The sequence below is a fragment of the Nonomuraea sp. NPDC003754 genome (assembly GCF_053605785.1).
Window position 1 is genome coordinate 57,672 of the sequence record NZ_JBSGJX010000010.1, and the last position, 54,436, is coordinate 112,107.

At 72.6% G+C, this 54,436-nt stretch carries 54 protein-coding genes (2 of these 54 only partly in view); 25 read left to right on the forward strand and 29 right to left on the reverse strand.

The features are described 5' to 3' along the window. The 3 genes from ACWEVS_RS15025 to ACWEVS_RS15035 all read right to left on the reverse strand — a co-directional run. On the reverse strand, positions 1–375 hold the start of the coding sequence (locus ACWEVS_RS15025) for an FAD-dependent oxidoreductase (RefSeq protein ID WP_452551913.1). It extends 1,026 nt beyond the left edge of the window; 375 of the gene's 1,401 nt are visible here — the first part of the coding sequence; its start codon is at positions 373–375; its stop codon lies off the left edge, out of view. Further along, on the reverse strand, positions 372–2,327 hold the full coding sequence (locus ACWEVS_RS15030) for a molybdopterin oxidoreductase family protein (protein WP_449925817.1): 1,956 nt from the start codon (positions 2,325–2,327) through the stop codon (positions 372–374). The genes ACWEVS_RS15025 and ACWEVS_RS15030 overlap by 4 nt, the downstream gene beginning before the upstream one ends. Positions 2,328–2,466: 139 nt before the next feature. Continuing rightward, the gene (locus ACWEVS_RS15035; RefSeq protein WP_452551915.1) at positions 2,467–3,777 is read right to left on the reverse strand and encodes an MFS transporter; all 1,311 of its coding nucleotides are present in this window, start codon (positions 3,775–3,777) and stop codon (positions 2,467–2,469) included. A 259-nt stretch (positions 3,778–4,036) separates the two neighbouring features. Here ACWEVS_RS15035 and ACWEVS_RS15040 point away from each other — a divergent pair, with 259 nt between their 5' ends. The 3 genes from ACWEVS_RS15040 (at position 4,037) to ACWEVS_RS15050 (ending at position 7,007) form a co-directional block, all read left to right on the forward strand. Continuing rightward, positions 4,037–4,516, forward strand: a complete 480-nt coding sequence (locus tag ACWEVS_RS15040; RefSeq protein WP_354907016.1) for a peptide deformylase — start codon at positions 4,037–4,039, stop codon at positions 4,514–4,516. Positions 4,517–4,653: 137 nt separating this feature from the next. Then, positions 4,654–6,240 carry an ABC-F family ATP-binding cassette domain-containing protein gene (locus ACWEVS_RS15045; RefSeq protein WP_452417918.1) on the forward strand — a complete coding sequence of 529 codons (1,587 nt, stop codon included), beginning with the start codon at positions 4,654–4,656 and terminating at the stop codon, positions 6,238–6,240. A gap of 308 nt (positions 6,241–6,548) precedes the next feature. Then, complete coding sequence (locus tag ACWEVS_RS15050; RefSeq protein WP_449925476.1) at positions 6,549–7,007, forward strand: pyridoxamine 5'-phosphate oxidase family protein; 459 nt, start codon at positions 6,549–6,551, stop codon at positions 7,005–7,007. Here the strand turns inward: ACWEVS_RS15050 and ACWEVS_RS15055 are convergent. The 3 genes from ACWEVS_RS15055 to ACWEVS_RS15065 are packed head-to-tail and all read right to left on the reverse strand — an operon-like array spanning position 6,973 to position 8,710. Continuing rightward, the gene (locus ACWEVS_RS15055) at positions 6,973–7,233 is read right to left on the reverse strand and encodes a WhiB family transcriptional regulator (RefSeq protein WP_354907018.1); all 261 of its coding nucleotides are present in this window, start codon (positions 7,231–7,233) and stop codon (positions 6,973–6,975) included. The two genes, ACWEVS_RS15050 and ACWEVS_RS15055, sit on opposite strands and share 35 nt — an antisense overlap. A 47-nt stretch (positions 7,234–7,280) precedes the next feature. Further along, the gene (locus ACWEVS_RS15060; protein ID WP_452551916.1) at positions 7,281–8,189 is read right to left on the reverse strand and encodes a glycosyltransferase; all 909 of its coding nucleotides are present in this window, start codon (positions 8,187–8,189) and stop codon (positions 7,281–7,283) included. Beyond that, complete coding sequence (locus ACWEVS_RS15065; protein ID WP_354907020.1) at positions 8,186–8,710, reverse strand: D-glycero-alpha-D-manno-heptose-1,7-bisphosphate 7-phosphatase; 525 nt, start codon at positions 8,708–8,710, stop codon at positions 8,186–8,188. The genes ACWEVS_RS15060 and ACWEVS_RS15065 overlap by 4 nt, the downstream gene beginning before the upstream one ends. Positions 8,711–8,771: 61 nt before the next feature. On the opposite strand from ACWEVS_RS15065, the gene ACWEVS_RS15070 reads away from it, so the two are divergent. The 9 genes from ACWEVS_RS15070 (at position 8,772) to ACWEVS_RS15110 (ending at position 18,026) form a co-directional block, all read left to right on the forward strand. Next, positions 8,772–10,391, forward strand: coding sequence for a carbamoyltransferase family protein (locus ACWEVS_RS15070; RefSeq protein WP_452551917.1), 1,620 nt, complete (start codon positions 8,772–8,774; stop codon positions 10,389–10,391). Next, positions 10,388–11,374 carry a glycosyltransferase family 2 protein gene (locus ACWEVS_RS15075; RefSeq protein WP_452551919.1) on the forward strand — a complete coding sequence of 329 codons (987 nt, stop codon included), beginning with the start codon at positions 10,388–10,390 and terminating at the stop codon, positions 11,372–11,374. The genes ACWEVS_RS15070 and ACWEVS_RS15075 overlap by 4 nt, the downstream gene beginning before the upstream one ends. Beyond that, complete coding sequence (locus ACWEVS_RS15080) at positions 11,371–12,363, forward strand: glycosyltransferase family 9 protein (protein WP_449925490.1); 993 nt, start codon at positions 11,371–11,373, stop codon at positions 12,361–12,363. The genes ACWEVS_RS15075 and ACWEVS_RS15080 overlap by 4 nt, the downstream gene beginning before the upstream one ends. Next, complete coding sequence (locus ACWEVS_RS15085; protein WP_452551922.1) at positions 12,360–13,547, forward strand: glycosyltransferase; 1,188 nt, start codon at positions 12,360–12,362, stop codon at positions 13,545–13,547. Before ACWEVS_RS15080 ends, ACWEVS_RS15085 begins: the two co-directional genes overlap by 4 nt. Beyond that, a complete protein-coding gene (locus tag ACWEVS_RS15090) occupies positions 13,532–14,083 on the forward strand; it encodes a D-sedoheptulose-7-phosphate isomerase (RefSeq protein ID WP_452551924.1) in 552 nt (183 codons plus the stop codon). The genes ACWEVS_RS15085 and ACWEVS_RS15090 overlap by 16 nt, the downstream gene beginning before the upstream one ends. Continuing rightward, a complete protein-coding gene (locus ACWEVS_RS15095; protein ID WP_449925497.1) occupies positions 14,080–15,423 on the forward strand; it encodes a PfkB family carbohydrate kinase in 1,344 nt (447 codons plus the stop codon). Before ACWEVS_RS15090 ends, ACWEVS_RS15095 begins: the two co-directional genes overlap by 4 nt. A gap of 94 nt (positions 15,424–15,517) precedes the next feature. Further along, entirely contained in the window at positions 15,518–16,195 is a 678-nt protein-coding gene (locus tag ACWEVS_RS15100; protein WP_452417907.1) for an SDR family oxidoreductase, read from the forward strand. After that, the gene (locus tag ACWEVS_RS15105) at positions 16,186–17,043 is read left to right on the forward strand and encodes a glycosyltransferase family 9 protein (RefSeq protein ID WP_449925501.1); all 858 of its coding nucleotides are present in this window, start codon (positions 16,186–16,188) and stop codon (positions 17,041–17,043) included. The genes ACWEVS_RS15100 and ACWEVS_RS15105 overlap by 10 nt, the downstream gene beginning before the upstream one ends. Continuing rightward, complete coding sequence (locus ACWEVS_RS15110; protein ID WP_452551927.1) at positions 17,040–18,026, forward strand: UDP-glucuronic acid decarboxylase family protein; 987 nt, start codon at positions 17,040–17,042, stop codon at positions 18,024–18,026. The genes ACWEVS_RS15105 and ACWEVS_RS15110 overlap by 4 nt, the downstream gene beginning before the upstream one ends. Here the strand turns inward: ACWEVS_RS15110 and ACWEVS_RS15115 are convergent. From ACWEVS_RS15115 to ACWEVS_RS15145, 7 genes are all read right to left on the reverse strand, one after another. After that, complete coding sequence (locus tag ACWEVS_RS15115) at positions 17,955–19,451, reverse strand: FAD-dependent oxidoreductase (RefSeq protein WP_452551929.1); 1,497 nt, start codon at positions 19,449–19,451, stop codon at positions 17,955–17,957. The two genes, ACWEVS_RS15110 and ACWEVS_RS15115, sit on opposite strands and share 72 nt — an antisense overlap. Positions 19,452–19,456: 5 nt before the next feature. Beyond that, positions 19,457–19,873: a CBS domain-containing protein gene (locus ACWEVS_RS15120; RefSeq protein WP_354907030.1), complete on the reverse strand. Its 417-nt coding sequence runs from the start codon at positions 19,871–19,873 to the stop codon at positions 19,457–19,459. A gap of 65 nt (positions 19,874–19,938) precedes the next feature. Then, entirely contained in the window at positions 19,939–21,171 is a 1,233-nt protein-coding gene (gene mshC / locus ACWEVS_RS15125) for a cysteine--1-D-myo-inosityl 2-amino-2-deoxy-alpha-D-glucopyranoside ligase (protein ID WP_449925510.1), read from the reverse strand. Positions 21,172–21,180: 9 nt separating this feature from the next. Further along, positions 21,181–21,840: an NRDE family protein gene (locus ACWEVS_RS15130; protein ID WP_449925513.1), complete on the reverse strand. Its 660-nt coding sequence runs from the start codon at positions 21,838–21,840 to the stop codon at positions 21,181–21,183. 13 nt (positions 21,841–21,853) lie between these two features. Continuing rightward, positions 21,854–22,606 carry an SCO1664 family protein gene (locus tag ACWEVS_RS15135; RefSeq protein ID WP_354907033.1) on the reverse strand — a complete coding sequence of 251 codons (753 nt, stop codon included), beginning with the start codon at positions 22,604–22,606 and terminating at the stop codon, positions 21,854–21,856. Further along, positions 22,603–23,151 carry a DUF3090 domain-containing protein gene (locus ACWEVS_RS15140; RefSeq protein ID WP_449925516.1) on the reverse strand — a complete coding sequence of 183 codons (549 nt, stop codon included), beginning with the start codon at positions 23,149–23,151 and terminating at the stop codon, positions 22,603–22,605. The genes ACWEVS_RS15135 and ACWEVS_RS15140 overlap by 4 nt, the downstream gene beginning before the upstream one ends. 9 nt (positions 23,152–23,160) lie before the next feature. Further along, positions 23,161–23,847: a histidine phosphatase family protein gene (locus tag ACWEVS_RS15145; RefSeq protein WP_449925519.1), complete on the reverse strand. Its 687-nt coding sequence runs from the start codon at positions 23,845–23,847 to the stop codon at positions 23,161–23,163. Positions 23,848–23,948: 101 nt separating this feature from the next. Here ACWEVS_RS15145 and ACWEVS_RS15150 point away from each other — a divergent pair, with 101 nt between their 5' ends. Beyond that, positions 23,949–24,896, forward strand: coding sequence for an aldo/keto reductase (locus ACWEVS_RS15150; RefSeq protein ID WP_452551931.1), 948 nt, complete (start codon positions 23,949–23,951; stop codon positions 24,894–24,896). Positions 24,897–25,115: 219 nt separating this feature from the next. Continuing rightward, complete coding sequence (locus tag ACWEVS_RS15155; RefSeq protein ID WP_449925522.1) at positions 25,116–26,000, forward strand: hypothetical protein; 885 nt, start codon at positions 25,116–25,118, stop codon at positions 25,998–26,000. Positions 26,001–26,064: 64 nt separating this feature from the next. Here ACWEVS_RS15155 and fabI read toward each other — a convergent pair whose 3' ends face one another. Both fabI and fabG read right to left on the reverse strand, forming a co-directional pair. After that, on the reverse strand, positions 26,065–26,829 hold the full coding sequence (gene fabI / locus ACWEVS_RS15160; protein ID WP_452417899.1) for an enoyl-ACP reductase FabI: 765 nt from the start codon (positions 26,827–26,829) through the stop codon (positions 26,065–26,067). 2 nt (positions 26,830–26,831) lie between these two features. Further along, positions 26,832–27,527, reverse strand: coding sequence for a 3-oxoacyl-ACP reductase FabG (gene fabG / locus ACWEVS_RS15165; RefSeq protein WP_354907039.1), 696 nt, complete (start codon positions 27,525–27,527; stop codon positions 26,832–26,834). A 77-nt stretch (positions 27,528–27,604) separates the two neighbouring features. Between fabG and ACWEVS_RS15170 the strand changes: the two genes are divergently transcribed. Further along, positions 27,605–29,098 (forward strand): TldD/PmbA family protein, encoded by a 1,494-nt coding sequence (locus ACWEVS_RS15170; protein ID WP_452551933.1) that lies wholly within the window; start codon positions 27,605–27,607, stop codon positions 29,096–29,098. Positions 29,099–29,112: 14 nt separating this feature from the next. Beyond that, positions 29,113–30,468 (forward strand): metallopeptidase TldD-related protein, encoded by a 1,356-nt coding sequence (locus ACWEVS_RS15175; RefSeq protein WP_452551934.1) that lies wholly within the window; start codon positions 29,113–29,115, stop codon positions 30,466–30,468. Positions 30,469–30,489: 21 nt separating this feature from the next. On the opposite strand, the gene ACWEVS_RS15180 is transcribed toward ACWEVS_RS15175, so the two are convergent. Both ACWEVS_RS15180 and ACWEVS_RS15185 read right to left on the reverse strand, forming a co-directional pair. Continuing rightward, the gene (locus tag ACWEVS_RS15180) at positions 30,490–31,641 is read right to left on the reverse strand and encodes a linear amide C-N hydrolase (RefSeq protein WP_452551936.1); all 1,152 of its coding nucleotides are present in this window, start codon (positions 31,639–31,641) and stop codon (positions 30,490–30,492) included. An 89-nt stretch (positions 31,642–31,730) separates the two neighbouring features. Continuing rightward, positions 31,731–31,943, reverse strand: a complete 213-nt coding sequence (locus tag ACWEVS_RS15185; protein ID WP_354907043.1) for a dodecin — start codon at positions 31,941–31,943, stop codon at positions 31,731–31,733. A gap of 99 nt (positions 31,944–32,042) precedes the next feature. Here ACWEVS_RS15185 and ACWEVS_RS15190 point away from each other — a divergent pair, with 99 nt between their 5' ends. Then, entirely contained in the window at positions 32,043–32,357 is a 315-nt protein-coding gene (locus tag ACWEVS_RS15190; protein WP_452551938.1) for a DUF3099 domain-containing protein, read from the forward strand. Between the two features lie 258 nt (positions 32,358–32,615). Here the strand turns inward: ACWEVS_RS15190 and ACWEVS_RS15195 are convergent, their stop codons facing one another. Both ACWEVS_RS15195 and ACWEVS_RS15200 read right to left on the reverse strand, forming a co-directional pair. Next, on the reverse strand, positions 32,616–33,461 hold the full coding sequence (locus ACWEVS_RS15195) for an NTP transferase domain-containing protein (RefSeq protein WP_452417891.1): 846 nt from the start codon (positions 33,459–33,461) through the stop codon (positions 32,616–32,618). 54 nt (positions 33,462–33,515) lie between these two features. Then, positions 33,516–34,676, reverse strand: a complete 1,161-nt coding sequence (locus ACWEVS_RS15200; RefSeq protein WP_449925539.1) for an acyl-CoA dehydrogenase family protein — start codon at positions 34,674–34,676, stop codon at positions 33,516–33,518. Between the two features lie 66 nt (positions 34,677–34,742). Between ACWEVS_RS15200 and ACWEVS_RS15205 the strand changes: the two genes are divergently transcribed. Further along, the gene (locus ACWEVS_RS15205; protein WP_452551939.1) at positions 34,743–35,864 is read left to right on the forward strand and encodes a CaiB/BaiF CoA transferase family protein; all 1,122 of its coding nucleotides are present in this window, start codon (positions 34,743–34,745) and stop codon (positions 35,862–35,864) included. Then, positions 35,861–36,526 (forward strand): GntR family transcriptional regulator, encoded by a 666-nt coding sequence (locus ACWEVS_RS15210; RefSeq protein WP_452551941.1) that lies wholly within the window; start codon positions 35,861–35,863, stop codon positions 36,524–36,526. Before ACWEVS_RS15205 ends, ACWEVS_RS15210 begins: the two co-directional genes overlap by 4 nt. Before the next feature lie 30 nt (positions 36,527–36,556). Here ACWEVS_RS15210 and moaA read toward each other — a convergent pair whose 3' ends face one another. Further along, complete coding sequence (gene moaA / locus ACWEVS_RS15215) at positions 36,557–37,546, reverse strand: GTP 3',8-cyclase MoaA (RefSeq protein WP_449925547.1); 990 nt, start codon at positions 37,544–37,546, stop codon at positions 36,557–36,559. Positions 37,547–37,801: 255 nt separating this feature from the next. Between moaA and ACWEVS_RS15220 the strand changes: the two genes are divergently transcribed. Beyond that, entirely contained in the window at positions 37,802–38,959 is a 1,158-nt protein-coding gene (locus ACWEVS_RS15220) for an RtcB family protein (RefSeq protein WP_449925550.1), read from the forward strand. Between the two features lie 27 nt (positions 38,960–38,986). On the opposite strand, the gene ACWEVS_RS15225 is transcribed toward ACWEVS_RS15220, so the two are convergent. The 3 genes from ACWEVS_RS15225 to ACWEVS_RS15235 all read right to left on the reverse strand — a co-directional run bounded on the left by ACWEVS_RS15225 (position 38,987) and on the right by ACWEVS_RS15235 (position 41,378). Continuing rightward, entirely contained in the window at positions 38,987–39,142 is a 156-nt protein-coding gene (locus ACWEVS_RS15225; protein WP_452551943.1) for a hypothetical protein, read from the reverse strand. Between the two features lie 80 nt (positions 39,143–39,222). Beyond that, complete coding sequence (locus tag ACWEVS_RS15230; RefSeq protein WP_452551945.1) at positions 39,223–40,449, reverse strand: cytochrome P450; 1,227 nt, start codon at positions 40,447–40,449, stop codon at positions 39,223–39,225. 68 nt (positions 40,450–40,517) lie between these two features. After that, complete coding sequence (locus ACWEVS_RS15235; RefSeq protein ID WP_452551946.1) at positions 40,518–41,378, reverse strand: aldo/keto reductase; 861 nt, start codon at positions 41,376–41,378, stop codon at positions 40,518–40,520. A gap of 55 nt (positions 41,379–41,433) precedes the next feature. On the opposite strand from ACWEVS_RS15235, the gene ACWEVS_RS15240 reads away from it, so the two are divergent. Further along, positions 41,434–42,642 (forward strand): cysteine desulfurase-like protein, encoded by a 1,209-nt coding sequence (locus tag ACWEVS_RS15240; RefSeq protein WP_452551948.1) that lies wholly within the window; start codon positions 41,434–41,436, stop codon positions 42,640–42,642. Positions 42,643–42,746: 104 nt separating this feature from the next. Here the strand turns inward: ACWEVS_RS15240 and ACWEVS_RS15245 are convergent, their stop codons facing one another. From ACWEVS_RS15245 to ACWEVS_RS15255, 3 genes are all read right to left on the reverse strand, one after another. After that, entirely contained in the window at positions 42,747–43,235 is a 489-nt protein-coding gene (locus tag ACWEVS_RS15245; RefSeq protein WP_354907055.1) for a hypothetical protein, read from the reverse strand. Positions 43,236–43,349: 114 nt separating this feature from the next. Beyond that, complete coding sequence (locus tag ACWEVS_RS15250; RefSeq protein ID WP_452551950.1) at positions 43,350–44,657, reverse strand: hypothetical protein; 1,308 nt, start codon at positions 44,655–44,657, stop codon at positions 43,350–43,352. A 67-nt stretch (positions 44,658–44,724) separates the two neighbouring features. After that, positions 44,725–46,554, reverse strand: a complete 1,830-nt coding sequence (locus ACWEVS_RS15255) for an AMP-dependent synthetase/ligase (protein WP_452551952.1) — start codon at positions 46,552–46,554, stop codon at positions 44,725–44,727. 150 nt (positions 46,555–46,704) lie between these two features. Between ACWEVS_RS15255 and ACWEVS_RS15260 the strand changes: the two genes are divergently transcribed. Then, positions 46,705–48,201 carry a peptide MFS transporter gene (locus ACWEVS_RS15260; protein WP_449925570.1) on the forward strand — a complete coding sequence of 499 codons (1,497 nt, stop codon included), beginning with the start codon at positions 46,705–46,707 and terminating at the stop codon, positions 48,199–48,201. A 5-nt stretch (positions 48,202–48,206) separates the two neighbouring features. Next, entirely contained in the window at positions 48,207–48,821 is a 615-nt protein-coding gene (locus tag ACWEVS_RS15265) for a trimeric intracellular cation channel family protein (RefSeq protein ID WP_354907059.1), read from the forward strand. Here ACWEVS_RS15265 and yczR read toward each other — a convergent pair. Then, on the reverse strand, positions 48,805–50,238 hold the full coding sequence (yczR, locus tag ACWEVS_RS15270) for a MocR-like transcription factor YczR (protein ID WP_449925573.1): 1,434 nt from the start codon (positions 50,236–50,238) through the stop codon (positions 48,805–48,807). The two genes, ACWEVS_RS15265 and yczR, sit on opposite strands and share 17 nt — an antisense overlap. A 64-nt stretch (positions 50,239–50,302) precedes the next feature. Here yczR and yczE point away from each other — a divergent pair, with 64 nt between their 5' ends. After that, entirely contained in the window at positions 50,303–50,908 is a 606-nt protein-coding gene (gene yczE / locus ACWEVS_RS15275) for a membrane protein YczE (protein ID WP_449925575.1), read from the forward strand. A gap of 77 nt (positions 50,909–50,985) precedes the next feature. After that, a complete protein-coding gene (locus ACWEVS_RS15280) occupies positions 50,986–52,740 on the forward strand; it encodes a glycoside hydrolase family 15 protein (protein WP_452551953.1) in 1,755 nt (584 codons plus the stop codon). Between the two features lie 104 nt (positions 52,741–52,844). On the opposite strand, the gene ACWEVS_RS15285 is transcribed toward ACWEVS_RS15280, so the two are convergent. Both ACWEVS_RS15285 and ACWEVS_RS15290 read right to left on the reverse strand, forming a co-directional pair. Beyond that, a complete protein-coding gene (locus ACWEVS_RS15285; RefSeq protein WP_452551955.1) occupies positions 52,845–53,714 on the reverse strand; it encodes a hypothetical protein in 870 nt (289 codons plus the stop codon). A 43-nt stretch (positions 53,715–53,757) separates the two neighbouring features. Next, positions 53,758–54,436 carry the 3' portion of a S66 peptidase family protein gene (locus ACWEVS_RS15290; RefSeq protein ID WP_452551957.1) on the reverse strand. 290 nt of this gene lie beyond the right edge of the window, so only the last 679 of its 969 coding nucleotides appear in the window; its start codon lies beyond the right edge, outside the window — the gene reads right to left on this strand; the stop codon is at positions 53,758–53,760.

The following is a 54,436-nucleotide window of genomic DNA, read 5'->3' on the forward strand; positions in this document are numbered from 1 at the left end:
CGTGCGGAACGGCAGGGCCCGTCCGGCGCCGGGGATCGGCGGCACGACGGCCTGGCTGCCGGTGGCCAGCACCAGCACGTCGTAGGGGAAGCGCCGCCCGTCCGCGGCGGTGACCGTCCTGGTCTGCCTGTCGATCTGGACGGCGCGGGTGCCGAGGTGGGCCTCGACGTCGTGCTCGCCGTACCAGGAGGGGTCGAGCAGCCGGACCTGGTCCGGCCCCGAGCTGCCGGCCAGGACGTTCGACAGCAGCACCCGGTTGTAGGGCTGGCGGCTCTCGGCGCCGAGGACGGTGACCTCGATGTCCTTGTCGCGTGCCCGGACCTCGCCGACCAGGCGGGCGCCGGCCATGCCGTTGCCGATGACCAGGAGTCTCATGCCGGCTTCCCCTTCTCCAGCTTGTCCAGCTTCACGGCGCAGACCTTGAACTCGGGCATCCTCGACGTGGGGTCGAGCGCGGGGTTGGTCAGGCGGTTGGCGCCCTCCCAGTGGAAGGGCATGAACACCGTGTCGGACCTGATCGCGTCGCTGATCCTGGCCACGGCTTCGACGCAGCCGCGGCGGCTGCTGACCCGTACCAGGTCGCCGGCGCCGATCGCGAGGTGTTCGGCCAGGTCGGGGTGGATCTCGACGTAGGGTTCCGGCGCGGCCGCGACGAGCGGCGCGATCCTGCGGGTCTGGGCGCCCGACTGGTAGTGGGCCAGCAGGCGTCCGGTGGTGAGGTGGACGGGGTAGTCGGCGTCGGTCTCCTCGGCGGCGGGCCGGTGGTCGACGGGGACGAACCGGGCGCGCCCGTCGGGGGTGTGGAAGCGGTCGAGGAACATGCGGGGCGTGCCGGGGTGGTCGGGTGCGGGGCAGGGCCAGAACACCCCGTCGCGCTCGCCGGTGATGCCGGCGTAGTCGGCGGTGCCGCCCTGGGAGGCGCGGCGCAGCTCGTCGAAGACCTCGCGCGGGCCGGCGGGCCAGTTGTGGCCCATCCGCCGGGCGAGCTCCTGGATGATCTCCAGGTCGGTCTTGACGCCCGCGGGCGGCGCGACGGCCCGGCGGCGCCGCTGGACCCTGCCCTCCAGGTTGGTCATCGTGCCGTCCTCCTCGGCCCACTGGGTGCCGGGCAGCACGACGTCGGCGATGCGGGCGGTCTCGCTCGGCACGAAGTCGACGACGACGAGCAGGTCGAGGGCCTTCAGCCGCTCGGCGACGTGCGCCGACCCGGGGGCGGAGACGACCGGGTTGGAGCCGAACAGCAGCAGCGCCCTGGGCCCGCCGGCGGTGCCGAGCGCGTCGAGCAGCTCGTAGGCCGACCGTCCTGGGCCGGGGAGCGAGGCGGGGTCGACGCCCCAGACGGCGGCGACGTGCGCGCGGGCGGCGGGGTCGACGATCCTGCGGTAGCCGGGCAGCTGGTCGGCCTTCTGGCCGTGCTCCCTGCCGCCCTGGCCGTTGCCCTGTCCGGTCAAGCAGCCGTAGCCGGATCCGGGCGTGCCGGGCAGGCCGAGGGCCAGGGCCAGGTTGATGAAGGCGGTGACGGTGTCGGTGCCCTTGGCGTGCTGTTCGGCGCCGCGCCCCGTCAACACCACCGCCTTATCCGCATTTTTCAGCATCTGCACGGCCTGGCGCATGGCGGCGACCGGCACCCCCGTGAGCCGTTCGACGCGCTCGGGCCACCACGGGGACACCGACGTGCGCACCGCCTCGAACCCGGTCGTGCGGCGCTCGACGTAACCGGTGTCGATCGCGTCCTCGGCGATCGCCAGGTGCAGCAGGCCGAGCGCGAGCGCCAGGTCGGTGCCTGGCGTCGGCTGCAGGTGGAGCCCGGCCAGCTTGGCCGTCGCCGTACGCCTGGGGTCGATGACGATCAGCGCCGGCCCGGTGAGCTGCCTGACCAGCGGCGGCATGGTCTCGGCCGGGTTGCCGCCCGCCACCAGCACCACGTCGGCGGCGGCCAGGTCCGTGACGGGGAAGGGCAGCCCCCGGTCGGCGCCGAACGCCCTGATCGAGGCGGCCGCCGCCGACGACATGCAGAAGCGGCCGTTGTAGTCGATCTGGCTGGTGCCGAGCGCGACCCGGGCGAACTTGCCGAGCTGGTAGGCCTTCTCGTTGGTGAGCCCTCCCCCGCCGAAGACCGCCACCGCGTCGGGGCCGTGCGCGGCGCGCACCTCCTGGAGGCGGGCGGCGACGTGGTCGAGCGCCTGCTCCCAGGTGGCGGGACCGCCGTCCAGCAGGGGCGTGGTCAGCCGGTCGGGGCTCGACAGCAGGTCGGCCGCGGTCCAGCCCTTCTGGCACAGCGCGTCGGTGGCCTCGACGGTGACGCGCTCCCCCGGGATCAGCGCCATGCCGCACTGCAGGGCGCAGTACGGGCAGTGGGTGAGGGTGGGTGCGATCACGCGATCGATGGTGCTTTTGGGGCGTTTCACATCTGGGTCCCTTCTGTTACCGGCGTGCTAACAGCGGCTCACCGCCGAAGTGAGGCGCTCAGACCCGGGCGTGCGCGAGGCTCGGCACCCTGGTCACGCCGACCGTCCGCACGTAGCACCACCAGGTGAGGGCGAAACAGGCGGCGTAGAAGAGGCCGAAGGCGACGAAGGCCCAAGCGGGGCTGCCGGTGCGGGCGAAGGACATGCCGAAACCGCGGTTGATGAGGAACCCGCCGAACGCCCCGATCGCCGAGATGATGCCGATCGCGGCCGAGGCCTGGCGCTTGCCGTACAGGAGGGCCGCCTCGCCGCCGCCGAGCTCGGCGGCGGCCTTGGCCTGGAAGATGGCCGGGATCATCCGGTAGGTGGAGCCGTTGCCGATGCCGGCGGTGACGAACAGCGTCTGGAAGGCCAGGAAGAACAGCCAGAAGTTCCCCGAGCCGCCGGCCGCCCAGACCAGGGCCACGCCGGCGCCCATGGCGGCGAAGTTCCAGAGGGTGACGCGCGCGCCGCCGAGGCGGTCGGACAGCCAGCCGCCGACCGGCCTGATCAGCGAGCCGAGCAGCGGCCCGACGAAGGCGACCTGCGCCCACGCCGAACCGGGGAACAGACTCTTGGCCAGCAGGGGGAAGGCGGTGGAGTAGCCGATGAACGAGCCGAACGTGCCGATGTAGAGGAACGACATCACCCAGGTGTGCGCCTTGCCGGCGACCGCCCACTGCTCGCGCGGCCTGGCCTTGGCGCTGGACAGGTCGTCCATGAACAACCAGGCGCAGGCGGCCGAGACCACGATGAACGGCACCCAGAACCAGCCCGCCGCGGCCAGCCCGAACGCGCCGATCACCAGCGGCATGACCAGCTGCACCGAGCTGACGCCGATGTTGCCGCCCGCGGCGTTGAGCCCGAGCGCCGAGCCCTGCCTGTGCTGGGGGAAGAAGTAGGTGATGTTGGCCATGCTGGAGGCGAAGTTGCCGCCGCCGACACCCGCCGTCGCCGCGATCACCAGGAACACCCAGTACGGCGTGCCGGGGTCGCTGACGGCGACGCCGAGCAGGATCGCGGGGACCAGCAGGAGCAGCGCGCTCGCCACGGTGAAGGTCCGCCCGCCGAACCTGGCGGGGCCGAAGGTGTAAGGGACACGCAGCGCCGAGCCGATCAGGTTGGGCAGCGCGACCAACCAGAACAGCTGATCGGTGGAGAAGTCGTAGCCGCCCATCTTGGCCGCGACGATGCTCCACAGCGTCCAGACGGTGAAGCCGAGGTGCTCGGCCAGGATGGAGAAGGCCAGGTTGCGCCTGGCCACGCGCCTGCCGTCGCGCTCCCAGAAGGCGGGGTCGTCCGGGTGCCAGTCGGTGATCCAACGCGCCATCGTTCCTCCTACGGTTCGGGGGATCTCGACCGTAGGAGGGGCGGGTTACGCACCTTGACGTTCTGTGACGGTGCGCCGGTTACAGGTGACTCACCGCCGTAACAGGCAATGCATGTGTTTCACGGCCGCAACACGGAGTTAACGCCGTCCTGCCGGACGGCGGCGGCGCGCGCGGTCGCCGCGCCCGCATGTGACGGTTCGCCGCCCGCGGCGCAGGGAATCGTCTCCTGGACGACGACAACGATCTCGGGGAGTTGCCGTGGCCGTACAGCGCATCCGCGCTTTCGACGACCCCGTGCTGCGCGAGGTGGCGCGGCCGGTGACCGACTTCGACAAGGAGCTGCGGGGGCTGGTGAAGGCGCTGACCCTCACGATGCGCCAGGGGCACGGCAGGGCGGGCCTGGCCGCGCCGCAGATCGGGGTGAGCGCGAGGGTGATCGTCTTCGACTACGACGGCAGGGCCGGGCACCTGGTCAACCCGCGCCTCGAGCTGTCGGAGCGGACGGTCGTGGCCGACGAGGCGTGCCTGTCGGCGCCCGGGCTGTGGTGGCCGCTGGAGCGTTCCTTCGGCGTGACGGCGCGGGGCCGCGACATGTACGGCAAGCCCGTCACGGTGCGGGCCATCGGCATGCTGGCCAGGGTGCTGCAGCACGAGGCCGACCATCTCGACGGCATGCTGTTCGTCGACCGCCTGGGCGACGACGAGCGCGACCGCTTCATGGAGTCGGCGGCGCCCTGAGCGCGGCGGAAAACCGGATGCGGCCGGACGGCGGCCTCGCGTAACCTCTCCGCCATGTCGACGCCCCGGATTTCTTAGCCAGGACACCCGCTTTCACGCCACCCGTGTGTCCATCGGCTTCTCCGGAGCGTCACCTCATGATTACCTTTCGCGACGTCGACGTGCGCGTCGGCGCCCGTCTGCTGCTGTCCGGCATCGCCGCCCACGTCGGCCCCGGCGACCGTGTCGGCCTGGTCGGCCGCAACGGCGCGGGCAAGACCACGCTGATGCGGATCCTCGCCGGTCAGGCCGCGCCGGCGGCCGGCGTCGTCACCCGCACCGGCCCGGTCGGGTACCTGCCGCAGGATCCCGCGGCGGCCGACCCCGGCCTCACCGTCACCGACCGCATCCTGTCGGCTCGCCGCCTGCACGAGGCGGTACGCGCGCTGCGCGCCGCCGAACGCGACATGGCGGCCGGCGGCGAGGCGGCCATGTCGCGCTACGTGCGCGCCGAGGCCGAGTTCCAGGCCCGCGGCGGTTACGCCGCCGAGGCGGCGGCCGCCAGGGTCGCGGCGGGGCTCGGCCTGCCCGACCGGGTCATGGCCCAGCCGCTCGGCACGCTGTCCGGCGGGCAGCGGCGGCGGGTCGAACTGGCCAGGGTGTTGTTCGCCGAGCGCGGCACGCTGCTGCTCGACGAGCCGACCAACCACCTCGACGGCGACTCCATCGCCTGGCTGCGCTCGTTCCTCGCCGGCTACGCGGGTGGTCTGGTGGTGATCAGCCACGACACCGGGCTGCTGGCCGAGGTGGTCAACCGGGTGTGGCGGCTGGAGGCCGACCTGGCCGGGATCGAGGTGCACAACACCGGCTGGGAGACCTACCTGGCCGACAGCGCCACCGCGGAGCGGCGCAGGGCCAGGCAGCGGGCGGCGGCCGAGCGCAAGGCCGCCGCGCTGCACGCCCAGGCCGACAGGATGCGGTCCAACGTGGCGACGGCCGTCCGCGCCAGGGACATGGCCCGCAGGGCCGACAGGATGCTGGCGGGGGTGCAGCCGGCCCGCCGTACCGAGAAGGTGGCCAGGATCAGGCTGCCCGAGCCCGCGCCGAGCGGGCGGACCCCGCTGGGCGCCGTCAGCCTGGTCAAGTCCTACGGCGAGCTGCCGGTGCTGTCCGGGGTGGACCTGGCCGTCGACCGCGGCAGCAGGCTGGTGGTGCTCGGGCTGAACGGCGCGGGCAAGACCACGCTGCTGAAGATCCTGGCGGGACGGCTCGCGCCCGACTCCGGCAGGGTGGTGCACGGGCACGGCCTGCGGCTCGGCTACTTCGCCCAGGAGCACGACACCCTCGACCCCGAGCGCACCGTCGGCCAGAACCTCGCCGCCGCCGCGCCGCACCTCACCCACGGTGAGGCGCGCAACGTCCTGGGGTCGTTCCTGTTCGGCGGGGACGACGTCGACAAGCCGGCGGGGGTGCTGTCGGGCGGCGAGAAGACGCGCCTGGCGCTGGCGGGGCTGGTCAGCTCGGGGGCGAACGTCCTGCTACTCGACGAGCCGACCAACAACCTCGACCCGGCCTCGCGGGCCGAGGTGCTGGGGGCGGTGGGCGCCTACAAGGGCGCGGTGGTGATGGTCACGCACGACGAGGACGCGGTGGAGGCGCTGCGGCCGGACCGGGTGCTGCTGCTGCCCGACGGGGTGGAGGACCTCTGGAACGCCGGCTACGCCGACCTGATCACCCTCGCCTGAGCGCCGGGACCGCGCGGGCCCCGGCCGCGAGCAGGCACGCTCCCCCGCCGGGAGCGGGCGGCGAACGTCGTCGCAGGCGGCGGCGGCCGGGGAGGCGGGGTCGGCCGGGGAGGCGGGGTCGCGGCGGGTGGTGCGGGAGCGCGGCAGGTTCCGGCAGACTCTGCTGACGATGGTGGCCGGCCGGCCGCCCAGGTTCTCGACGCCGCCGGCGGTCACACCTGTCTCTCTCGCCGGGTCATCACGGTGACCCGGCGAGCGACGCCGATGTGCCGGCGACGCGCCTTCGACACGACGACGTGAGGAAAGACATGCATTCCGAAGCCCGGACCGCCGAGCAGCGCAGGAAGGACACCCTCGCCCGGCTCGAAAACGACGTGGACGCGTGGGTGGCCACCGCCGACCAGGAGGGCGGGCCGTACCTGATGCCGCTGTCGTTCCTGTGGGACGGCGCCAGCCTGCTGCTGTCGACGGCCGCGGGCAACCCGACCGCGCGCAATCTGGTGGCGTCGGGCACGGCCAGGCTCGCTCTCGGCCACACCAGGGACGTCGTCCTCATCGAGGGAAGCGTGGAGACGCTGGAGCAGGCGGAGATCTCGCCGGAGCTCGGCGACGCCTTCGCGGTCAAGACCGGCTTCGATCCGCGGCGCCTGCGCGGCCGCTACCTGTACTTCCGCGTCCGGCCGCGGCAGGTGCAGGCGTGGCGTGAGGTCAACGAGCTGGAGGGGCGCGACCTCATGCGTGACGGGCGATGGCTGGTTCGAGAGTGAGGGCGAGCGCCCGGCGTTCGGCCGGGTCCATGCCGCCCCACACGCCGTCCGCCTGGCGGGTGGCCAGCGCGTAGTCGAGGCAGGGCAGCCGGACGGGGCAGCCGTGGCAGATGGCCTTGGCCCGTTCGGCCTGGGCGTGTCCGGCGCCCTCGAGTGAGATGGGAAAGAAGATCTCCGGGTCCTCGTCCAGGCAGGCGGCCCGGCGCGAGCGGTCGAGGATGAACATGGAATTCCAGACATATCGGTATCGACGTGTTCACTCCGCGTACCCGGTCACCGGCCCAACAAACTGTTCCAATCGTCAAGGAATCGGGTGAGGCCGTACCGGGAGAGGGCGGCCGTGCGGGCGGCCTTGCCGTACTGGGCGGCCAGGGCGGGGTCGCCGACGAACGCCGACAGCGCCTCGACCAGCGCGGGGAGCCTGGTGGACAGCACGCCCGCCTCCTGGGGGACGGCCTCGACCGCCTCGGTGGCGGCGAGCGCGACGACGGGCAGGCCGATCATCATGGCCTCGATCAACGAGAGGCCGAGCGAGGTCCAGCGGTAGGGGTGCAGGTAGGCGCGGCGCAGCGCGAGGGCCTGGTGGAGCTCGGCCTGGGGCAGGTCGTAGGCCGGGTAGGGCAGCTCGGCGGCCTTCATCCCGAAGAGGTCGAGCGGCACGTCGAAGGCCGGCAGCAGGTCGGTGCCGGCCACCCGCGCGCGCCGGACCGGCTCGTTGACGACCACGGCGGCGCGCGGCAGCTCGCCGGTGTAGAGGTGGCCGGGGTCGACGACGCCGTGCTCGATGACGTGCACGGGCGCGATGCCGTTGTCCCAGTAGAGGGCGTTGAAGTGGGTGACGTGCACCAGCGGGACGGCCGACTGCCCGGCCAGCGGGTGGCGGGTGGCCGGCACCTCGCCCTTGGGCGTGTTGTGCTCGACGTAGACGCCGGGCACCGTCCTGCCGAGCCAGTCCCTGGCCAGCTCGATCTCGTGCGGGCGCTGGTAGACGACGAGATCGACGTGCTCGGCGGCGAGCCTGTCCCAGGGCACCTCGCGCACCGAGGCCGGCCAGTCGAAGGTCTGCGCCCTGCCCCGCCCGTCGGCGTCGCGTCCCGGCGTGAGCGGGACGAGGTAGGTGTGGCGGCCCTGCACGAAGGAGGTGGTCCACGAGCCGTGGACGTGCCAGAGCAGGATGTTCATGCGCGCACCCGTTCCACCGCTTCGCGCAGGTCGCGGGCGACCTCGGGGGCGGCGGCGATCTCGCTCGGCCGGGTCCTCGGCGTCGGCACCATGATGGCGCGGGCGCCGGCGGCCCTGGCCGCCTCCATGTCCCTGCCGATGTCGCCGATGACCACGCAGTCGGCCGGGTCGACGCCGAGCGTGCCCGCCGCCTTCAGCACCAGGCCAGGGTTCGGCTTGCGGCAGGCGCAGCCGGCGTCCTCACCGTGGACGCAGATGGCCCAGGCGTCGAACGGCCCGAGAAGTTCCTCGACCCGCTCGTTGACCTGATGGAGCTCGTCGGGCGAGATGAACCCTCTGGCCACACCTGACTGGTTCGTCACGACCGCCACGGGAATCCCAGCGGCCCTCAGCGCCCGCAGCGCCTCAACAGCACCGGGCATGGGCTCCACCAGTCGCGGATCATTGTTGTAAGGGACATCTTTTATCAGGGTGTCATCGCGGTCGAAAAGCACGGCCGCCGCTGGGCGTCGCGTGAACATGACCGGTCGCTACCCCGCCTACCTTGTGTTTAACAAGCGCTTCTCTCGGTAGCGGTTCTCCATGAGGTTCCTGGGGATAAACGCGGTCTTCCACGACCCGGCCGCCGCCCTCGTGGTCGACGGCACCGTGGTCGCGGCCGCGGAGGAGGAACGGTTCAGCCGCCGCAAGCACGGCAAGCGGCCCGTGCCGTTCTCGGCGTGGGAACTGCCCGAGCAGGCCGCCGCCTGGTGCCTGGCCGAGGCGGGGCTGCGGCCGGAGGATCTCGACGCGGTGGCCTACTCCTACGACCCCGCGCTGGTCCGGCCGGAGACGGGGGCTCCGTGGGAGGAACTGCGCACCATCTACGCGACCAGGGCGCCGAGCTTCCTGGCCACGGCCCTGCCCGGGCTCGACCCCGCCCAGGTGCGCTTCGTGCCGCACCACGTCGCGCACGCGGCGTCGGCGGGGCTGGCCGCGCCGTACGAGGAGTGCGCGGTCCTGGTGTGCGACGGCCGCGGGGAGGCCGTCTCCCACCTGGCCGGGCACTACCGGAACGGCCGGCTGACGACGCTGGCCACGCAGGAGCTGCCGCACTCGCTCGGCCTGATGTACGAGGAGGTGACCGAGCACCTCGGCTTCCTGCGCTCGAGCGACGAGTACAAGGTGATGGCGCTGGCCTCCTACGGCACGCCCCGCCACCTGGACGCGCTGCGCGAGCTCGTCACGGCCACCGGCGACGGCGGCTTCCGCGTCGAGCCGATCGACTGGGGCGGCTTCGCCAAGCGTCTCCGTCCGGGCGAGAGCTGGACCGCCGACCACGCCGACCTGGCCGCCAGCGTCCAGGCGCGGCTGGAGGAGGTGCTGCTGGAGCTGTCGTCCTGGCTGCACGGCAGGACGGGGGCGCGATGCCTGGCGATGGCCGGCGGGGTGGCGCTCAACTGCGTGGCCAACACCAGGCTGCTGGCCGAGGGGCCGTTCGAGGAGATCTGGGTGCAGCCGGCCGCCGGCGACTCGGGCACCGCGCTGGGCGGGGCCCTGCACCTGGCCCAGGAGCACGGCGAGCCCGCCGCGCCCATGCGAGGCGCCGACCTCGGGCGCGGCTGGAGCGAGGGCGACCTGGCGGCGTGGCTGCGGGTGGCGCGCGTGCCGTACACACGGCCTGACGATCTGGCCGGCGAGGTGGCCGCGGCGCTGGCCGACGACCGGATCGTGGCCTGGTTCCAGGGCCGCAGCGAGTACGGCCCGCGCGCGCTCGGCCGCCGCTCCCTGCTTGCCCATCCCGGGCACGCCTGCAACACCGAGCGGCTCAACGACGTCAAGGGGCGCGAGCAGTTCCGCCCGATCGCGCCGATGGTGCTGGAGTCGCGGGCGCGTGACATCTTCGGCCGGGGACCGGTGCCCTCGCCGTACATGCTGTTCGTCCACGACGTGCGGCCCGAGTGGCGGGAGCGGATCCCCGCCGTGGTGCACGTGGACGGGACGGCGCGCATCCAGACCGTCTCGCGGGAGCACGACCCGCTCATGGCCGAGGTGCTCGAACGGTTCGAGCGGCTGTCGGGGCTGCCCGTGGTGGTCAACACCAGCCTCAACACGGCGGGCAGGCCCATGGTCGACTCGCCGAGGGACGCGCTGGAGTGCTTCGGCTCCTCGCCGGTCGACGTGCTCGTGTTGGGGCCGTTCGTGGTGCGGAGGCCGGTGTGATCACCGTGGTGATCCCCACGGTCGGGCGGCCCTCCCTGGTGGACGCCATCCCGGACGGGGTGCCGGTGATCGTGGTGGAGGACACCGAGCGGCGGGGGCCCGCGGCCGCGCGCAACAGGGGATGGCGGCAGGCGCGCACGCCGTGGGTGGTCTTCCTCGACGACGACGTGGTGCCCGGCGAAGGATGGCTGAAGGCGCTCACCGAGGATCTCGCGGACCTGCCGGAGGACGTGGGCGGCAGCCAGGGCAGGATCGAGGTGCCGCTGCCGGTCGGCCGCCGGCCCACCGACGCCGAGCGCAACACCGCGGGCCTGGCCGGCGCTGACTGGATCACCGCCGACATGGCCTACCGGCGCGACGTGCTGGAGCTGGTGGGCGGTTTCGACGAGCGCTTCCCCCGGGCCTACCGGGAGGACGCCGATCTCGCGCTGCGCGTGCGTGAGGCGGGCTTCCGGCTGGTGAGGGGCGAGCGGCTGACGCGCCATCCGGTGCGGGACGACGGGTTCTGGGCCAGCGTGCGCTTCCAGCGGGGCAACGCCGACGACGCGCTGATGCGCCGGATCCACGGGCCCGGCTGGCGGGCGCGGATCGGGGCGCGGGGGCTGCTGCCGCGCCACGCGGCCACGACCGCGCTGGGGTTGAGCGCGCTGGGCCTGGGCGCAATGGGCCTGGGTGCGCTCGGTCGGGGCGCACTCGGTCGGGGCGCGCAGGGTCGGGGCGCACTCGGTCGGGGCGCGCTGGGTCGGGGCGCGCAGGCTGTCCCGCTCGCCGGCGGCAGGCGCGCCGTGCCGGCCGCCGTGCTGGTCGCCGGGCTGGCCGCCGCGGCCGGGTGGGCGGCGCTCACCGCGAGGTTCGCCTGGGAGCGCATCGCGCCGGGGCCGCGCACGCCTGTAGAGGTGGCCAGGATGGCGGTGACGAGCATCGCCATCCCGCCCGCCGCCTGCCTGCACCGGCTGCGCGGCGAGCTGAGGGTGCGCCGGTGACCGGCACCGTCCTGGTGGCCAGGCCGGACAGCGCGGGAGACGTTCTCCTCGCCGGTCCGGCCATCCGCGCGGTCGCCGCCCATGCCGGGCAGGTGGTGCTCCTGGCGGGGCCGCTGGGCCGGGCGGCGGCCGAGCTCCTGCCGGGCGTCGACCGGGTGATCGAGTGGCGGACCCCGTGGATCGACGCCGATCCGCCGCCCGTCACCCGGCGGCACGTGGCCCGTCTCATGGAGCTGCTGCCCGACGCCGACCAGGCGCTGATCCTCACCTCCTTCCACCAGTCGGCCCTGCCTCTCGCCCTGCTGCTGCGGCTGAGGGGCGTCCGGCGGATCGCCGCGATCAGCAACGACTATCCGGGGTCACTGCTGGACGTCAGGGTCCAGGTCGACGAGACCAGGCACCTGCCGGAGGCCGAGCGGATGCTGGCCGTCGCGACGGCGGCGGGCTTCGGGCCCGGTGATGGCGCCGGGCTGGCCGTCAAGGCGCCGCCGCCGAGCATCGTCGGCCCGCCCGGCTACGTCGTCGTCCATCCGGGCACGACGGCGCCGGCCCGCGCGTGGCCGCCCGAGCGGCACGCGGAGGCGGTCGAGGCGCTGTCCTGCGAGGGCTTCACGGTGGTGGTCACAGGCGGCAGGAGTGAGCGTGAGCTGACGGCGCGGGTGGCCGGGCGGCACGGCGTCGACCTGGGCGGCATGACGAGCCTGCCCGAGCTGGCCGGGGTGCTCGCCGAGGCGTGCGCGCTCGTGGCGGGCAACACCGGGCCCGCCCACCTGGCCGCGGCCGTCGGCACCCCGGTGGTCAGCCTCTTCGCGCCGGTGGTGCCGGCGGGGCGCTGGGCGCCGTACGGCGTGCCGTGCGTGCTGCTCGGCGACCAGCGGGCCGCCTGCAGGGACACGAGGGCACGCGTGTGCCCGGTCATCGGGCATCCATGCCTGTCGGGAGTGACGGCGGAACAGGTCGTCAAAGCAGTGAGGGAGCTGGTCCCATGAGAGTCGATCTCATCTCCGAGCACGCCGATCCGCTGGCGGCGATCGGCGGGGTCGATGCGGGCGGCCAGAACGTCCACGTGGCCGCGCTGGCCGCCGCGCTGGCGGAACGCGGTCACGAGGTCGTGGTGCACACCAGGCGAAGCTCGCCGGACCAGCCGCGGAGCGTGCCGATGACCTCGGGGGTGCGGGTGGAGTACATCACCGCGGGGCCCGCCGTGCTGGTGCCGAAGGACGAGCTGCCGCCGTACATGCCGGCCTTCGCCAGGGAGCTGGCGCGCCGGTGGGCGGCACGGCCGCCGGACGTGGCGCACGCGCACTTCTGGATGAGCGGCAGGGCCGCGCTGCTGGCCGCGCGGGGGCGGCCGGTGGTGCAGACCTTCCACGCGCTGGGCACGGTGAAGCGGCGCTGGCAGGGCAGGGCCGACACCAGCCCGCCCGGCCGGATCGCCGTGGAGACGCAGATCGGGCAGCGGGCGGCGGCCGTCCTGGCGACCTGCGCCGACGAGGTGACCGAGTTGCGCGCCATGGGCGTGCCCGACCACCGGGTGACGGTCGTGCCCTGCGGCGTCGACCTTCACCACTTCACCCCCGGCGGGCCGCCGGCCGCCAGGGGCGCGGCCAGGCGGGTGCTGAGCATCGGCAGGCTGGTGCCGCGCAAGGGCGTCGACACGCTGCTGCGGGCGCTGCGCGAGGTGCCCGACGCGGAGCTGGTGATCGCCGGCGGCTCGGCCGACGATCCCGAGGCGGTCAGGCTGTCGGAGCTGGCGACTGCCTACGGCCTGGCCGGCCGGGTGCGGGTGATCGGCAGCGTCCCCCGCGACGAGGTGCCCGCGCTGATGCGCTCGGCCGACGTCGTGGTGACGGTGCCCTGGTACGAGCCGTTCGGCATGGTGCCGCTCGAGGCGATGGCCTGCGGCGTGCCGGTGATCGCCTCCGCGGTCGGCGGCCACCTCGACACCGTCGCGGGCTGCGGCGTGCTGGTTCCGCCGCGCCGCCCGCAGGCGCTGGCCCGCGCCCTGCGCGACGTGCTCGACCATCCGGACCGGGCGGCCCAGATCGGCGCGGCGGGCGCGCGCAGGGCCAGGGAGCGCTACGGCTGGCCGCACGTGGCCGAGCAGACGGAGGCGGTCTACCTCAGCGTGCTGGGGGACAGGGTGAGGGGGATGACATGCACAGGCACCTGACCAGGCTGCGCGACGCGCTGTCGATGAGCGCCGACCTGGCGCCGACGGTCGAGGCGTGGGGGCACAAGCTCGCCGACATCCTCGGCTGCGGCGGCAGGCTGCTGGTGTGCGGCAACGGCGGCTCGGCCGCCGAGGCCCAGCACCTGACGGCCGAGCTGGTGGGCAGGTTCAGGGGGGAGCGGCGGCCGTTCGCCGCGATCGCGCTGCACGCCGACACCTCGTCGGTGACCGCCATCGCCAACGACTTCGGCGCCGACGCGGTCTACGCCCGCCAGGTCCGCGCGCACGGCCGCCAGGGCGACGTGCTCATCTGCCTGTCGACCAGCGGCGCCAGCGGCAACGTGCTGGCCGCGGCGCGGGCCGCGCGCGAGTGCGGCCTCACCACCTGGTCCATGACCGGCAGGGCGCCCAACCCGCTGGCCGAGCTGAGCGACGAGGTCGTCGCCGTGCCCGAGTCCGACACGGCGACCGTCCAGGAGGTGCACCTGGCGATGATCCACCTGCTGTGCGACTCGATCGAGGAGGCGTGCGCGTGAAGACAGGACCGCTCGTCGTCATCGGCGACACGCTGCTGGACGTCGACATCGAGGGGACGGCCGAGCGCCTCGCACCCGACGCGCCCGTGCCGGTCGTCGACGTCGAGGAGGAACACCGGCGTCCGGGAGGGGCGGGACTGGCGGCGCTGCTGGCGGCCCGCGACGGCGCGCAGGTGGTGCTGGTCACCGCGCTGGCCGACGACCAGCAGGGCCGTACGCTGCGCTCGCTGCTCAACGGCCATCTCGAGGTGGTCAGGCTGCCCCTGCACGGCTCCACCGTGTGCAAGACCAGGCTCAGGGCCCGCGGGCAGACGCTGGCCAGGATCGACACCGGCGACGGGCGCGCGGCCGGGCCCGTGACCGCGGCCGTCCGGGCGGCGGTGCTGGCCGCCGGCGCCGTGCTCGTCTCCGACTACGGCAGGGGCGTGGCCGCCACGCTGGCCGGTCTGCTGGGCGAGGTCGCCGTGCCGATCGTGTGGGACCCGCACCCCAAGGGCACGCCGCCCGTGCCGGGGTGCACGCTCATCACGCCGAGCGAGGCGGAGGCCAGGCAGCTGTGCCCGCTGCCGTACGCCGGCCCCGACCAGGCGGCCCGCCACCTGACCAAGGCCCTGCACGCGCAGGCCGTCGCGGTGACGCTGGGCCCGCACGGCGCGGCGCTGGCCCACGCGGGCGGGCACCACCGCAGGATCCCGCCGCCGACGTTCACCCTGGGCCACGACGTGTGCGGCGCGGGCGACAGGTTCGCGGGCGCGGCGGCGCTGGCCCTGCGCGACAGGCTGCCGGTGGAGGACGCGGTCGCCGTCGGCGTCGGCGAGGCCTCCAGGTTCGTCGAGGGCGGCGGCGCGGCGGCCGTCCGGCTGCAGCACCACGAGATGGGCGACCGGCCGCGCACGCCGCTGGAGGTCGCCGAGCTGGTCAGGGCGAGCGGCGGACGGCTGATCGCCACCGGCGGGTGTTTCGACCTGCTGCACGCGGGGCACGTGAGCCTCCTGCGCCGGGCCAGGGCGCTCGGTGACGCGCTGATCGTGTGCGTCAACTCCGACGCCTCGGCCAAGCGGCTCAAGGGGCCCGGCAGGCCCGTGGTCGGGCAGCGCGACCGCGTGGAGGTGCTGAGGGCGCTGGGCTGCGTGGACGCGGTCATGGTGTTCGACGAGGACACCCCGAGCGCGGCCATCGAACGGCTGCGGCCGCACGTGTGGGTGAAGGGCGGCGACTACTCCGGGCGCCGGCTGCCCGAGGCGGCGGCGCTGCGCCGTGTCGGCGCCGAGACCGTGGTGCTGGCCAGCGTTCCGGGCCGGTCCACGACCGGGCTCATCGCCGCGATGCAGGAGGCATGAGCCGCCACGCGGCAGGCACGAGCCGCCACGCGGCAGGCATGAGCCGCGACACAGGAAGCACGAGTCGCGACGCGGCAAGCACGAGGAGGAATCGATGCTGGGAAACATCCTGATCACCGGAGGGGCCTCCGGACTCGGCCTGGCGGTCGCCGAGGCGGTCGCGAAGGCGGGAGGCAGGCCGCTGGTGATCGACGTCCGCGCCGGGAACGGCTTCGACCAGGCGCCGGCCGACGTGTCCGACCGGGAACAGGCCGAGCGGGCGGTGGCCGAGCTGGCCGAGCGCGCGGGCGGGCTCGACGGGGTGGTCACCGCGGCCGGGATCGACGCCTGCGGCCGGCTGGAGGACGTGCCCGCCGCCGACTGGGAGCGCGTGATCAGGGTCAACCTGCTGGGCACGGCCACGGTCGTGCGGGCGGCGCTGCCGTACCTGCGGCGGTCCTCGGGCCGGGTGGTGACCTGTGCCTCGACGCTGGGGCTGCGCGCGCTCAGCGACGCGACCGCCTACTGCGCGTCCAAGTTCGGCGTCGTCGGCTTCACCAGGGCGCTGGCCGCCGAGCTGGCGGGGCAGGTGGGGGTGACGATGCTGGTGCCGGGCGGGATGTCGACGCACTTCTTCGACGACCGGCCCGAGCAGTACAAGCCGGGCCCCGGCGCCAGGCTCAACCGGGCCGAGGACGTGGCGCAGACGGTGGTGTTCGCGCTGTCGCAGCCGCCCGGCTGCGAGGTGCGGGAGCTGGTGGTCTGCCCGTCCACGGAGACCTCGTGGCCCTAGAGGTCCTGGTGCTGCGGGGGCTGGGGCTCGGAGACCTGCTGACGGCCGTGCCGGCGTTGCGGGCGTTGCGCCGTGCCTTCCCCCGCCACCGTCTCGTGCTGGCCGGGCCCTCGGCGTTGCGGCCGCTGCTGCCGGTGGACGAGGTGATCGAGGTGCGGGGGCCGGGGCCCGTCCCGTACGAGAAGCCTGAGATCGCGGTCAACCTGCACGGCAGGGGGCCGCAGAGCACGCGCGCGCTGCGCGCCACCGGGCCGCGGCGGCTGCTGGCCCACGGCGACGGCGGTCCGGCCTGGCGCGAGGGCGTGCACGAGGTGCGCCGCTGGTGCGAGCTGCTGGAATGGTACGGCGTGCGGGCCGACCCGGGCGACCTGTACCTCGGGCGCGGCGACCGCGGCGGGCCCGTGGTCGTCCATCCAGGGGCGGCCGCCCCGTCCAGGAGGTGGCCGGCGGACCGGTTCGCGGCGGTGGTCGCCGCGCTGCGCGCCCGGGGCGAGCAGGTGGCCGTCACGGGAAGCGCGGCCGAGCGCGGGCTGGCCGAGCGGGTGGCCGGCGACTCGGGGGCCAGGGTGCTCGCCGGGCGCACCGGGGTGCGCGAGCTGGCCGCGCTGGTCCGCGACGCCCGGATGGTCGTGTGCGGCGACACGGGGGTCGCCCATCTGGCCACCGCCTACCGCACCCCGTCGGTGCTGCTGTTCGGCCCCGTCTCGCCGGCCGTGTGGGGGCCGCCCGCCGACGGGCCGCACACCGTGCTGTGGAAGGGCACGACCGGCGATCCGCACGGCGCCTCCCCCGATCCTGGCCTGCTGGCCATCCACGTCGACGAAGTGATCGAGGCGATGTCGCGATGAGAGCTGTGGTGACGGGAGGCGCCGGGTTCCTCGGCTCCTACCTGTGCGAGAAGCTGCTGGAGCGGGAGGCGGAGGTCATCTGCATGGACAGCTTCCTCACCGGCTCCCCCCGCAATCTGGAGCACCTGCTGGGCCGCCCGGGGCTGCACATCATCGAGTGCGACCTGACCGGGTTCGTGCACGTGCCGGGCAAGGTGGACCTCGTGCTGCACTTCGCGTCCGCGGCCTCGCCCGCCGACTACCTGCGGCACCCGATCGAGACGCTCAAGGTCGGCAGCCTGGGCACGCTGCACGCCCTCGGCCTGGCCAAGGAGAAGGGCGCGCGGTTCGTGCTGGCCTCGACCAGCGAGGTGTACGGCGACCCGCTCGAGCACCCGCAGCGGGAGACGTACTGGGGCAACGTCAATCCCGTGGGGCCGCGCAGCGTCTACGACGAGGCCAAGCGTTTCGCCGAGTCGCTGACCACGGCCTACCGCAACTCGCACGGCACCGACACCGGCATCGTCCGGATCTTCAACACCTACGGCCCCCGCATGCGGCCCTTCGACGGCAGGGCCATCCCCACGTTCGTCAGGCAGGCGCTGGTGGGCGAGCCGATCACGGTGACGGGCGACGGCAGCCAGACCCGTTCCATCTGCTACGTCGACGACACCGTGGACGGCGTCCTGCGCATGGCGGACACCGACTTCGCCGGCCCGGTGAACATCGGCAACCCCGACGAGCTGACCATGATCCGGCTCGCCGAGCTGATCCGCGACCTGGCGGGCTCGTCCTCGCCGATCCGCTTCATCGACCGGCCCGTCGACGACCCGAAGGTCCGCAGGCCCGACACCGGTCTGGCGGCCGCGAAGCTGGGCTGGCGGCCCCGCGTCGGAGCCGAGGAGGGACTGCGCCGTACGGTGGCGTGGTTCTCACAGCTCGATTCGCTTGAGCGGCTCGGTGGCGGGTCCCTGGAGGATCGTGCCGTCCAGCGCGAAGCGTGACCCGTGGCAGGGGCACTCCCAGGTCCGCTCGGCGTCGTTGAAGCCGACGACGCAGCCCAGGTGGCTGCACACGGCCGACACGGCGTAGACCCGCCCGTCGGCGTCGCGGTAGGCGGCGCACCGCTCCCCGCCGACCTTCACCACCGCGGCCTGGCCGGGCAGCAGGCGGGCCAGGTCCTCCTCGCCGCCGGCGCCGAACCGGTCGCCGACGAAGTGGGCGGCCACCGAGGCCTGTGCCTTCAGCAGCGCGCCCGCCTCGCGCAGCGGGTGGATCCTGCGCGGGTCGTACAGACCCGCCCAGGGCCGCTCCTCGCCGCCGATGAGCGCGGCGACGAGCAGCCCGGCCATGACGCCGTTGCTCATGCCCCAGCCGCCGAAGCCGGTGGCCACGTAGGCGTGGCGGGCGCCCGCGTGCAGCGGGCCGACGAACGGCAGGCCGTCGGTGGTGTGGTTGTCCTGGGCGGCCCACCGGTAGACGGGCGCCGCGCCGAACCTCTCCCGCGCCCAGGCGGCCAGCCGGTCCAGCCGGGCGCCGACCCCGCCTTCGCCCGGCCGGTACTGCTCGCCGGTCACCAGCAGCAGCCTGCCGCCGTCGCGGGGCGCCGTCCTGACCGACCGGATGCCGTGCTCGGGGGTGATGTACATGCCGTGCGGGTCGTCGTCCTCGGCGATCGGCACGGCCACGACCAGTTCCCTGCGCGGGACCATGCGGGCGAACAGCAGCGCCCGGTCGAAGATCGGGTAGTGGGTGGCGACCACGACGTCGGTGGCCGTCACGACGCGGCCGTCGGCGGTGCTCACCTTGCCGTCGGCCAGCCGTACGGCGCGGGTCCGCTCGTAGATGCGCGCGCCGCGCGCCTCCATCGCCGCGGCCAGCCCGAGCAGGTACTTGCGGGGGTGGAACTGCGCCTGGGCGCGCACCCTGACCGCGCCCACGACCGGGTACGGCAGCGCCGTCTCGGTGACGAACTCGGCGGGCAGGCCGGCCTGCCTGGCCGCCTCCGCCTCGTCCCTGATCCGGCGCAGTCCCTCGGTGGTGTCGGTGTAGGTGTAGGCGGCGGCCCGCTCCAGCTCGCAGTCGAGGTCGAGCTCCGCGCACGTGCGGGCCACGTGCGCGACGGCCTCCGTCTGCGAGCGGGCGTACAGCCTGCCGTCCTCGGCGTTCAGGGACGAGTAGACGAGCGTGTGCAGGGCCGACAGCTTGGCGGTGGTGTGGCCGGTGACGCCGGAGGCGATCCGGCCGGCCTCCAGCACCACCACCGAGCGGCCGGCCCTGGTCAGCTCCCACGCGATGCTCAGCCCGGCGATGCCGCCGCCGAGCACGGCGACGTCCGCGCGGACGTCGCCGGTCAGCGGCGGCCGGTCGGGCTGGGCCGCGCTGTCCATCCAGTAGGAGGCCATGGACGGCCCGGGGACCTGCTCCATCGCGCTCAGTCGCTGGTGAGCGCGTCGAGCAGGTCACCCACCTTGGCGTCCGGCAGCGCCTTCGCCACTTCGGCCAGCGCCACGATGCCGACCAGCCGGTGACCGTCGATGACCGGCAGGCGGCGGACCTTGTGCGTGGCCATCGTGCGCAGGATCTCCCTGGCGTCGTGGTCGGCGCCGATGGTGACGGCCTCGCCCTGGGCAAGCTCACCGGCCAGGCAGGACTTCGGGTCCTTGCCCTTGGCCAGCACCTTCACCACGATGTCGCGGTCGGTGAGCATGCCCTTGAGCCGGTCGTCGGTGCCGCAGATGGGCAACGATCCGACGTCGAGCCTGGCCATCTTCTCCGCGGCTTCCTGGATCGACTCGTCGGCGTTGACGCACTCCGGGTCCGGGGTCATGATCTCCCGTGCGCTCGGCATGATCTGTCTCCCTTCGTCATGCGCCCGCTGCCCGCGGAATCGCCGCCGAAACGGGGACGGATCGGTTACGCGCTCCGGAGGTCGACGCCGAGCAGCGCGTCGGCCAGGTCGCGTACCAGGCCGGGCGCGGCGGCGTCCTGGCCGTCTCCGGCCAGCGCCGCGGCGGCCCACGCGTCGACGGCGGCCAGCGCGCCCGGCGCGTCGAGGTCGTCGGCCATCCGCTCGCGCACCGTGGCCAGCAGCTCGCCGGCGGGCGGCGCGGCGGGCAGCGCCACGGCCGCACGCCACCGCTGCAGCCTGGCCTCCGCCGCCTCGATCTGGTCGCCGGTGTACTCCCAGTCGGCGCGGTAGTGGTGGGCCAGCAGCACGAGCCTGACGGCCATCGGGTCGTGCTCGACGCGCAGCTTGGAGACGAAGACCAGGTTGCCGCGCGACTTCGACATCTTCTCCCCGTCGAGGGCGACCATGCCGGCGTGCGTGTAGAACTTGGCGAACGGCCACTCGCCGCTGGCCGCGTAGCCCTCGGAGGCGCCGCACTCGTGGTGGGGGAAGATCAGGTCGGAGCCGCCGCCCGCGACGTCGAAGCCGGCGCCGAGGTTGGCCAGGGCGATCGCCGTACACTCCACGTGCCAGCCGGGACGTCCGGGCCCGAGCGGCGAGGGCCACGACGGCTCGCCGGGCCGCTCGGCCCGCCACAGCAGCCAGTCGAGCGGGTCGCGCTTGCCCTGACGGCCGGGGTCACCGCCGCGCTCGCCGAACAGCGCCAGCATCTGTTCGCGGCTGTAACCCGACACCTCGCCGAACTTGGGCGCGTCGGCGACGCTGAAGTAGACGTCGCCGTCGAGGGTGTAGGTGACGCCCTTGGCGGCCAGCTGCGCGATCAGCTCAGCGACCTGGTCGACCACCTCGGTCACGCCGACGTACTCGCGCGGCGGCAGGATGCGCAGCGCCCGCATGTCCGTCCTGAACAGCTCGATCTCGCGCTCGGCCAGCTCGCGCCAGTCCTGCCCGGTCTGCTCGGCCCGCTCCAGCAGCGGGTCGTCGACGTCGGTGGCGTTCTGGGTGAAGTGGACCTCGTGGCCGCCGTCCCGCCACACCCTGCTCACCAGGTCGAAGGCGAGGTAGGTGTTGGCGTGGCCGAGATGGGTGGCGTCGTAGGGGGTGATCCCGCACACGTACATCCTGGCGGTCGCCCCCGGCTCGGTGAGCCGCACCTGGCGTGCCGCGGTGTCATACAGCCTCAGGGGTACGGCTCCGCCGGGCAGGCTGGGAACGTCAGGGGCAGACCACGATCGCATGCTTTGACCTTATCCGTCTCGGGAAACACCACGATCAACGCGGGGCAGCGGCACCGCATTCCAGCTGCTGAGATCGGAGAAGTCGTAGTCCAGCCGCGCGCCGATGGTGATCAGCGTGGCCGACAGCGAGGCGTGGACGCGGCCGTCGGGCAGCTCGTGCCGTACGGTGGCCGCCCCCACCAGGTCGTGCCAGTCGGCCGCGGCGGCGAACAGCGGCAGCAGCTCGACCGCCTTGGGGTCGTCGGCGCGGCCGCTGTTGACGATGACGCTGGTGCCCTCGGGCAGGTCGGCGGTCCTCAGCCGCTCGCCGTCCCACGACCACACGCGGGCGCGGGAGCGGTCGGCGACCACCAGGTGGAAGGGGTCGTAGCGGGGCAGCTCGGCCTCGGGCATCCCGCCGGCGACCACGGCGCGCAGCGGCAGCTCGCCCCGGGAGATCTTGGTGCGCTCGTCGGCCGGCAGGCCGTACCCGTTGAGCACCGCGGCGACGCGGGCGCGGGCGGGCAGGGCGGCCAGCCACGTGCCGCCCGCCTTGAGGTCGCGCCCGCCGACGACGCCTGGATACTCGGGCCAGTACTCGCCGGGACCCTCCCACGGCCGATCGGCGAACTCGTCGCGCACACCCAGCAGGCTCAGCGGCTCACCCGTCCGCACGATGACCGTACACACGGGCACAGACTACCTAGATGGGCGGCCAGGGAATCGCGGGCCAGTCCTCCGAGGGGTAGGGGTGCACGCCGGTGTCGAGCAGCCGCCTGACCCGCATCCAGGTGGCCTCCACCTCCGCGAGGGTGAGCAGCTCGCGCAGGCGGCGGCCGAGCGGCCCCGACTCCAGCTCGCGTTCGAGCCTGGCCAGCACGCCGACGGCCTCGCGCGGCAGCGTCTTGCCCCGCCACTGCCACAGCACGGTGCGGAGCTTGTCCTCGGCGGAGAAGCAGACGCCGTGGTCGACGCCGTAGATGGTCTCGCCGTCGGGCAGCGGCAGCAGGTGGCCGCCCTTGCGGTCGGCGTTGTTGACGACGGCGTCGAAGACGGCCATCTTCCGCAGCGCGGGGTGACGGCTGCGGATCAGGCTCATCAGGTCGATGTTCTCGTCGGTGTCGATCCACAGCTGGCACATGCCGGGGCCGAAGGGCCCCTCGCGGTAGACCGTGGGCGGCACGATGCGCCAGCCCGTGGCTCTGGACACCTCGTAGGCGGCCACCTCACGGGCGGCGAGCGTGCCGTCGGGGAAGTCCCACAGCGGGCGCTCACCGCGCACCGGCTTGTAGACGCAGGCCGCCGAGCGGCCGTCGAGCGTGATGCCGCAGTAGAGGGTCATGTTCGTGGCCTCGACCAGGCGGCCCGCCACTTCCAGCCGGCCGTCTCTGAGTAGCCTGAGGGCAGCGTCTTCGTCGTAGCGAAGGTCTTCAAGCTCGCGCTCGGGCACGCTCACGTAGTGACCTCACCTCCGCGGTAGCCGTTGAGGCGCACGCAGATGTGGCCTTCGGCGTCGAGTGGCTGACCACACAGCGGGCAGGGCGGGCGGCCCTGCGCCACGATCTTCAGCGCGCGCTGGGAGAAGGCCCTGGCGGCGCCCGCGCTGATGTGGACCCTCAGCATCGAGGGCTCCGGCGCTTCCAGGTCCTCTTCGTCGGTGATCTCCTGGGCCTCGACGATGACCTGGTCGCGGTCGGGGTCCCAGGCCAGCGCCATGGTGCCGACCCTGAAGTCCTCGGTGATCGGCTGGTCGAGCGGGGCGTTGTCGATGAGCTCGGTGGGGGCGACGGCCGGCACCTGCGCGCTGCCGCCGGTGCGCCTGAGCACCTCGTCGAGCAGTTCCTCGAGCTTGCCCGCGAGGGCGGCGACCTGCAGCTTCTCGAGAGCGACCGTGGTCAGTCTGCCCTCGGCTCGCGCCTGCAGGAAGAAGATCCGTGCCCCCGGCTGCCCCAGGGCACCCGCCACGAACCTCTCTGGTGGGTCGTAGTCGAAGACCGGCATAGCCCGACCTTACGTGGTTCCTGATCCGCCGCCGACGGCGGCATCGCTCCCGGTGATGTTTTCTCCCCCGTCTTTCTCCTCCGAACCCTCGGGGAGCCGCAATTCCCCCACATCGTTGAGGGTGAGGAGAAAGGGGCGCAAGGGGGTGTAGCGAATGATCGTCACGGAGGCCGGATCAGCCGTTATGCGCTGAAACTGATCGAGGTGGAGGCCCAGAGCGTCGGCGACGATCGCCTTGATCACGTCGCCGTGCGTGCACACCAGGTAGACGCCTTTCTCCCCCAGTCGCTCGTTCCAGTCACGTACCGCGGCCACCGCGCGGCGCTGGACGTCGGCCATCGCCTCCCCGCCGGGGAAGACCGCCGCGCTGGGGTGGTACTGCACGACCTGCCAGAGCGGCTCCTTGGCCAGCTCCGCCAGGGGGCGTCCGGTCCACTGTCCGTAGCCGCACTCGCCGAACCTGTCGTCGGTCCGCACCTCCAGGCCCCGGTCCTCGGCCACGGCCCGCGCGGTCTCCTGGCAGCGGTCGAGCGGGCTGGAGACGACGGCGTCCAGGCGCACCGCGGCCAGCCGTTCGGCCAGCGCCTTGGCCTGCGCGCCGCCGGCGTCGCTGAGATGGACGTCAGGAGTCCAGCCGGCGAGGACGGGACCGGTCAGAGCGGTGAGGCCGTGTCTGGCCAGGAGGACGGTCGCCATGAGACAAGTCTTGCAGGCGTCGATCACGTTTGTTCGCCCGGGCGAGCGGTAGCCTGGCCGGATTCCCTGCCCTGATCGACAGATGGGAGCGCCGGAGCTTCATGGAACAACGCTATGTCGGTCGGAGCGGCCTCTCGGTGTCCCGTCTGGGCCTCGGCACGATGACCTGGGGCAGGGACACCGACGCCGAGGAGGCCGCGGCGCAGCTGCGTGCCTTCGCCGAGGCGGGCGGCAACCTGATCGACACGGCCGACGTCTACACCGGCGGCGACGCCGAGCGGCTGCTCGGGCTGCTGCTCAGGGACGCGGTGCCGCGTTCGGAGCTGGTCGTCTCCACCAAGGCCGTGCTCACCCCCGCAGGGCGGCGACCGCGCGACGCCTCGCGGCGCCACCTCATCGCCGCCGTCGACGCCTCGCTGGCCCGGCTCGGCCTCGACTACGTCGACCTGTGGCAGCTGCACACCTACGACCCCGAGGTGCCGCTGGAGGAGACGCTGGGCGCCCTCGACGCGATCGTCTCCTCCGGCAGGGCGGTCTACGCCGGCGTGTGCGACTACTCCGGCTGGCAGCTGGCCGCGGCGGCGGTGACGCAGCGCGCGACGCCCGGCCGGATCCCGATCACCGCCGCGCAGGTGGAGTACTCCCTGCTGGCCCGCGACCCCGAGCGGGAGGTCCTGCCCGCGGCCGAGCACGTGGGGGCCGGGGTGCTGGCCTGGTCGCCGCTGGGCAGAGGGGTGCTGACCGGCAAGTACCGCACCGGCATCCCCGCCGACTCCCGCGCCGCCACCCCGCACTTCGCCGACTTCGTCCGCCCCTACCTGGACGAGCGCTGCCGCAGGGTGGTCGAGTCGGTCACCACCGCCGCCGAGGGGCTCGGCGTCTCCCCCCTGGCGGTGGCCCTGTCGTGGGTGCGTGACCAGCCGGGCGTCTCGTCGGCGATCGTCGGCGCGCGCACCCACACCCAGCTGAAAGGCATCCTTCAGGCGGAGGACGTGGAGCTGCCCCGCGAGATCCGTGAGGCGCTTGACGACGTCTCCTCCCTCGACTGACGGGCTCCGCCCGCGCGCGGCCGTGCGGGACATGCGCCGAGATGATCAACGTGAGTAGGCTGGGCCTGTCTTTCGCGCGTCCGGGTGCGTCGCATGTCCGGGCAGCCGAACGAGAGTCACCCTCGCGTATCACTACTCGATATCGAATCGTAACTTTGCGTGGAAAACGGCTTCGCCTCAACAAAGCTGTCCATCGGGAGAACGACACAGGAGGGGTAGATGGGCGCAGGACGCCACAGAACCACGGTCTCGGCCGGCCTCCTCGCGCTGGCGCTGGCCGCGCTTCCGATCGGCGCCGGCTCCGCGCAGGCCCAGGCGCGCGACTGCGAGCGCGGCGGCGGGTTGCTGTCCGGCGTGACCAGCGGGGTGTGCGACCTGGTCGACGGGGTGACCGACGTGGTCGACGGCGTCACGGGCAACTCGCTGTCGCCGGTGACCGAGACCGTCGACAGGACGACGGACACCGTCCTCGCCCCGGTGGGCGAGGTGGCGCCCACCGCCAAGCCCGCTCCCACCTCCACCCGCTCCCCCGGCACCCCGCGCGAGGAGCCCGGCGGGCAGCCGACCGGCCGCGGCGACGACCTGGTCTCCAGCACCCTGGAGGAGGTCTGCCTGCCGGTGCTGGCCTGCGAGGGTGAGGGCGTGCTGAGCCCCGTCGAACGGCCCGCGACCGAGCCGCCCGCCTCCGCCGAGCCCGCCGCGAGCCCTTCGCCCTCCCCCAGCGCCACGCCTGCCAGGCGGCGCAAGGACGCCGTGACGCCGCCCACCGAGGCAACGGTGCCGCCCATGAGCAGGCCGCAGCTCAGGACCACCCGTGAGGTCGTGCCGCCCGAGCCCGCGCCCGTCGACCCCGACGACCCGCGGGTGGAGCTGCTGTGGCCGGGGCCCTTCTCCGAGAAGCTGTCCGACCGCATCGGCGGCCAGGTGGTCCGGCCGAGCGAGCCCGAGTCCGACGTGCTCGGCACCACGCTGACGGCGGTGCTGCTGGCCTCGGCGGTGCTGGCGGCCAGGGTGATGCAGTCACGGCGGGGCCGCGAGGAGCGTCCCGAGTCGATCCCGTTCGAGCCGATGCGCGTCGGCGGCGGGCGCCACCGCCTGGCCTGACCCGGGGTCGGCGCCCTCCGGCGGGTGCCGTGGCCGCCCCGGGCCGCTCGCGGTGCCGGCGGAGCTAGGCGCCCATGGCGTGGACGCCGCCGTCGACGTGGACGATCTCGCCGGTGGTGGCGGGGAACCAGTCGGACATCAGCGCCACGCACGCCTTGGCGGCCGCCTCGGTGTCGGCCAGGTCCCAGCCGAGCGGCGCCTTCTCCGGCCAGCTGTCCTCGAACTCCTTGAAACCGGGGATCGACTTGGCGGCCATCGTGCGCAGCGGACCGGCGGCCACGAGGTTGACCCTGATGCCCTGCTTGCCGAGGTCGCGGGCCAGGTAGCGGTTGGCCGACTCCAGGCCCGCCTTGGCCACGCCCATCCAGTCGTAGACGGGCCACGCCTTGGTGGCGTCGAAGTCGAGGCCGACGACGGCGCCGCCCTCCTTCATCAACGGCAGGCAGGCGACCGCGAGCGACTTGTAGGAGTAGGTGGAGATGTGGAGGGCCGTGGAGACGTCCTCCCACGTGGTGTTGAGGAAGTTGCCGCCGAGCGCGGTCTGCGGGGCGAAGCCGATGGAGTGGACGACGCCGTCGAGGCCGTCGACGTGCTCGCCGACGCGGGCGGCCAGGGTGTCGAGATGCTCGTCGTTCTGGACGTCGAGCTCGATCACCGGCGGCGTCTGCGGGAGCCGCTTGGCGATGCGCTCGACGAGCGACAGGCGGCCGAAGCCGGTCAGCACGACCGTGGCGCCCTGCTCCTGGGCCAGCTTGGCCACGGAGAAGGCGATGGAGGCGTCGGTGAGGACGCCCGTGACGAGGATGCGCTTGCCATCGAGGATGCCCATGATCAGTGCCCCATTCCGAGTCCGCCGTCGACGGGGATCACTGCCCCGGTGATGTAGGAGGCGTCGTCGCCAGCCAGGAAGCGGACGACACGCGCGACCTCCGCGGGGGACGCCTGGCGGCCCAGCGGGATGTTCTTGACGATCGCCTCGTGGTCGAGGTCGGCGGTCATGTCGGTCTGGACGAAGCCGGGGGCGACGACGTTGACCGTGATGCCGCGCGAGCCGTACTCGCGGGCGAGGGAGCGGCCGAAGCCGATCAGGCCCGCCTTGGAGGCGGCGTAGTTGGACTGGCCGGCCTGGCCGAGCATCGCGATGACCGAGGAGATGAGGATGATGCGGCCGCGCTTGAGCTTCATCATCGGCCTGATCGCGCGCTTGGCGACGCGGTAGGCGCCGGTGAGGTTGGCGTCGATGACGTCGGTGAAGGTGTCTTCCTTCATCATCGCCAGCAGGGTGTCCTTGGTGATGCCGGCGTTGGAGACGAGCACCTCGACCGGACCCTGCTCGGCCTCCACCTTGGCGAAGGCCGCGTCGACATCCTCCGCGCTGGTCACGTCGCAGCGGACGCCGAACAGGCCCTCGGGCGGCTCGCCCGATCGGTAGGTGACCGCGACGTTGTCGCCTGCCGCGGCGAGTTCGCGGGCGATCGCGAGGCCGATGCCGCGATTGCCGCCGGTGACGAGTACAGAGCGTGCCATGGCACCTGACGCTATCTCCTACCGGCCGGTATCCGCTTGTCCGGGTGGCACAAGATCACAGGGCTAGGATCGTTGACATGCGCCAGATCGATCCCGACTTCCTCGCCCTGCCGCTCAGGCAGCTCGCGGACGCCGCGCTCCAGCGCGCCCGCGACCTCGGCGCCTCCCACGCCGACTTCCGGCTCGAGCGCGTGCGCGCCGAGACGCTCGCCCTGTACGACGCCAGGCTCGAAGGTGCCATGGACGCCGACGACCTCGGCTACGCCGTACGGGTGGTCAAGGACGGCACGTGGGGCTTCGCGGCCGGCCTGGTGCTCACGCCCGAGGCGGCCGCCGAGGTGGCCGCGCAGGCCGTGGCGGTGGCCGAGGTGAGTGCCCCGATCAACAGGGAGCCCATCGAGCTGGCGCCCGAGCCGGTCCACGCCGATGTCACCTGGGTCTCCCCCTACGACATCGACCCGTTCTCGGTGCCGCAGAAGGAGAAGGTCGCGCTGCTGGCCGACTGGTCGGCCGGGCTGCTGAAGGGCGCCGACCACGTCAGCGCCCGGCTCCTGCAGGTCAAGGAGCAGAAGTTCTACGCCGACACCGCCGGCACGGTCACCACCCAGCAGCGGGTCAGGGTGCATCCCGAGCTGAACGCCATGAAGGCCGGCCCCGACGGCTTCGACGACATGTCGACGATCGCGCCGCCGGTCGGCCGCGGCTACGAGTACCTGACCGGCGGCTTCTACGACTGGCAGTCGGAGCTGGCCGCCCTTCCCGAGCTGCTGGCCGAGAAGCTGGCCGCGCCGTCGGTCGACGCCGGCGAGTACGACCTGGTGATCCACCCGTCGAACCTGTGGCTGACGATCCACGAGTCGATCGGCCACGCCACCGAGCTCGACCGGGCCCTCGGCTACGAGGCGGCCTACGCCGGCACCAGCTTCGCCACCTTCGACCAGCTCGGCTCGCTGGTGTACGGCTCGCCGGTGATGAACGTCACCGGCGACCGGACGGTCGAGCACGGCCTGTCGACGGTCGGCTACGACGACGAGGGGGTGGCCACCCGCGAGTTCGACATCGTCAGGGACGGCATCCTGGTCGGCTACCAGCTCGACCGCAGGATGGCGCTGATGAAGGGCCTCGGGGCGAGCAACGGCTGCGCCTTCGCCGACTCGCCCGGCCACATGCCGATCCAGCGCATGGCCAACGTCTCGCTGCGGCCCGAGCCCGACGGCCCCTCCACCGAGGAGCTGATCGGCCGCGTCGAGCGCGGCCTGTACATCGTCGGCGACAAGAGCTGGTCGATCGACATGCAGCGCTACAACTTCCAGTTCACCGGCCAGCGGGCCTTCCGCATCGAGCACGGCGCCGTCGTGGGCCAGGTCCGCGACTTCGCCTACCAGGCGACCACGACCGACTTCTGGGGCTCGATGGAGGCCGTGGGCGGGCCGCAGACCTACGTACTCGGCGGCGCCTTCAACTGCGGCAAGGGCCAGCCGGGCCAGGTCGCCCCGGTCAGCCATGGCTGTCCCTCGGCGCTGTTCCGCCATGTCAGGATCCTCAACACCGTCCAGGAGGGTGGAAAGTGACGTCTCCTCAGGAAATGGTCGAGAGGGCGCTGGAGCTCTCCCAGGCCGACGACTGCGTCGTCATCGCGGACGAGGGGTCGACGGCCAACCTGCGTTTCGCGGGCAACACGCTGACCACCAACGGCGTGGCCAGGTCCGCCCAGCTGACCGTGATCTCGATCGTGGACGGGCGCGTCGGCGTGCTGTCGCGCGCGGCCGTACGGCCCGAGCAGCTGGCCGAGGTCGTGGCGGCGGCCGACGCGGCGGCGCGCGAGGCCCAGCCCGCCGAGGACGCCAGGCCGCTGGTCGAGGGCGCGGCGACGAGCGCCACCTGGGCCGACCCGGTGCGGCCCACCTCGATCGGCGTGTTCGGCGACTTCGCGCCCGCGCTCGGCGAGACGTTCACCGCGGCCGAGGCGGGCGGCAGGAAGCTGTACGGCTTCGCCGAGCACACCCTGACCTCCACCTTCCTCGGCTCCTCCACGGGGCTGCGGCTGCGCCACGACCAGCCGACGGGCCGCCTGGAGCTGAACGCCAAGTCGGCCGACCTCAAGCGCTCGGCCTGGTCGGGGGTCGCCACCCGCGACTTCTCCGACGTCGACGTGGCCGGGCTCGACTCCTCGCTGGCCCAGCGCCTGGAGTGGGCCAAGAACCGGATCGACCTGCCGGCGGGCCGCTACGAGACGCTGCTGCCGCCGAGCGCGGTCGCCGACCTGATGATCTACCTGCTGTGGTCGTCGGGCGCCCGCGACGCCCTCGACGGCCGCACCGTCTTCTCCAGGCCGGGCGGCGGCACCCGCGTCGGCGAGCGGCTGTCGCCGCTGCCGGTCACGCTCACCAGCGATCCCCTCGCGCCGGGCATCGAGTGCGCGCCGTTCGTCACCGCCCACGCGTCCAGCCGCCGCAGCTCGGTCTTCGACAACGGCCTGCCACTGGCGGCCACCGACTGGGTGAAGGACGGCACGCTGTCGGCGCTGCTGCAGACCCGCCACTCGGCCGAGCTGAGCGGCCTGCCCGTGACGCCCGCGGTCGACAACCTGATCATGCGCGGCGGCGACGGCGGCCGGACGCTGGAGGAGATGATCGCCTCCACCGCGCACGGGCTGCTGGTGACCTGCCTGTGGTACATCCGCGAGGTCGACCCGCAGACGCTGCTGCTGACCGGGCTCACCCGCGACGGCGTCTACCTGGTCGAGCACGGCGAGGTCGTCGGCGAGGTGAACAACTTCAGGTTCAACGAGAGCCCGGTCGACCTGCTCGGCCGCGTGAGCGAGATCGGCGAGAGCCGGCAGACGCTGCCGCGCGAGTGGAACGACTACTTCACCCGCACGGTCATGCCGCCGGTGCGGGTGCCCGATTTCAACATGTCGACGGTCAGCCAGGCCAACTGAGCGCCGGCCCGCCCGGAGGGCTCACTCCTGCGGGCGGGCCAGCGACAGCGTGTGCACCTTGCCCCAGCGCTTGCCGGTCACCAGCCTGGCCGTTCCCGCCGCGAGGTCGTAGACGACCGACCAGCGGGTGTGGCCCTGGGCGACGCTCTTGAGCAGCTCGAGGCCGTCGGTCTTGGAGTCGATGGTTCTGGTCAGCCTGGTGTGGCGGTCGTCGGGCGTGCCGCTGACGACGCTCCAGTTGGTCAGCACGCGGTCCTCGACCACGTTCATCCTGCCCTTGCCGTACTCGACGACGGCCGAGTCGCCGCTTTTGTCGACGATCAGATAGTGCACCTGGGGCCCGCCGGTGAAGTCGACGTTGTAGGTGCGCATCAGGGCCACTGCCTCCTTCACGGTGGCGGCCCGGTCGAGCAGCACCCGCATGATCCGCACGCTGCCGAGCGTGGGCCGGTCCGGCATGGGAGCGGGCAGCTCGGCGGTGGGCGTGGTGGCCAGGCCCACGGCCAGGCCCTTCTCGTTCATGCCGTCGAAGGGGGCCAGCACCGCGTGGCCGAGCCGCCGCCGCTGGACGGGGTCGGACAGGTCGGGGGCGGCGGACGAGCCGAGCAGGTAGGAGGCGTCGGCGATCGACAGGGAGGCGTAGCCGTCGGGCGGGTCGGCCCGCACGACGATCGCCGGGTTGGGGTCCCAGTCGAAGTTGCGGCCGAACTCGGTGCCGCGCAGGAACAGCGAGCACGCCCAGCCGTCGGCCTTGCGGGCGAGCTCGTCCTCGGTGAGCGGCGCCTCGGCGTCGTAGCCGCCGTCGAAGGTCATCTCGTACATGGGCAGGTCGTCGAGCTGCCTGATGCTGGCGGAGGTGCGGGCGATCTGGTCGGGCGTCTGGCGCAGGACGGGCGAGGACGTGGCCGCCCCCTTCTGCTCGCTCGGATGCTGGGCGCTCGGTGCGGGGGAGGCGGCCCGGCCGGTCACGGGAACGCTGGAACAGCCCGTCGCCAGCGGTACGGCCAGCGCCAGCGCGGCCACCAGCGAGCGGGCCCCGCGGCCGCTGTCACGGCCGGCCCTGACGCCGGTCCCGCGGCTGTGGTCGCGGGCGGCTGCCTGGCTGTCGTCGCGGACGGCTCCGCGACCCGCGCCCGGTAACGACCGCGAGCCGATGCGGAGGAGCGGTGCCATCACGTGATCCCTTCGCCGAGCCCTTTTGGTACCGCAGTGTGCCCCGCGAACCCGGCGAAGTCACGCCTCCCACGAAACGGTGACAGAGATCAGGCGTCCTCGAGCCGGAAGCCCACCTTCATGCCCACCTGGTAGTGGGCGATCTCCCCCTGGTCGATGTGTCCGCGGATCTCCGTCACCTCGAACCAGTCGAGGTGACGCAGCGTCTGCGAGGCCCTGCGGATGCCGTTGCGGATGGCGTCATCGAGGCTCTCCCCCGACGTGCCGACTATCTCGGTCACCCGATACGTTCGATCCGACATAGCTGCTCCTCCCTTACCTGAAAGCCATGATCGCATGACCAGCCGTACCGTTCATGGGGCTCATCGCGCCGGCGCCGTCCGAGGTCTACGGTGGAAGGTGTGAAGCGCTGGCGCCGCCAGAAGGACGTGCACAGGGTGACCGACGCCCGGCCGTCCCTGAGTGCGGACATCCACCGCCGGGAAAAGATCTACCTCATCCAGATGGGCATCCGGACGATCTGCCTGATCCTGGCGGTCGTGGTTCCTGTCCCGTGGCCGTACCGGCTGCTGTTCATCGCCGGAGCCGTCTTTTTGCCATACATAGCGGTTATAGGTGCCAATGAGCGGGGAAGAGATGCGCCGCCTCCGACCTTTTCCAACCCCTCCCATGACCAAGACGAGATACCGCATCACCGACGCGAGATCGGGTCGTGACTAAGTCTTGACGCATCCCACGGGTAGTAGGTGTACGCTTTAGCCAAGCGCTCCGGTCCCCCGTCGGAGTGCTGGTGCCGGCGTTCCGGGCCCCCGTCGGAACGCCGATGAAGCGATGCCGGGTGGTTTGCCCCCGTAACCACCCGGCATCGCCCTTTTCTCCCCCAATTTCGTTGCGGCCCGCCGGTTGGATAGGCCTGCTTTCCCAAAATCGTTTGCCGGCGGGTTCACAGCAAATCTTCAGCTTGACCGGGATCTTCAGTCGTCGGTCAAGGTCTCTGTCGTGGCGCGTTCCCAGTTACGGGCCAGCGTCGTGATCCGTTCGACGGCGTCTTCCGGCGCGGTGCCCATGCCCTGGGCGAGGCCGAGCAGGTAGGCGGTGAGCGGGGCGGCGGGGCGGGCGACGCCGTGGGCGACCTCCTTGGTCAGCTCCAGGACGAGGTCCCTGTCGACCCGGGAAGGGTCGACGCCCAGTTCCTTGCAGGCCAGTGCGGTCCACTCGGCCAACACGTTCATCTGTGCCACCTTTCGAAGATCGTCCAATGTGTCGCAGTCGAGCCACGGGGTTCCCGGCAGGCGCAGCCGTACCGGGTCGAGGGGGGCCAGCAGGGCGTGCAGGGAGCGGCCCTGGTAGCCGGCGAGCGCCGCGCGCAGCGGCGCGGTGCGCCACGCCCCGGCCAGCCACTGCTCGCGCCCCTCGTCGTCGACCAGCACCGCGCCCACCCTCTGCCGGCCCGGCGCGCGCCCCGGGTCCGGAGCGGCGGGGGCGCGGCCGGGTGCGGTGGCGGCCTGGAGGAGGGCGGTCACGCAGGCGGGTTCCATGAGCGGCAGGTCACCGGCCAGCAGCACCACCCACGGGGCCGCCACCAGGTCGAGGCCGGCCCGCAGCGCCGGCACAGGCCCGCCGCCCTCGGGCTCCTCGCGGGTGAACAGCACGCCGGGCAGGTCGCGCGGCGGGCCCACCACCACGACGCGCTCCGCCTCCCGCACGGCGGCGGCGACCCGTTCGAGCAGCGTCCTGCCGCCGAGCCGCAGGCCCGGCTTGTCCCTGCCGCCCATCCGGCGCGCCGCGCCGCCCGCGAGAATGATCGCGTCATGCCCCATGTGCACACCGTACGGCGTCCGCCGGGGTGATCACACGGTCCCCGCCGGGGACCGTCAGGCGAAGGCCGCGTGGCCGGTCAGCGCCTTGCCCAGGACGAGGGCGTGGATCTCCGAGGTGCCCTCGTAGGTGAGCACCGACTCCAGGTTCACCGCGTGCCGGATCACCGGGTACTCCAGGGTGATGCCGCTGGCACCCAGGATGGTCCGGCACGTCCTGGCGATCTCCAGCGCCTCGCGCACGTTGTTGAGCTTGCCCGCGCTCACCTGCTCGGGGGTGATCGTGCCCGCCTCCTTCAGCCGTCCGAGGTGGACGGCGAGCAGCAGCCCCTTGCCCAGCTCGAGGGCCATGTCGGCGAGCTTGTCCTGGGTGAGCTGGAAGGCGGCCAGCGGCCTGGCGAAGACCTCCCGCTCGCCCGCGTAGGCCAGCGCCGTCTCCAGGCAGTCGAGCGCCGCCCCCATCGCGCCGAACACGATGCCGAACCTGGCCTCGTTCAGGCACCGCAGCGGTCCCGACAGGCCGCGGGCGCCCGGCAGCACGGCCTCGCGCGGCAGCCGTACCTCGTCGAGGACCAGTTCGCTGGTGACGCTCGCGCGCAGGGACACCTTGTGCTTCAGGTCCCTGGTGGTGAAGCCGGGCGTGCCGGCGGGGACGAGGAAGCCGCGGATGCCCTCCTCGGTCTGCGCCCACACGACGGCCACGTCGGCGACCGAGCCGTTGGTGATCCACATCTTGGTGCCGTTCAGCACCCAGTCGCCGCCGTCGCGCTTGGCGCCGGCGCGCATGCGGGCCGGGTCGGAGCCGACGTCGGGCTCGGTCAGGCCGAAGCAGCCGATGCGCTCGCCCGCCGCCATGGCGGGCAGCCACGCGTTCTTCTGCTCCTCGCTGCCGTAGCGCCAGATGGCGTACATGGCGAGAGAGCCCTGGACCGACACCAGGCTGCGCAGCCCGGAGTCGGCGGCCTCGAGCTCCAGGCAGGCCAGGCCGTAGGAGACCGCGCCGAGACCCGGGCAGCCGTACCCTTCCAGGTGCATGCCGAGCAGCCCCAGTCCGCCGAACGTGCGGGCCAGCTCGCGCGCGGGGATGACGCCGTCCTCGAACCACTGGGTCAGGTGCGGGCGCAGCTCGCGGTCGCACAGGCGGCGGACCGTGCTCCTGATCTCGCGCTCCTCGTCGGTCAGCAGGCCGTCGACGGCGAACAGGGCGGTGGGGTGCATGGCGGAGCCTCCAGATTGGATCCAATATTGAATATCCAACATGGCACAGCATAGGCTGCCCTGCCTATGGAGACTTCAGGAGCGCTGTCCGGACTGCTGGTGGCCGACTTCAGCAGGGTGCTGGCCGGCCCGTACGCCACGATGCTGCTCGGCGACATGGGCGCCGACGTGGTGAAGGTGGAGCGGCCCGAGGGCGGCGACGACACCAGGGCATGGGGCCCGCCGTACGCCGACGGGCAGGCGACCTACTTCCTCGGCGTCAACCGCAACAAGCGCTCGATCGCCCTCGACCTGCGCGACCCGGACGACCTGGAGGTGGCGCGGGCGCTGGTGGCCAGGGCGGACGTGCTGGTGGAGAACTTCAGGCCGGGCACGATGGAGCGCATGGGGCTGGGCTACGAGGCGGTCCGCGAGCTCAACCCCGGCCTGGTCTACTGCTCGGTCACCGGGTTCGGCGCTGGCAAGGGGGCCGACCTGCCCGGCTACGACCTGGTCGTCCAGGCGGTCGGCGGGCTGATGAGCGTGACGGGCGAGCCCGAGGGCCAGGGCACCAAGACCGGCGTCGCGCTGGTCGACGTGATCACCGGGCTGCACGCGGCCTTCGGGATCCTGGCCGCGCTGCGCCATAGGGACCGGACGGGGCAGGGCCAGCGCGTCGAGGTGACGCTGCTGACCTCGCTGCTGTCGGCGCTGGCCAACCACGCCTCGGCCTACGCCGCGGCGGGCGTGGTGCCGCGCGCGATGGGCAACAGGCATCCCAGCATCGTGCCGTACGAGGTGTTCGAGGCCGCCGACCGGCCGATCGTCATCGCCGCCGGCAACGACCGGCAGTTCCGCGCGCTGTGCGCGGCGCTCGGCCGCGACGACCTGGCCGCCGACGCCCGCTACGCCACCAACGACGCCCGGGTGCGGGCCCGTGACCTTCTGGTGCCCGAACTGTCGGCGGCGCTGGCCGGGCGGAGCGCCGACGAGTGGTTCGCGGCGCTCACCGCGGCGGGCGTGCCGTGCGGGCCCATCAACGACGTGGCCGGCGCCTTCGAGCTGGCCGCCTCGCTCGGGTTCGAGCCGGTGGTCGACGGGCAGGTGGCCAACCCGGTGGGACTCGGGGCCACGCCCGCCGCCTACCGGCTGCGGCCGCCCGCGCTCGGGCAGGACTCCGACTGGGTCCGTGAGATATTGGGGCGATGAGCCCGCTCGAGGAAGAACGCCGCCGGCCGCCCACGGCCCAGCAGTTCGTGCTCGGCGAGCTCCGCAGGGCCATCACCACGGGCAGGCTGCGCCCCGGCAGCCCGATCAGGCAGGACGCGCTGGCCGAGGAGTTCGACGTCAGCAGGGTGCCGCTGCGGGAGGCGCTGAAGACGCTCCACGGCGAGGGCCTGGTCACCTACCAGGCGCATCGCGGCTACTTCGTCGAGACGCTCTCGCTCGACGACCTGCGCGAGGTCTACCGCATCAGGGAACTGCTGGAGGAGGAGGCGGTACGGCGGGCCGTCCCCCGCCTGAGCGCCGGCGATCTGGCTCGGCTCGAAAGGGCGCAGGACGAGGTGGAGCGGGCCGCCGCCGCGGGCGACGTGCAGGAGATGGCGGCGGCCAACAGGGTCTTCCACCTGACGCTCTTCGAGTGCGCCGGGATGCCCCGGCTGGTGCGGCTGATCAGGACGCTGTGGGACGCCACCGACGCCTACCGGTCGATGTACTACGGCGACGGGGGCAACAGGGAGCGGGTCGTGAGCGAGCACCGCGCGGTGCTCGGCGCGCTGCGGGCCGCCGACGCCGACGCCGCGGTGCGCCTGCTCGACGAGCACCGCGCGCACGCGGTCGCCGCCCTGTCGGCGGTCCTCGACGGCTGACACCGGCGGCGGACACCTACCGGCGGCTGATCAGCCTCCGATGGCCGACATCGGCCTGACCGGCTGCAGGAACGACGGGTCGTCGATGCCGTGGCCGGCGCGCTTGCCGCGGACCGCGGCGATCCAGCGCTCGGCCAGTTCCTCGTCGGTGGCGCCGTCGCGCAGCGCCGCCTTGAGGTCGGACTCCTCCCTGGCGAACAGGCAGTTGCGGATCTGGCCGTCGGCGGTCAGCCGTACCCTGTCGCAGGCTCCGCAGAACGGGCGCGTCACCGAGCCGATCACGCCCACCCGCGCCGGGCCGCCGTCGACGAGGAAGCGTTCGGCGGGCGCGCTGCCCCGCTCCTCCAGGTCGTCAGGGCACAGGTCGAAGTCGGCGGCGAGCAGGGCAAGGATCTCGTCGGCCGTGACCATGTCGGCCCGGCTCCAGCCGTGCTGGGCATCCAGCGGCATCTGCTCGATGAAGCGCAGCTCGTAGCCGCGCTCGAGGCAGAAGCGCAGCAGCGGCACGGCCTCGTGCTCGTTGACGCCGCGCATGAGCACCGTGTTGACCTTGACCGGCCGCAGCCCCGCCCGCTCGGCCGCCTCGAGACCCGCGATGACGTCCGCGAACCTGTCGCGATGGGCCAGGCGCTTGAACGTCTCGCGGTCGAGGGTGTCGAGGGAGACGTTGACCCGGTCGAGGCCCGCCTCGGCCAGCGGGGTGGCGAGCCTGGCCAGGCCGATGCCGTTCGTGGTGACGGAGATCTGCGGCCTGGGCGCCAGCGCCGAGGTGCGGGCGACGATGTCGACCAGCTCGCGACGCAGCAGCGGCTCTCCCCCCGTGTAGCGCACCTCGGTGATGCCGAGGCGTTCGACCCCGATGGTGACCAGGCGGACGATCTCGTCGGCGGTCAGCAACTGGGCGTTGGGCATCCAGTCGAGGCCTTCGGGCGGCATGCAGTAAGAGCAGCGCAGGTTGCACTTGTCCGTGAGGGACACCCGAAGGTCGGTCGCCACCCGGCCGAACGAGTCCTTCAGCACTGGGCGGTCACCTCCTAGCTCATCGAGGGGAACACGTGTTCAGCCTATTCCATGGCGCCACATGGAACCGAGCCCGCCCCGTCCGTGCGTCGGCCATGACCCCGGGTACGGCCGGCTCGGCCATGCGGTTTCGGGCGTACCCGCACCAGTGCCGAATATCGTCGGCGGAGTGAGCGTCGGCGAAAAGATAAAATGAGTGGGATTTCCTTTCTGGTCACGCCACACTGATCAAGAACCAGTAAGGAGATTGTTCTCATGTCGCCGAACCAGCCCGCACCCAACCTGCTGTCGTGGGCCAGCGAGATCGACGAAGGCGCGATCATGCAGGCCGCTCGTGCCGCTCGCCTGCCAATCGTCTCCGGCCACGTCGCTCTCATGCCGGACGCCCATGTCGGCATCGGTGCGACCGTCGGCTCGGTGATCCCCACCAAGAACGCGATCATCCCGGCGGCCGTCGGCGTGGACATCGGCTGCGGCATGGTGGCCACGGAGACGACGCTCACCGCCGCCGACCTGCCCGACACCCTGGCCGCGCTGATGCCGATGGTGGAGCGCCGCATCCCCGCCGGCGTCGGCAAGGGCCACGACGACCCGTCGGTGGACCTCGCCCTCGGCGACCTCGGCCTGCCCCACACCGACCTCGACCAGCGGCTGACCAAGAAGGTGTCCGACCAGTTCGGGACCCTCGGCTCCGGCAACCACTTCGTCGAGGTCTGCCTCGACGAGCGTGACCGGGTCTGGACGGTGCTGCACTCGGGGTCGCGTGGCATCGGCAACCAGCTGGCCACGATGCACATCGTGGGCGCCAAGAAGCTGATGAAGAAGCAGGAGATCGGCCTGGAGGACCCGGACCTGGCCTACCTGGTCCAGAACACTCCGGAGTTCACCGCGTACATCGAGGACATGCTGTGGGCCCAGCGCTACGCCATGGCCTCGCGCGCCCGGATGGACAAGGTCCTGATCAACGCCCTGTTCAGGGTCGCCGGCATGGGTCAGCGGGTGCGCACGATCAACTGCCACCACAACTTCACCCAGCAGGAGACCCACTACGGCAAGTCGCTGTGGATCACCCGCAAGGGCGCCATCAAGGCCGACAGGGGCGACGAAGGCGTCATCCCCGGCTCGATGGGGACGCGCTCGTACATCGTGCGCGGCCGCGGGAACCCCGAGTCGTACAACTCCTGCTCCCACGGCGCTGGCCGCCGCATGTCGCGCACCAAGGCGAAGCGGGAGCTGTCTGCGGCGTCCCTGACGGCGGCGATGAGCGGCCGCACCTGGAACGCGGACCGGGCCGCCGCGCTGGTGGACGAGCACCCTGACGCCTACAAGTCCATCGACCAGGTGATGGCGGACCAGAAGGATCTGGTCGAGGTGCAGCACACGTTGCGGCAGATCTTCAACTACAAGGGATGACATTCCCGAACGGGACGCCCTCGCCCATTATCGCGGCGGGGGCGTCTTTTCTGCTTTCACGCTGTCGAAATCGAACTTCACGGGAAAGACGTTCTCCTCGCCATGATCACGCATCCCGAGCGCCTGGAGCGCGGGCTGGCCGAGGGCCGACAGGTCGACACGGTGCTGCTGATGCACACCCATCTGGACCCGGACATCCCGGGCAACCCTTTACCCCGTACACCTCCGTCCGCGGGCTCCGGCCGGGTGCGCGTCGGCGGGGTTCAGGACCCGGGGGCGGCCGAGGTGACCGGTAACGCGACGGGACGGTAGGTCAGCCCGTCGCTCCACTCGACCGCCTCGGCCGGGATCGCCAGCCGCAGCATGGGACGTTTGACCGCCAGGGCCCGGACCGCCTCGGTGAGCTCCACCCTGGCCAGCGCGGCGGCCAGGCAGCGGTGCGGGCCGTACCCGAAGGCCAGGTGCGGGTGGGGCGGCTGCGCGCCGAAGCGGTGGATGTCGAAGCGCTCCGGGTCGGGGAAGGCGCTCGGGTCGTGGTTGGCGGCGTTGAGGTTCGGCAGCACGACGGAGCCGGCCGGCAGGGTGCCGCAGGACACCTCGACGTCCTTCGTCATCCTACGCATGAACGCGCTGGCCGGCGGCCCGTCGTAGCGCAGGATCTCCTCGGCCGCGCCGGCCGCCAGGTCCGGCCGGGCGACCAGTTCCGCCCACTGCGCGCGGTGCAGCATGAGGCGGAAGGCGCCGCGGGAGACCATCGAGGCGGTCGTCTCGTGCCCGGCGGTGATCAGCGAGAAGACCGTGTTGACCAGCTCCCCCTCGGTCAGCCGGTCCTCGTCGTCCCTGGCCTGGACGAGCAGGTCGATGAGATCGTCGCCGGGTCGCGCGCGATGCCGGGCGACCAGGTCGGCGGCGTAGGCCATGAACTCGGTGTAGGCCCGGTGGCGGGCCTGCCCGGTCGCCGTGGAGGTGGTGAGGAACATGTCCGTCCACGTCACGAACCGGTCGTAGTCGGCGTGGGGCACGCCGAGCAGCCGGCAGACGACCTGGCCGGGCAGCCGCACGGCGAAGGCGGCCACCAGGTCGAACTCCTCCCCCAGCCCGTCGAGCAGTTCTCCGGCGATCCTCGCGATCCGGGGCCGCCACGGCTCGGTGCGGCGGGGGGTGAAGGCCGCGTGCATGATCCGCCGGTAGCGGGTGTGCTCCGGCGGATCCTGGTTGATCAGCGCGTCCGGGTCGTCGTCGATGCCCATGCCGCTCACCAGCCGAGGCAGTCCCGGCAGGCGCAGGTTGCGGCTGGAGGCAGCCGACCCCAGCAGGGTGCGCACGTCCTCGTACCGCACGGCGACGGGGACCAGGTCGCCGCTGGGCATCGCGGCCGGGTCCAGCGGTCCCTCCGCGCGGCGGCGGGAAAACTCCGGCGGGGGCGTGCCCAGCGGTCCGGGCACGATGTCGGGCCAGGTCCGCTGGTGCGGGTCGGGTTCGGCGGTCATCGCATTCCCTCCGGTCCGGGCGGCGCGAAGGCGGCCCATGCGGAACGTATGCGGGGCGATGCCCACGGTCAACGGCCGAGGCGGGCCAGTTCGTCCGGCGTCAGGGTCAGGTCGGCGGCGGCCGCCGAGTCGAGGATGCTCTCCGGACGGCTGGCACCCGGGATGGGGATGACGACGGGGCTGCGGGACAGCTCCCACGCCAGGCACACCCGCTGCGGCGAGACCCCGCGCTCGGCCGCCACCTCGTTGAAGGCGGCGTGCGCGGCGCCCAGCCCGGCGGCGGCCGAGATGCCGCCGAGGGGCGACCACGGCAGGAACGCCACCCCCAGCTCGGCGCACACGTCGATCTCCGGCTCGCTGGTGCGGAAGCGGGGCGAGTACTCGTTCTGCACGCTCGCCAGCCGTCCGCCGAGGATGTCGTGGGCCTGCCTGATCTGCGCGGGGTCGGCGTTGGAGATGCCCGCCAGGCGGATCTTGCCCTCGTCGAGCAGGTCGCGCAGCGCCCCGATGCTCTCCTCGTACGGCACGGCCGGGTCGGGCCGGTGGTGCTGGTAGAGCCCGATGGCCTCGACACCGAGGGCCTTCAGCGACCGCTCGCACGCCTGGCGCAGGTAGGCGCGGCTGCCGTTCAGGCCCCAGCCGTCGCCGGGCGTGCGGGTGTGGCCGCCCTTGGTGGCCACCAGGACGGCGTCGCGGTCGCCGCTCCACAACGCCAGGGCCTTGGCCACGAGCCGCTCGTTGTGGCCGAGCTCCGCGGTGGTGGGCGCGTACGCGTCGGCGGTGTCGATCAGCGTGACGCCCGCGTCGAGGGCGGCGTGGATGGTCCTGATGGAGCGCGCCTCGTCGGGCATGTGGTCGGCGACCGACATGGGCATGGCGCCCAGGCCGATGGCGCTGACGGTTACGTCGGCGATGGATCGGTTCCTCATGGGCACCATCCTCGCGGCTGGAGTTCGGTCCAGGGCAAGCGCAGGATGGTGATTCATGAGCTTCGACGTGACTCGGGTACGCGCGCTGTACCCCGCTCTCTCCGACGGGCACGCATGGCTGGACGCCGCGGCCGGCACCCAGGTGCCGCGGACGGTGATCGACGCGATCGCGGGCGCCTACCGGGCCGGCATCGGCAACGCGCACGGCGCGTTCGCCGCGAGCGCCCGCTCCGACGCGATCGTGGCCGAGGCCCGCGCCGCGGTGGCCGACCTGGTGGGCGGTGAGGCCGGCGGCGTGGTGTTCGGCGCCAACATGACCACGCTGACCTGTCGTTTCGCCGCCACGCTCGCCAGAACCTGGGCCGAGGGCGACGAGGTGGTCGTCTCCCGGCTCGACCACGACGCCAACGTGCGCCCGTGGGTGCAGGCGGCCGAGCGCGCGGGCGCCGTGGTGAGGTACGCGGACATCGTGGTGCCGTCGGGCGAGCTGCCCGCCGAGCAGTACCGGCGGCTGGTCACCGAGCGGACCAGGCTGGTGGCGGTGACGGCGGCCAGCAACGTGCTCGGCACGATCCCGGACGTGGCCGAGATCGCCGCCGTCGCCCACGGCGCGGGCGCGCTGGTCTACGTGGACGGCGTGCACGCCACCCCGCACGGTCCCGTCGACATGGCGGCTCTCGGCGCCGACTTCTACGCCACCAGCGCCTACAAGTGGTGCGGCCCCCACGTCGGCGCGGTGGTCGCCGCCCCGTCGCTGCTCGACTCGCTACGGCCGGACAAGCTCGCCTGCTCGCCCGACGAGGTGCCCGCCAGGTTCGAGACGGGCACGCTGCCCTTCGCCGACCTGGCGGGCGTGCGCGCGGCCGTGGAGCACCTGGCCGCCCTCGACCCTGACGCCGCGGGCCCGCGCAGAGCGCGGATCCTGGCCTCGATGTCGGCCGTCGCCGCCTACGAGCAGGCCGAGCTCGCCCACCTGCTCAAGGGCCTGGCCGCGCTGCCCCTGGTACGGCTGGTCGGCGCCCCGCGGCGGCGCACCGCCACCGCCTACTTCACCGTGGCGGGCCACTCACCGCGCCGGGTGGCCGAGCACCTGGCCGCGCGGAAGGTCAACGTGTGGGACGGCCACTGTTACGCGTGGGAGCCCACGAAGGCGCTGGGCATCAGGGACACCGGGTCGGCGGTGCGGGCGGGGCTGGTCCACTACAACGACCGGGCGGAGATCGACCGGCTGCTGGAGGCCCTGGACGAGCTGTCCCGCCCGTGACAGCGGGAGTGGGAGGGACCTCACCGGCGAGGACACCTGACCGGGAGGGACTCCGCGGGAAAGACAAGAGCCCCGGCCGGGGCCGGGGCTCTTGCGATCACCGGCTAGTGGCCGACGACCTTCACCCAGTCGGTGGCCTCGGCCGGCTCGAGGTACCAGGCGCCCTCGAACACCGCGCGCCACGTGCCCGAGGTCCAGGCGCGCTCGCGCGTGTAGAAGTAGCCGTCGCGCCCGGTCCTGACCGTGTCGACGTGCTCCCAGCGGCCGGAGCCGTCCGGCCTGAACAGGATCTCGATGTTCTTGCCGCCCAGCCGCTTCCAGCCGCCCGCCTGCTTGCAGTGGTCGGCGTGGCGGACCACGACGAAGCCGTCGATGTAGTCCTCCTCGCACTCGACCGAGAGCTTGCCCTCGATCGAGATGCCGCGGCCCTTCCACGCGGGCTCAGGACCGACGTCGAGCGACAGCCTGGTGTGGCCGCCGTCCCAGTCGGGGTCGCGGTCGTAGCCGGGATCGGCGAGCGCGGTGCCCGTGGTCGCGAGCACCGAGGCGCCGAGCGCGGCGGCCACCGCGCCGGCGGCGAGTCGTCGCATCATCTGAACTTCCTCTCCCCGTTGAAGACGCGCTCGGGACGGAGTGCGTCACCACCACCGACGAGTCAAGGGAAAGAAAAGTTGCAGTAAAGAAGCTAACGATCGGGTAACGCCGGCTCAGCGCTGGGTTCTGGCCTGCTCGGCCGCGTAGGTGTCGGTTCCCCCGTAGCGGACCCGCCACATGCCGCGCTCCCGGCCCGGCAGGCGCCGGTCGAAGCGTCCGGTCTCGCCAGTGGTCACGACTCCGACGGGACGCCAGTCGGCGTCGGCGTCCTGGCGGTAGAGGATCTCCAGCCGCTGCCTGGCGAACGGCGCGAAGTCCGAGACGCCGCTGGGGTCGACCCGGTGCAGCGACCCGCTCAGCCGTACGCCCCGCGCCGGGCCCGCGTCGCTCACGCGCACCGAGCTGAGCTTGGTCTCGCGGCGCAGGTTGAAGGTGGCGTAGGCGGTGACACTGGTGCCGTCGTCCGCCGTGGCGGTGGCCGTGATGGTCCAGGCGCCCGCGGGATAGAAGCGGTTCAGGGGCTGGGTGGGCAGGAAGCGCCAGGTCTCCCACCTCCCGTCACGGTCGACGGGCTCTCCGTCCGGACCGGCGGACGGCGCGGGCTCCTGCTCCGGCGCCGGCTCGGACGAGGGGTCCGGAGCCCCCGCGAGGTCACCCGCGGACCCACTCGTGGAATCGGTCGCGGTGTCGGTCGCGGTGTCGGTCGCCGGGTCGGCTGCGGCGTCGGTCGCGGGGTCCACTGCGGCGTCGGTTGTGGCGTCGGCGGCTACGGAGTCGGCCGTGGAGTCTGCTGCGGGCTCGACCGTGGAATCGGCTGCGGCGTCGGCCGCAGAATCAGCTGCGGAGTCGGTCGTGGAGTCGGCCGTGGAGTCGGTCGCGGCCGAGGGCTCGAACCAGGGCTCTCCCGGGTGCGGGGGTGGCGGCTCGCCCGGCCAGGAGATCGCCCCTCCTATCACGCCCTCCGTGGACGGGCGCTTCGCGCGCGGGAATTGGACGCGGCCCTCGCCCCCCTCGTCGGCGGGCGGTGGCGCCACGGGGGGCTTCGGTGCCGCGAACGCGGGAGAGACCTCCTCCGGCGACAGGACACCTGCCGCGGGCTGGTGGACGTTCAGGGGTACCAGCGCCAGCCTCGCCACCGGCGCCTGGGACACGGGGCCGGGGAGCCTGCCGCCCCCGACGGGCTTGCGGCCGAGTACCGGGCCCGGCGGAGCGCCCGGCTCGACCTTGATGGTCACGCCGTTCTCCTCGGCTCCGCTGGCCACGACGTCGATCACCAGCTTCACCGAGCCGTGCGGACCCACCACGGGGTCGCCGGGACGGATCGTGATTTCCTTGATCGCGAGGGGGGCGGGCGCCTCGACCAGAGCGGGACCGGTCAGTGTCCCCGCCACCAGCGATGTGAGCAGGACTGTCTTGGTCATGAGTTGGACGGTAGGAACCGCCCGGCAATGCCCAGGGGCGAGACACACGCCCCTGTTGGCAAAGGTGTCACCCGGAGTAGAGGCCCTCGATCACTTCGGCGTACTTCGCGTGGATCACCCTGCGCTTGAGCTTGAGGCTCGGGGTCAGCTCGGCGGTCTCGGCCGTCCACTCGTCAGGCAGCAGCGCCCACTTCTTGACCTGCTGCACCCTGGCCAGCTTCGCGTTGGCCGCCTCGACGGCCGTCTCGACCGTCTTGACCACGTCGGGGTGCTCGGCCAGCTCGGCCAGCGTGGTGAACGCGATGCCCTGGGCCTGCGCCCAGCCGGGGGCCACCTCGCCGTCGAGGGTGAGGACGGCCACGGGGTAGGGCCGGTTGTCGCCGTAGGCGAGCGCCTGGCCGATGAGCGGGTGCTCCTTGAGGTGGTTCTCGATCGCGGCGGGCGAGATGTTCTCGCCGCCGGCGGTGATGATGAGCTCCTTCTTGCGGTCGACCACCCGGTAGAAGCCGTCGTCGTCGACGGTGCCGATGTCGCCGGTGTGCAGCCAGCCGTCCTCGTCGATCAGCTCCTCGGCCGCCCTGCCGAGGTAGCCGCCGGTGTTGAGCGGGCTGCGGGTGAGGATCTCGCCGTCCTCGGCGATGCGCACCTCGACGCCCGGCTCGGGCCTGCCGACGGTGCCCAGCTTGTAGCAGGCGGGACTGTTGGCGGTGAAGGCGCCGGTGGTCTCGGTCATGCCGTACACGTCGATGACGCGCAGACCGAGCCCGGCGAAGAAGCCCTGCACGTCGTCGGGCAGGGGGGCCGCGCCGGTGGCGGTCCACTCGGCGCGGTCGAAGCCGATCATGCCGCGGACGACCGACAGTAACGCGGCGTCGGCGGCCTCGAAGGCGGCCTGGATCTCGGGGGTGACGGCGCGGCCGTACTGGCCGGCCTCGATGTAGGCGCGGCCCGCGGCCATGGCCTGGCGTGCCTTCTGCTGCTGCTCCTCGGGCTGGGTGGCCAGCAGGGCCTGGAGCTTGGCCATCATCTTCTCCCACACCCGTGGCACCCCGAAGAACATCATCGGCCGCACCTGGCCGAGCGTGGCGCCGAGGGCGGCCAGGTCGGTGCAGAAGTGCACGTGGGAGACCTTGGTCAGCGGCAGGTAGAGGCTGAGGACGCGCTCGGCGATGTGGGCGTAGGTGAGGTAGGAGATCTGGGTGCCCTGAAGGGGCAGGGCGGTCATGCGGTCGGTGGCGGCGCACTCGTAGAAGACGTTGGCGTGGGTGAGCGGCACGCCCTTGGGCATGCCGGTGGTGCCGGAGGTGTACAGGACGGTGAGCACGTCGTCGGCGCCGACCGCCTGCCAGCGGGCCTCGACGGCCGCGGGGTCGACGGCGAGCCTGGCCCGGCCGAGCTCGAGGAAGTCGTCCCAGCTCAGGAAGCGGTCGGTGGAGGGCGTGCCGTCCAGCAGGATGATCCTGCGCAGGTCCGGCAGCCGGTCGAGGACGGGCTCCCAGCGGGCCAGGTCGGCGGGGCCGCCGAGGACGGCGTACCTGGCGCCCACGTTGTCGGCGACGAAGGCGATCTGGTCGGGGGCGAAGGTCGAGTAGACCGAGCAGGACGTGCCGCCCGCGTGGACCGCGCCGAGATCGGCCAGCACGTGCTCGCTGCGGTTGACCATCATCAGCGCCACCGCGTCGCCTGGCTCCATTCCGAGCTCGAGGAAGCCGGCGGCGATCTCCAGGACCCGCTGCCTGGCCTGGCCGTAGGTGAGCGTGCTCCAGCCGCCCTCGACGGGGTCGGAGTAGGCGGGTGAGTCCGGGTACCGCTCGGCGATCTGCCTGAGCTGCTCACATACCGTACGGCCGGCGATCTCCCGCAGGATCTCGGCCTGTACCTCAAGGACATCGGCCATGACGCGCGCCCTCCATGTCAGTGCCCACTTGCATGAGTGGCATGCATCGCATCACACGGCGTTACCCACCGACAAGACCTGGGCAGGGGACAAGAACGCGTCATCACCACCAGTTGTCGATCACATGCGCCGCGTCATCGGGGGGACGGGATGAGGACGGCAGACAAGACCTTTTTCGGACATCCATGGGGCTTGGCCACGCTGTTCGGCACCGAGATGTGGGAGCGCTTCAGCTTCTACGGCATGCGCGCCATCCTGGCCGCCTTCCTCATGGCCCCGCCCATCCGCAACGGCCTCGGCCTGCCCGAGGCCACGGCGTTCGCGATCCTCGGCGTCTACCAGGGCATGGTGTACCTGACCGCGCTGCCCGGTGGCTGGGTGGCCGACCGGGTGCTCGGCGCGCGCAGGGCCGTGCTGCTGGGCGGCGTCATCATCATGTGCGGCCACATCAGCATGGCCCTGCCGGTGAAGGGCCCCTTCTTCGTCTATCTCGGCCTGCTGCTCATCGTCTCCGGCACCGGCCTGCTCAAGCCGAACGTCTCCGGCATGGTCGGCTACCTCTACCGGGAGGACGAGGACGCCCGCCGCGACTCGGGCTTCTCGCTGTTCTACATGGGCATCAACATCGGCGCGCTGGCGGGCATCAGCCTCACCCCCGTCCTGGCCGGCGACTCCCACTGGCACCTGGCCTTCGGCGCGGCCGCGGTCGGCATGGCCTTCGGCCTGACCTGGTACGTCCTGGGCAAGCGGAGCCTGCACGGCGCGGGCGAGCGGGTGCCGCAGCCGCTGACGCCGGCCGAGCGGCGGGTGGCCGTCAGGTGGGTGCTGGCCGCCGTCGCCGCGCTCGCCGTCATCGCCGCGCTGCTGAGCGCGGCGGGCCTGTTCACCGAGGACGGCATCACCTGGACGGTGACCGCGATCATCGCGTTGGTCACGATCTTCTACCTCAGCTACATCATCCACGGCGGCCACGGCATCACCCCGCTGGAGCGGCGCAGGTTCGGCGCCTACATCTGGCTGTTCTGCGCCGCCGTCATCTTCTGGATGATCTTCGACCTGGCCCCCGGGCCGGTGACCAACTTCGCCATGAAGAGCGTGGACCTGGAGTTCTTCGGGTTCACGATTCCCGCGGGCTGGACCCAGAACCTCAACTCGCTGTTCGTGATCGTCTTCTCACCGATCTTCGCGGCGCTCTGGCTGACCCGGTGGGGAAGCAGGGTGAGCAGCCCGATGAAGTTCACCTTCGCCCTGTTCATGGCGGGCCTGAGCTTCGTGGTGCTCGCCTCGGCCGCCACCGTCGCCGCCACCGGGATCAAGGTCTCCATCCTGTGGCTGGTCGTCATGTACCTCATGCAGACGATCGGCGAGCTGACGCTCAGCCCGGTGGGCCTGTCGGTGTCCACCAAACTCGCCCCCCACCACTTCAAGGGCCAGATCCTCGGCGTGTGGTTCCTGGCGGCCGCGCTCGGTGACGCCATCGGCGGCCAGACCTACCGGCTGACCGCCTTCCTGACGCTCCCGCAGTACTACCTGGTGCTGGGCGGCATCGCCCTGGCCGCCGGCCTGTTCCTGCTGATGTTCGTGGGCAGGCTGAAGGCGTTGATGGGTGACGAGGACGTGGCACCGGGGCAGGCACTGACACACTGACCTTTGTGTCTGAACTGCTCGATCTCGCCGGAATCTTTGTCTTCGCCCTGTCCGGCGCGCTCATGGGCGTCCGCAAGCGCCTCGACGTCGTCGGCATGGCGGTGCTGGCGTCGATGACCGCACTGGGCGGCGGGATCATGCGCGACCTGATCCTCAACGTCCCGCCCGCCGCCTTCCAGAGTCTCGGGTACGTGCTGGTGCCCATCGCCGCGACCGTGATCGTCTTCTTCTGGCATCCGCAGGTCACCCGGATCATGCCGGTCCTGCTGGTGCTCGACGCGGCGGGCCTCGGCCTGTTCTGCGCCGTCGGCACGGAGAAGGCGCTGCTGTACGACCTGTCGCCGCTGCACGCGACCCTGCTCGGCGTCACCACCGCCGTCGGCGGGGGCGTGCTGCGTGACATGCTGGCCGGCGAGATCCCCACCCTGCTCTACGACCGCCAGCTGTACGCCGTGCCCGCGACGCTCGGCTCGGCCGTGATGGCCGCGCTGTTCGAGCTCGACCTGCACGGCTGGCCCGCCGTGCTGGCCTCCGCCGTGCTGGCCTTCGGGCTGCGGATGCTGGCCATGAAGTACGGCTGGCGGGCCCCGCTGGCCAGCGGCGTCAAACCATCCGAATGAGCGGGTCCCTCGGACGGGCGCCGACCGGTCCCCTGGCCCTGGCCGTCGCCAGCCTGGCGACCGCCTCGGTGATCACCTGCGGCGGCTGGGTGTACGGCAGGCGCAGGTAGCCCTCGAGGGTGCCGCTCACGCCGAACCACGGGCCGGGCGCGAGCCTGACCCCGTGGCAGGCGGCGCTCTCGGCCAGCGGGGTGGCGCCCTCGCCGGCCAGCCGTACCCACAGGGTGCCGCCGCCGCGCGGCACGGTGAAGCTCCACTCGGGCAGATGCTCGCGCAGCGCGGTGACCAGCGCCGCGCGGGAGGCGCCGAGCGAGCGGCGGCGCTCGGCGCGGGCCTCCTCGATGCGGTCGAACAGCCGGGCGACGATGAGCTGCTCGAGGACGGGGCTGGCGATGTCGACGGCCGCGCGGTGCACGGCCAGGCCGCGCGCCAGGGCCGCGCTGGCGCGGATCCAGCCGATGCGCAGCCCGCCCCACCACAGCTTGGACGCGGAGCCGATGGTGATCACCCTGCTGTCGGTGTCGAAGGCGGCCATCGGCGCGGCTCTCGGCACCTCGTCGACCGCCAGCTCCGCCCATGTCTCGTCGACCAGCAGTGTGGTGTCCATACGCCTGGCGTGGCCGACGACGGCGGCACGGGTGGCGTCGTCCATGAGCGCGCCCGTCGGGTTGTGGAAGTCGGGCATGAGGTAGGCCAGCCGGGCCGCCGACTGCCGCATGGCGCCTGCCAGCAGGTCCACCTGCCAGCCCTCGGCCGAGACGCCGACGGGCACGATGCGGGCCGACCTGTGGCGGGCGGCGTCGATGGCGTGCGGGTAGGTGGGCGACTCGACCACGACCGGGTCGCCGGCACCGACCAGCAGGCTCATGACGAGCTGGAGGGCGTGCTGGGAGCCGGTCGTCACCAGGATCTGCTCGGGGCGGGTGGCCAGGCCGCGGGCGGTGTAGTGGGCGGCGATGCGCTCACGCAGCTCGGGCAGGCCCATCGGGTCGTAGCCGGTGCCCATGCCGTACCTGGGCAGGTCCTGGACGGCCTCGGCGACGGCCTCCGGCAGCAGCGTGGTGGCGGCGGGGGCGGCGCAGTGCAGCTGGAGCAGGCCGTCGTCGTCCACCGACAGCCAGGGGTTGTCGGCGCACACCGAGGGGTCGGGCAGCGCCGTCCAGCTGCCCGCGCCCTGGCGGCTGTCGAGGTAGCCCTGCTCGCGCAGCAGGTCGTAGGCGGCGGTCACGGTGGTACGGCTGACGCCGAGCTCCTGGGCCAGGTGCCGTTCGGCGGGCATCCGCATCCGCACCGGCACCCTGCCGTCCCGCACCAGGGCGCGCACCTCCTGGGCCAGCGCCCGGTAGTACGGCCGGGCCGACCGGTCGGCGTCGAGGAGGCGTCCGAGCTGATGGGCGGACAGGTGGCGATCCGACATAAGGCCACTTTCGCTGATTGGCCCTTTTGGCGCAAGCCATTGGCCTTGGAGGATAGCGGCCATTATGAGCGAGATATCCGTACCGTCCCTTGGCTCTCTTCCGTCCCGCCTGGTCCGCCTCTACGGCGGCCTGGCCCTGTACGGCATCGGCATCGGCCTGCAGGTCGAGTCGAACCTCGGCAACGACCCCTGGGACGTCTTCCACGAGGGCCTGGCGATCAGGACCGGCCTGACCATCGGCACCTGGATCATCGCGGTCGGCGCGCTGGTCATGCTGCTGTGGATCCCGCTGCGGCAGAAGCCCGGCATCGGCACGATCAGCAACATCGTCTTCCTGGGCCTGTTCGCCGACGCGGCGATGTTCGTGCTGCCGGCACCCGGCCACTGGGCCCTGGCGTGGACCTACCTGCTGGTGGCGATCGTGGCCGTCGCGCTGGCGACCGTCCTGTACATCGGCGCGGGGATGGGCCCGGGGCCGCGCGACGGCATCATGACCGGCCTGATCAGGCTCGGCCTGTCGGTCCGGCTGTCCCGCTTCCTCATCGAGATCACCGTCGTGGCCGTCGGCTGGCTGCTCGGCGGGACCGTCGGCATCGGCACGCTGCTCTTCGCCGTGGCGATCGGCCCGATCACGCAGTTGTTCACCCGGCGCTTCCCGCTGCCGTCCTGAGCGCGAAGCGGGCCGGCACCACGAAATCCACCTGTCCGCCCATGCCTGGCGGTCAAGGTCGCTGTACCGTCGGGTTCATGCGGATCGAGGACTACGCCCTCATCGGAGACATGCAGTCGGCGGCGCTGGTGGCTCGCGACGGGTCGATCGACTGGCTCTGCCTGCCCAGGTTCGACTCGCCGGCCTGCTTCGCGGCGCTGCTCGGCAAGGAGAGCAACGGGCACTGGTGGCTCGGACCCACCGGCCGGCCGGCGGCCGACCGGCGCCGCTACCGGGGCGAGACCCTGATCCTGGAATCGGAGTACGACACCCCCACCGGCACCGTCAGGGTGATCGACTTCATGCCGCCCCGCGACCGCAACCCCGACGTGGTGCGCATCGTCGAGGGTGTGTCCGGCACGGTGGAGATGTCCACCCAGATCAGGATCCGCTTCGACTACGGGAGGATCGTCCCGTGGGTGCGCCGCAGCGACGGCCACCTGCAGGCGATCGGCGGCCCCGACTCCATCTGGCTGCACTCCCCCGTCCCGCTCAAGGGCGGCGACTACGCCCACCGCGCCACCTTCCACGTCAAGGAGGGCGAGCGGCACGCCTGCGTCTTCACCTGGCACCCCTCCCACCAGCCGATGCCGCGGCTGATCTCGGCCGACGAGCACCTCACGCAGACCGAGGAGCTGTGGGCCGAGTGGGTGAGCCAGTGCACCTACAAGGGCCCGTGGCGCGACGCCGTGATCCGCTCGCTCATCACGCTGAAGGCGCTGACCTACGACCCCACCGGCGGCATCGTCGCCGCCCCCACGACCTCGCTGCCCGAGGACCTGGGCGGCGTGCGCAACTGGGACTACCGCTACTGCTGGCTGCGCGACGCCACCATGACGCTCGACGCGCTCATCGGCTCCGGGTACCTCGACGAGGCGGCCTCCTGGCGGGCCTGGCTGCTGCGGGCCATCGCGGGCAGGCCGCAGGACCTGCAGATCATGTACGGCGTGGCGGGCGAGCGCCGCCTGCCCGAGATGGAGCTCGGCTGGCTCGACGGCTACGAGGACTCCCGCCCGGTGCGCATCGGCAACGGCGCGGTCAACCAGCTGCAGCTCGACGTCTACGGCGAGGTGCTCAACTGCCTCTACCACTCGCGCACCTCAGGCCTGGCCCCCAGCGACAGGGCGTGGTCCATCCAGCGGGAGCTGCTCGACTACGTCGAGGAGCACTGGGACGAGCCCGACGAGGGCCTGTGGGAGGTGCGCGGCCCGCGCCGGCACTTCACGCACTCCAAGGTGATGTGCTGGGTGGCGATGGACCGGGCGATCAAGCAGGTGGAGAACTTCGGCCGCACCGGCCCCGTCGAGCGGTGGCGCGAGGTGCGACAGCGCATCCACGACGAGATCTGCTCCAAGGGTTACGACCCGGTCCGCAACACCTTCACCCAGTCCTACGGCTCCGTCGAGGTCGACGCGTCGCTGCTGCTGATCCCGGTCGTCGGCTTCCTGCCGGTCGACGACCCCAGGGTGAGCGGCACGGTGAGCGCGATCGAGCGGGAACTGCTGACGGACGGGTTCGTGCTGCGCTACCCGGTCGCCGCCGACAACGACATCGACGGCCTGCCGGGCGGCGAGGGCGCGTTCCTGGCGTGCAGCTTCTGGCTGGTGGAGGTCATGGCCATGCAGGGCCGTACCGAGGAGGCGCGCGAGCTGTTCGAACGGCTGCTGACCCTGCGCAACGACGTGGGGCTGCTGGCCGAGGAGTACGACCCGCGCTACGGCCGCCTGGTCGGCAACTTCCCCCAGGCCTTCTCCCACGTGCCCCTCGTCCACGCGGCCCGCGCCCTGTCATAGAGCCCGGTCGTGGGGTCGTCCCGGGCCTGCCCTGGGGGCCGTCCTGGGCTTGCCTGGGGCCGTCCTGAGGCCCGTTCTGGGTGCTGCCGGGCGCGCTCCCCCGGTCAGGCGGCCAGGCGGGCCAGCACCCTGGCGAACTCGGGTGGCGGGGCCACGACGAGCCGGGTCTGGCCGTCCTGCAGGACGATGTCGGCGCGGATCAGCGTCAGCATGCCGGCGTGCCACCAGTAGACCTGCTGGCTCAGCCCCCCGGCGCGCTCGGCGTGCAGGCGCAGCCGCTCGATGGCGCGCACGACGCCGATGCCGTCGACCGGGTAGAGCAGCAGCGTGGCGGGGTCGGGCAGGATGACCAGCACCCCGTCCTCCGGCACGGCGACGTACTGCTCGAGCCAGCGCAGGTGCGCGGCCGCGGCCACGGTACGGCCCGACAGCCGCCAGGCATGCAGCCCGGCGAGGTCGAGGTGCGAGAGCGTCAGCCGCTCGTCCTGCCGGACGTTGCCCAGCGCCAGGTCCAGCGCCTGGCCCGACGGGATGGGCCAGCATCCGGCCTCCTCGGGACGCACGAAGCGGGTCCCGACGGTCAGCAGCTCGACCAGGTCGCCGTTGAGCGAGCGGCCGACCACCCTGGTGAGGTCCTCGACCGCGTCGACCGACTCGACCCTGGTGCGCAGCAGCGGCCTGACCTGGTCGAGGTCGCACACGTCGAGCAGGTCGTCGGCGGCGGCCACCGCGTGGGTCAGGTGCTCGGAGACCAGCACGGGCCAGTCCTCGCGGGAGCGGCGGCCCGCCTCGCGGCGCAGGCCCGCCAGCCGTACCAGGATCTCCCTGCCGCCGCCGAGGGTGAGCGAGCCGCCGTCAGGGGCGAACGTGCAGGTGTAGCCGAGGGAGTCGGCGACGAGCGCGAGGAGGGAGTCGAGATCGATGTCCTCGACGGATCTCCGGGAGGGCTCCCGGTCGCGCCTGAAGAACTTCACGCGTCCCCGACCTCCGGAATCGTCGCTTTTCTCCCTATGCGTCTTACACTGCCTGCTCCATGCCACCATGCAGACCAGTAAGGGAGCACGATTCGGTATCGATAACACCAAGCGCTCCGAGCCACACAGACCTCTGTGGTGTGCCGTGCCCCACGGTCAACCCCGCGATGATCGGCACGCCCAGCGGCCCGAGCCGTTCGGCCAGCACCGGGTAGGGGTCGCCGCACTCCACCCACGAGCCGAGCGCGATTCCGCGCACGCCGTCGAAGGCGCCGGCCTGCAGCAGCTGGGTGAGCATCCGGTCGATCCGGTACGGCTGCTCGCCGACGTCCTCCAGCAGCACCAGCCTGCCCTCGAAGGACGGCTGGTAGCGGGTGCCGCACAGCGAGGCCAGCAGCGCCAGGTTCCCGCCCGCGAGCACGCCCTGGGCGCGGCCCTCGCGCAGGACCCTGTCGCCCGTGACGGGCGGCGGGGTCGTGGCGAAGAGCGCGGCCCGCAGGTGGTCCCACGTCACCGGCTCCGGCTCGGCCTCGAAGGAGAGCGGGCGGCAGGCGGGCATCGGACCGTGGAGCGTGGGCAGGCCGAGCTCGACGCCGAAGACGTGGTGCAGGGCGGTGATGTCGCTGGAGCCGAGCAGGATCTTGGGGCCCGCGGCGCGCATCTCCCGCCAGTCGAGCAGGTCGAGGATCCTGGCCGCGCCGTACCCTCCGCGCGAGCAGAAC

What these genes read in the sequence shown, in the direction of transcription:
- ACWEVS_RS15030 (WP_449925817.1), bottom strand. Translation starts at nt 2,327, where the DNA reads ATGGCGCTGATCCCGGGGGAGCGCGTCACCGTCGAGGCCACCGACGCG.
- ACWEVS_RS15035 (WP_452551915.1), bottom strand. Translation starts at nt 3,777, where the DNA reads ATGGCGCGTTGGATCACCGACTGGCACCCGGACGACCCCGCCTTCTGG.
- ACWEVS_RS15045 (WP_452417918.1), top strand. Translation starts at nt 4,654, where the DNA reads ATGATTACCTTTCGCGACGTCGACGTGCGCGTCGGCGCCCGTCTGCTG.
- ACWEVS_RS15050 (WP_449925476.1), top strand. Translation starts at nt 6,549, where the DNA reads ATGCATTCCGAAGCCCGGACCGCCGAGCAGCGCAGGAAGGACACCCTC.
- ACWEVS_RS15055 (WP_354907018.1), bottom strand. Translation starts at nt 7,233, where the DNA reads ATGTTCATCCTCGACCGCTCGCGCCGGGCCGCCTGCCTGGACGAGGAC.
- ACWEVS_RS15060 (WP_452551916.1), bottom strand. Translation starts at nt 8,189, where the DNA reads ATGAACATCCTGCTCTGGCACGTCCACGGCTCGTGGACCACCTCCTTC.
- ACWEVS_RS15065 (WP_354907020.1), bottom strand. Translation starts at nt 8,710, where the DNA reads ATGTTCACGCGACGCCCAGCGGCGGCCGTGCTTTTCGACCGCGATGAC.
- ACWEVS_RS15070 (WP_452551917.1), top strand. Translation starts at nt 8,772, where the DNA reads ATGAGGTTCCTGGGGATAAACGCGGTCTTCCACGACCCGGCCGCCGCC.
- ACWEVS_RS15085 (WP_452551922.1), top strand. Translation starts at nt 12,360, where the DNA reads ATGAGAGTCGATCTCATCTCCGAGCACGCCGATCCGCTGGCGGCGATC.
- ACWEVS_RS15090 (WP_452551924.1), top strand. Translation starts at nt 13,532, where the DNA reads ATGCACAGGCACCTGACCAGGCTGCGCGACGCGCTGTCGATGAGCGCC.
- ACWEVS_RS15100 (WP_452417907.1), top strand. Translation starts at nt 15,518, where the DNA reads ATGCTGGGAAACATCCTGATCACCGGAGGGGCCTCCGGACTCGGCCTG.
- ACWEVS_RS15110 (WP_452551927.1), top strand. Translation starts at nt 17,040, where the DNA reads ATGAGAGCTGTGGTGACGGGAGGCGCCGGGTTCCTCGGCTCCTACCTG.
- ACWEVS_RS15115 (WP_452551929.1), bottom strand. Translation starts at nt 19,451, where the DNA reads ATGGAGCAGGTCCCCGGGCCGTCCATGGCCTCCTACTGGATGGACAGC.
- ACWEVS_RS15120 (WP_354907030.1), bottom strand. Translation starts at nt 19,873, where the DNA reads ATGCCGAGCGCACGGGAGATCATGACCCCGGACCCGGAGTGCGTCAAC.
- mshC (WP_449925510.1), bottom strand. Translation starts at nt 21,171, where the DNA reads ATGCGATCGTGGTCTGCCCCTGACGTTCCCAGCCTGCCCGGCGGAGCC.
- ACWEVS_RS15140 (WP_449925516.1), bottom strand. Translation starts at nt 23,151, where the DNA reads ATGCCGGTCTTCGACTACGACCCACCAGAGAGGTTCGTGGCGGGTGCC.
- ACWEVS_RS15145 (WP_449925519.1), bottom strand. Translation starts at nt 23,847, where the DNA reads ATGGCGACCGTCCTCCTGGCCAGACACGGCCTCACCGCTCTGACCGGT.
- ACWEVS_RS15150 (WP_452551931.1), top strand. Translation starts at nt 23,949, where the DNA reads ATGGAACAACGCTATGTCGGTCGGAGCGGCCTCTCGGTGTCCCGTCTG.
- ACWEVS_RS15155 (WP_449925522.1), top strand. Translation starts at nt 25,116, where the DNA reads ATGGGCGCAGGACGCCACAGAACCACGGTCTCGGCCGGCCTCCTCGCG.
- fabI (WP_452417899.1), bottom strand. Translation starts at nt 26,829, where the DNA reads ATGGGCATCCTCGATGGCAAGCGCATCCTCGTCACGGGCGTCCTCACC.
- fabG (WP_354907039.1), bottom strand. Translation starts at nt 27,527, where the DNA reads ATGGCACGCTCTGTACTCGTCACCGGCGGCAATCGCGGCATCGGCCTC.
- ACWEVS_RS15170 (WP_452551933.1), top strand. Translation starts at nt 27,605, where the DNA reads ATGCGCCAGATCGATCCCGACTTCCTCGCCCTGCCGCTCAGGCAGCTC.
- ACWEVS_RS15175 (WP_452551934.1), top strand. Translation starts at nt 29,113, where the DNA reads ATGGTCGAGAGGGCGCTGGAGCTCTCCCAGGCCGACGACTGCGTCGTC.
- ACWEVS_RS15180 (WP_452551936.1), bottom strand. Translation starts at nt 31,641, where the DNA reads ATGGCACCGCTCCTCCGCATCGGCTCGCGGTCGTTACCGGGCGCGGGT.
- ACWEVS_RS15185 (WP_354907043.1), bottom strand. Translation starts at nt 31,943, where the DNA reads ATGTCGGATCGAACGTATCGGGTGACCGAGATAGTCGGCACGTCGGGG.
- ACWEVS_RS15195 (WP_452417891.1), bottom strand. Translation starts at nt 33,461, where the DNA reads ATGGGGCATGACGCGATCATTCTCGCGGGCGGCGCGGCGCGCCGGATG.
- ACWEVS_RS15200 (WP_449925539.1), bottom strand. Translation starts at nt 34,676, where the DNA reads ATGCACCCCACCGCCCTGTTCGCCGTCGACGGCCTGCTGACCGACGAG.
- ACWEVS_RS15205 (WP_452551939.1), top strand. Translation starts at nt 34,743, where the DNA reads ATGGAGACTTCAGGAGCGCTGTCCGGACTGCTGGTGGCCGACTTCAGC.
- ACWEVS_RS15210 (WP_452551941.1), top strand. Translation starts at nt 35,861, where the DNA reads ATGAGCCCGCTCGAGGAAGAACGCCGCCGGCCGCCCACGGCCCAGCAG.
- ACWEVS_RS15220 (WP_449925550.1), top strand. Translation starts at nt 37,802, where the DNA reads ATGTCGCCGAACCAGCCCGCACCCAACCTGCTGTCGTGGGCCAGCGAG.
- ACWEVS_RS15225 (WP_452551943.1), bottom strand. Translation starts at nt 39,142, where the DNA reads ATGGGTGTGCATCAGCAGCACCGTGTCGACCTGTCGGCCCTCGGCCAG.
- ACWEVS_RS15230 (WP_452551945.1), bottom strand. Translation starts at nt 40,449, where the DNA reads ATGACCGCCGAACCCGACCCGCACCAGCGGACCTGGCCCGACATCGTG.
- ACWEVS_RS15235 (WP_452551946.1), bottom strand. Translation starts at nt 41,378, where the DNA reads ATGAGGAACCGATCCATCGCCGACGTAACCGTCAGCGCCATCGGCCTG.
- ACWEVS_RS15240 (WP_452551948.1), top strand. Translation starts at nt 41,434, where the DNA reads ATGAGCTTCGACGTGACTCGGGTACGCGCGCTGTACCCCGCTCTCTCC.
- ACWEVS_RS15245 (WP_354907055.1), bottom strand. Translation starts at nt 43,235, where the DNA reads ATGATGCGACGACTCGCCGCCGGCGCGGTGGCCGCCGCGCTCGGCGCC.
- ACWEVS_RS15250 (WP_452551950.1), bottom strand. Translation starts at nt 44,657, where the DNA reads ATGACCAAGACAGTCCTGCTCACATCGCTGGTGGCGGGGACACTGACC.
- ACWEVS_RS15255 (WP_452551952.1), bottom strand. Translation starts at nt 46,554, where the DNA reads ATGGCCGATGTCCTTGAGGTACAGGCCGAGATCCTGCGGGAGATCGCC.
- ACWEVS_RS15260 (WP_449925570.1), top strand. Translation starts at nt 46,705, where the DNA reads ATGAGGACGGCAGACAAGACCTTTTTCGGACATCCATGGGGCTTGGCC.
- yczR (WP_449925573.1), bottom strand. Translation starts at nt 50,238, where the DNA reads ATGTCGGATCGCCACCTGTCCGCCCATCAGCTCGGACGCCTCCTCGAC.
- yczE (WP_449925575.1), top strand. Translation starts at nt 50,303, where the DNA reads ATGAGCGAGATATCCGTACCGTCCCTTGGCTCTCTTCCGTCCCGCCTG.
- ACWEVS_RS15280 (WP_452551953.1), top strand. Translation starts at nt 50,986, where the DNA reads ATGCGGATCGAGGACTACGCCCTCATCGGAGACATGCAGTCGGCGGCG.